Genomic DNA, 57,069 nt, shown 5'->3' on the forward strand with positions numbered 1-57,069 from the left:
GGCGGCATATTGTGGCCGAGCAGGCGCAGCACGTCCGCCGCACACTCGACGACATTCGATCCCGGGCCATAAATGCCCTGCACCCCAGCATCGCGCAGATACTCGTAATCCTGCGGCGGAATCACCCCGCCCGCGATCACCTTGATGTCGTTGCGCCCGGCTTCCTTGAGGCCGCGAATGAGTTCGGGGATCAGCGTCTTGTGTCCGGCGGCAAGCGAGGATGCACCGACGACATCGACGCCGGTCTCGAGCGCCAGCACCACCGTTTCTTCCGGCGTCTGGAACAGCGGACCCGACACGACATCAAAGCCCATATCGCCAAAAGCCGAGGCGATCACGTTCGCGCCGCGATCATGCCCATCCTGGCCCATCTTGGCGACGAGCATCTTCGGCTTGCGCCCCAGGCGGCGCTCGACCGCCTTGACGCCATCGACCACCTGCGCCCAACGGCTGTCGTCCTCGTATGGCGCGGCGTACACGCCCTTGACCGGGGTCGGGCGCGTTGCATAGCGGCCGAACACGTCCTCCATCGCCGCGCTGATCTCGCCCAGCGTCGCGCGGGCGCGTGCGGCCTCGACCGCGAGTTCGAGCAGATTGCCCTTGGCTCTGGCACCTTTGCGCAGGGCATCGAGCGCGGCCTGACATGCAGCCTCGTCGCGCGCCGCCTTGACCGCGTTGATCCGCGCGATCTGGCCTTCGCGCACCTTCGCGTTATCGACCTCGAGCGTCTCGAGCAGGTCTTCGTTCGCGAGCCGGTATTTGTTCACCCCGACGATCACGTCATCGCCGCGATCGACCCGCGCCTGGCGACCGGCAGCGGCTTCCTCGATCATCGCCTTGGGCCAGCCCGCCGCGACCGCCTTGGCCATGCCGCCTTCGCTCTCGACGCGCTCGATAATCTCCCACGCCTTGTCGACCAGTTCCTGCGTCAGGCTCTCGATATAATAGCTGCCACCCAGCGGATCGACGACCTTGGTCATCCCGGTTTCTTCCTGGATGACGATCTGCGTGTTGCGGGCGATGCGCGCGGAAAAATCGGTCGGTAGCGCAATCGCCTCGTCGAGCGCATTGGTGTGCAGCGATTGCGTGCCGCCCAGCATCGCGGCCATCGCCTCGATCGTGGTGCGGATAACGTTGTTATACGGGTCCTGCTCAGTTAGCGACACGCCGCTGGTCTGGCAGTGCGTGCGCAGCATCTTCGAGCGCTCGTCCTTCGCGCCCAGCTTGGTCATCACCCGATGCCACAGCACACGCGCGGCACGCAGCTTGGCGATTTCCATGAAGAAGTTCATGCCGATGGCGAAGAAGAACGAGAGGCGCCCGGCGAACTTGTCGATGTCGAGGCCCGAGGCGACGCCGTATTTCACATATTCCATGCCGTCGGCGATGGTGAAGGCGAGCTCCTGCACCTGCGTCGCGCCGGCCTCCTGCATGTGGTAGCCGGAGATTGAGATGCTGTTGAACTTGGGCATCTCGCGCGAGGTGTAGCCGAAAATATCCGAGATGATCCGCATCGAGGGCTCGGGCGGGTAGATGTACGTGTTGCGGACCATGAACTCCTTGAGGATGTCGTTCTGGATGGTCCCGTCGAGCAGCTTGCGCTCGACCCCCTGCTCCTCGCCCGCGACGATGAAGAAGGCGAGGATCGGGATCACCGCGCCGTTCATCGTCATGCTGACCGACATCTGATCGAGCGGAATCCCGTCGAACAGGATCTTCATGTCCTCGACGGTATCGATCGCCACGCCCGCCTTGCCGACATCGCCGGTGACCCGCGGATGATCGCTGTCATAGCCGCGATGCGTGGCGAGGTCGAAGGCGACCGAAAGCCCCTTCTGACCGGCAGCGAGGTTGCGGCGATAGAAGGCGTTCGATTCCTCGGCGGTGGAGAAGCCGGCATATTGCCGGATCGTCCAGGGGCGGCCCGCATACATGCTGGCGCGCACCCCGCGGGTGAACGGCGCAAAGCCGGGAAGGCCAGGATCGACCGATACGTCATCCGCCGTGTAGAGCGGCTTGACCGCGATCCCCTCCGGCGTCTGCCAGGCAAGATCGCGCCCCTTGACCTCCTTGTCGGCCAGAGCCTGCCAGTCGGTGATATTGGGTGTATCGGTCATTCTATCGGTCCCGTGTGGTTTGGATCAGCTGCCGGTGAAGTTCGGCTTGCGCTTCTGCAGGAAGGCGATGGCGCCTTCGCGCGCATCGTTGGTGTCGCCTGCAATCCGCTGGCCCTCGGCCTCGCGCGCCAGCGCGGTGTGGAAATCGCATTCGAGCGCCTCGACCAGGTTCTTGCGCATGATGCCGAGGGCCACGGTGGGCATCGCCGCGAGCCGCTTCGCCAGCGCCATCGCCTCGTCCATCAGGCTGTCATGCTCGACCACCTTGTAGACCATGCCCCAGTCATGCGCCTTGGCGGCGGGGATCTTCTCGCCCAGCATCATCATCTCGGTCGCGCGCGCCTTGCCGATCAGCCGGGTCAGCATCCAGCTCGCGCCGCCATCGGGCACCAGGCCGATATTGACGAACGCCTGCAGGAAATAGGCCTTGTCGCTCGCCACGACGAAATCGGGTGCGAGACCGATCGAGCAGCCGACGCCCGCAGCAGGTCCGTTGACCGCGCTGATCGTCGGGATGTGCAGCCGGTGCAACTTGAGCAGCATCGGATTGTAATGCTGGGTCAGCGCCTTGTAGCTGCCCTGCCCGCCCGAGATCGAGCTGTCGCGGCCGCCGGTGAGATCCGCGCCCGAACAGAAACCCTTGCCCGCGCCGGTGATGACCAGCGCGCGCGCATCGCCGAGCCGGTCGAGCGCATCGTTGATCTCACCCGCCATGGGGAGCGAACAGGCATTGAGCCGCTCGGGCACGTTGAGCGTGATCGTGGCAATCTGGTCGGCAATATCGAGCTTTATGGTTTCGTAGGTCATGGTCGCAACTCTCTCCTGTTATCCCCCTCCCCCTTGCCGGGAGAGACATCCCCACCCCTCTCCCTCGATGGGAGAGGGCTGCGAAGACTTGGTGCTCAAAGCACCTAGTCGAAGCTGGGTGAGGGTGAAAATGCGCCAATATCCGCGCCCATCACCCTCATCCAACTGCGCCTAGCCGGCTTCGCCGACAAGGCTCCGTATCCTTCTCCCTTCAAGGGAGAAGGTTTGATGCTCAATGCCCCTCGCCCTTGGGCGTCTCCATGATCTCGGTCAGCACCCCGCCCATGTCCTTCGGGTGCACGAAGAAGATCAGCGTCCCATGCGCGCCGATGCGCGGCTCGCCCAGCACGCGCTTGCCTAAGCCCTCGAACTCCGCCTTGGCCGCGTGAATATCGGGCACCTCATAGCAGACATGATGCTGCCCACCGCTCGGGTTCTTCTCAAGGAACGACGCAATCGAGGCATTGCCCGGCAGCGGCTCGATCAGCTCGATCTGCGTGCCATTCAGCGCGCCATCCGCTCCCGGCGTATCGACAAAGCAAACCTTCACCCCCTGTTCGGGCAGGTCGAAAGGTTCATGAATCTTGGTCGCGCCCATGACATCGCGGTAGAACACGATCGAGTCCGCTATGGAGGGCGTAGCAACCCCGATGTGGTTCAGTCTTCCCAGCTTCACTGGCGTATTCCTCTCTCAAATCCCGTCAAGCTGAACTTGTTTCAGCATCCAATCGGCTCCCCGTAACGTCGGCGCGTGGGGCGAGCTGGACCCTGAAACAAATTCAACCCGAAGCCTTGGGGCGCGGGTCATACACCGCATCGAAAAATTCGATCATGAATACCTGATGACCATGTAGACGATAGCGCCCACGGTGACCCCAAGGGCTAAAATTGCGACCTGAGTCGCATCTTTGCGTGAGGAGTTGTTGTTCACGCGCTGCTCCTAAAGCGGAATATTGTCATGCTTCTTCCACGGGTTCTCGAGGCTCTTGTTCCGCAGCTTCCTCAGCCCCAACGCGATCCTCCGCCGGGTCGAATGCGGCATGATCACCTCGTCGATAAAGCCCTTGCTCGCCGCCACGAACGGATTGGCGAAGCGCGCTTCATATTCCTTGGTGCGCTCGGCAATCTCGTCCGCGGTCTTGCCCCGGAAGATGATCTCGACCGCGCCCTTTGCGCCCATCACCGCGATTTCGGCGGTGGGCCAGGCGTAGTTGAGGTCGCCGCGCAGGTGCTTTGAGGCCATCACGTCATAGGCGCCGCCATAGGCCTTGCGGGTGATGACGGTGATCTTCGGCACGGTCGCCTCGGCATAGGCGAAGAGGAGCTTCGCGCCATGCTTGATGATGCCCGAATGCTCCTGCGCCACACCGGGCAGGAAGCCGGGCACGTCGACAAAGGTGATGATCGGGATGTCGAAGCAATCGCAAAACCGAACAAAACGCGCGGCCTTTTTGGACGAGTTGATGTCGAGACAGCCCGCCAGCACCATCGGCTGGTTGGCGACCACGCCTACGGTGCGGCCCTCGATGCGCCCGAAGCCGGTGATGATATTGCCCGCATGCGTGGGCTGAAGCTCGAAGAATTCGCCCTCGTCGAGCGTCTTTTTGATCAGCTCGTGCATGTCATAGGGCATGTTGGGATTGGCCGGGATCAGCGTGTCGAGGCTGTTCTCGATCCGGTCCCAGGGGTCGGCGGTCGGGCGCTCGGGCAGCGCCTCGCGGTTTGACAGCGGCAGATAGTCGATCAGGTCGCGCGCGGCGAGCAGCGCCTCGATGTCATTATCGAACGCGACATCGGCGACGCCCGACTTGGCCGTATGCGTCACCGCCCCGCCCAGTTCCTCCTGCGTCACCACCTCGTTGGTCACCGTCTTCACCACATCGGGGCCGGTGACGAACATGTAACTCGAATCCTTCACCATGAAGATGAAGTCGGTCATGGCAGGACTGTAGACCGCACCGCCCGCGCACGGCCCCATGATCACCGAAAGCTGCGGCACCACGCCCGATGCCAGCACATTGCGCTGGAACACCTCGGCATAGCCGCCCAAGGACGCCACGCCTTCCTGGATGCGCGCACCGCCGGAATCGTTGAGGCCGATCACCGGCGCGCCGACCTTCATCGCCATGTCCATGATCTTGCAGATCTTCTGCGCGTGCCGTTCGGACAATGAGCCGCCAAACACGGTGAAATCCTGGCTGAACACGAAGACCAGGCGGCCATTGACCGTGCCCGATCCGGTGACCACGCCGTCGCCGGGGATGACCTGATCCTGCATGCCGAAATCGACGCAGTTATGCTCGACATACATGTCATATTCTTCGAAGCTGCCCGGATCGAGCAGCACGTCGATCCGCTCGCGGGCGGTGAGCTTGCCCTTGGCGTGCTGTGCCTCGATGCGCTTGGTGCCGCCACCCAGATGCGCCTTGTCGCGCCTCGCCGCCAGTTCTTCCAATATGGCCTGCATCGCATCCTCTTCAGCTGAAATCGGGACCCTTCCTTTCCAGCCTTTGACCCGACACGCAAATGTTAAATAGCGAACTTGCAAACCGCCAGTTTGCAAACTAGTCGATCGGCACGATGTCTCGCCGCAAACGCCTTTATGCCGGAGCCCGCGTCCGCGCCGTCCGCCGCCATTCCGGCCTCAACCAGGCCGCGATGGCCGAGGCGCTGGGCATATCGACCAGTTACCTCAGCCAGATCGAAAATGACGAGCGGCCGATCACGCCGCAGGTGCTCACCCAATTGTCGCGGCACTTCGCGTTCGAGCTGGAGGACGCGCCCGAGGGTGCGCCGTCGCTCAACTGGCAGAGCCTGCTCGACGATCCGGTGCTGGGCGGGCTGGAGATCGATCCGGTGCGCTTTGCGCGGCTGCGCGACAGCCATCCCGAGATCGCGCACCTCATCACCAACCTCTATCAGGGCTATCGCCAGGCGCAGGAGCGCTCGGCGATGCTCGATGACAGCCTGGCGGCGACCGGGCAGCACAATGCGCGCCTGCCTTGGGAAGAGGTGCGCGACTGGTTTCATGAATCGGGCAATTATATCGACCAGCTCGACCGCAATGCCGAGCAGATTGCCGAGGAACTGAGCGAGGACCTCACCCCCGATGGCCTGATCGCGCGGCTGCACCGCGACCATGGCATCACGGTGAAGCCATTGCGCTCCGCCGATCCCAATGCGCCGCTCAGCCAATATGATTCCGCCAGCCGCACGCTCTATCTGGCGGAAGGGATCGCGCCGGAATCGCGCTATTTCATGCTCGCGCACCGGCTTATGGCGCACGAGATGCGTTTTGCCATCGCGATCCTCGCCGCCAATGCCAAGCTCAAGAGCGAACAGGCGCAGAAGCTGGTCTCGGTGGGCCTCGCCAATTATGCCGCCGGAGCGCTCGTCATGCCCTATGCGCGCTTTCGCGAGGCGGCGATGGCGTGCCGCCATGATATCGATCAGCTGACGCACCGCTTCGGGGTCAGTTTCGAACAGGCCTGCCACCGTCTATCGACGCTGCAGCGCCCCGGCGCGCGCGGGCTTCCGGTCTTCTTCTGCCGGGTGGACATGGCGGGCAACATTACCAAGCGGCACAGTGCCACCCGGCTGCAGTTCGCCCGCTTCGGTGGCGCGTGTCCGCTCTGGGTGGTGCACGAGGCCGCCGCCATCCCCGACCGTATCCTGGTGCAGATGGCCGAAACGCCTGACGGGCTGCGCTACGTGTCGATGGCCAAGGGGCTGGTCAAGCCGTCGGGCAGCTATGGCCGCAAGCCGCGCCGCTACGCGGTCGCGCTGGGCTGCGAGGTCGAGCATGCGCGGCATTTCATATATGCCGACGGACTCGATACCGCGGCCGCCGGAGCCGTGACCCCGATCGGCATCAGCTGCCGCACCTGCCCGCGCGACAATTGCGACCAGCGCGCCTTTCCGCCGACCGATCGCCCGCTGGTGATCGATCCCGACCGGCGCGGCATGGTGCCGTACCAGATCGGGTAATCGCTTATTTCATCAGCACCAGCTCTTCGGCCATGCTGGGGTGCAGCGCGACGGTATCATCGAACGCCTGCTTGGTCAGCCCCGCCTTGACCGCAATCGCGGCGGCCTGTAGGATTTCCGGCGAATCCGGGCCGATCATGTGCAGCCCCAGGATCTTGCCCGAAGGTTCCTCGGTGATCATCTTGTAGAGGCCACGTTCGGCGCGGTGCGCGAACACGTTGCGCATCGGACGGAAATCGGCGGAGTACACCCGGATATTGCCATAGCGGTTGCGCGCCTCGCCTTCGGTCAGCCCGACCGAGGCGATCGGGGGCTGCGAGAACACGGCGGTCGGGATGCAATTGTAATCCACGGTCTTCGGCTTTCCGCCGAACACGGTGTCGGCGAACGCCTGGCCCTCGCGGATCGCCACCGGGGTCAGCTGCACCCGGTTGGTGACATCACCCACCGCATAGATGCTGTCGCACGCGGTCTTGCTGTATTCGTCGACCGGGATCGCGCCCTGATCGTCGGTCTCGATGCCGACATGCTCGAGCCCCAGCCCCTCGACCTTGGGCACGCGGCCCGTGGCGACCATCACGATATCGGTGTTGATCGGGTCATGCCCCTTCAGGAACACGTCCAGCGTGCCGTCCTCGCGCTTCTCGATCTTCTCGAACGGGGCCTTGAACTTGAACTCGATACCCTTGGTCATCGAAATCTGCAGCAGGCGATCGCGCAGGGACTCGTCATAGCCGCGCAGGATCGTGTCGCCGCGATTGACCACGGTGACGCGGGTGCCGAGCCCGTTGAGGATGCCGGCAAACTCGTTGGCGATATAGCCACCGCCCGCGATCACCGCACGGCGCGGCAGTTCCTCGAGATGGAACATCTCGTTCGAGGTGAGACAATGTTCGGAGCCCGGGAATTCGGGCACATAGGGCCGCGCACCGACCGCGATCAGGATATATTTCGCGCTGATCTCCTGCCCGCTCGCCAGCTTCACGACATGCGGCGCGATGATTTCCGCGCGCTCCTCGATGATCGTGACATTGTGGTTGGTCAGTGTCGACTTGTACGCTCCATTGAGCCGGTCGACATCGGCCAGCACGCGGTCGCGCAGCACCTGCCAGCTGAACTTGGTGCCCTCAATCTCCCAGCCGTAATTCTGCGCATCTTCAAGGTCCTCGGCGAAGTGCGATCCATAGACCAGCAGCTTCTTGGGCACGCAACCGCGGATGACGCAGGTGCCGCCGACGCGATATTCCTCGGCGACCGCGACCTTCGCGCCATAGGACGAGGCGATACGCGATGCGCGCACCCCGCCCGATCCTGCTCCGATGACGAACAGGTCGTAATCATAATCACTCATCGAAAAACTCCTGGGAACTCGGTCAGTCGCCCCCTCAGAGACCCGCCGCCTCGATCAGCGCAGCGGTGGAGGGGTCGAAATCGCCGGACTGGCGGTTGCCCATGGATTTGGCGATTTCCTTGCCCAGTTCAACACCGAACTGGTCAAAAGGATTGATCCCCAGCAGCATGGCATTGGCGAAGGTGCGGTGTTCGTAGAACGCGATCAGCGCACCCAGGCTTTGCGGATCGACATTGTCGAGCAGGATCGTCATCGAAGGCCGGTCGCCGGGATAGCTGCGCTGCGGATCGTCGCTGGCCTTGCCCTGCATCAGCGCCGCGCCCTGCGCGAAGCAGTTGGTCAGCAGCGCGCGGTGGTGCGCCTCGTCGAATTCGTGCGCGCTGAGGCGCGAGGCGATGAACTCGACCGGCACCAGATGCGTGCCCTGATGCAGCAGCTGGAACACCGCATGCTGCGCATCGGTGCCGACGCCACCCCAGGTGATCGGCGCGCTGGCGCGGCCGAGCGGCGATCCGTCGCGGCGCACGCCCTTGCCGTTGCTCTCCATTTCCAGCTGCTGGAGATAATCGGGGAGCAACCGCAGCCGCTCGTCATAGGCGAAGACCGCACGCGTCTGGCAATGACGGACCTGCGCATAATACAGGTCCGCAAAGGCGGCGAGCACGGGCATGTTGGCGGCGAGCGGCGCAGTCGCGAAATGCCGGTCCATCGCCAGCGCCCCGGCGCGGAACTCGGCAAAGCCGTTATTTCCCAGCGCCATCGCAACGGGAAAGCCGATGCTCGACCAGACCGAATAACGCCCGCCCACGGTCTCGGAAAACGGCAGGATGCGCGTCTCGTCGATGCCGAATTCCATCGCCTTTTCGGGCGCGGCGGTCAGTGCGACGAGCTGGCCATAGGGATCTTCCACCCCGCCGCCGCGCAGCCAGTCGATCGCACTTTCCGCATTCATCAGCGTCTCGGTGGTGGTGAAGGTCTTGGACGCGATCGCGACCAGCGTCTTTGCGGGATCGAACCTGTCCACCGCCTCGGACAGCGCCTCGCCATCGACATTGGCAACGACCGCCACATCATAGCGGTCGCTGTCGCGGCACAGGGCATCGATGATCAGCTTGGGCCCAAGCGCCGAACCGCCGATGCCGATGTGCAGCACATGCTTGATCTCGCCGAACACGCCCTGGTCGATCGCTTCGACCAGCGCCGCCATGCGCTGGTGCAGCCGCTGCGCGTTCTTGACCGAATCCTCGGCGCCCATGCCACGCTCGGCCGGGTGCTCGGCGGCGCGATCCTCGCTGGTGTTGATCTTGGCGCCCGCGAGCAGCTGATCGCGCATGCCCGCCAGATGCATCGCTGCGGACAGTTCCTCGAACTTCTTGATCAGCGCGGCATCGAGATGCGTCTTGGAAAAATCGAACAGGATGTCGGTGCCCGCGAGCGGGATGCGGTGCGACAGGTTCGATACTCGCGCCGTATCATCGGCAAACAGCGTGGCGAGGGTCGGGCGCGGGATTTCTGCAATCGATTGCCAAATGGCATCGGCTTGGACGGACATCGTGTACCTTTCAGGCTGGGGGCGCTGGGGCGGGGTTTAGCGGGCCGATCCCGGCTTGGCGAGAGGCTTTGCCCGCTCGCGATGGGACTTGACGCCGGATTGCCGGGTCATCAAAGGGGAAAAATGACCGAAACCGCCGCCACATCGCCCAAGCCCAAGTCGGAAACGGCGGACTTTCTGCAATTTCTGGTCAAGCTTGCGATCTTCTTCTTCATTCTGCGCAGCTTCATCGTCTCGCCGTTCAATATCCCTTCGGAATCGATGCAGCCCCGGCTGGTGGTCGGCGACTATCTGCTCGTGTCGAAATGGTCCTATGGCTATTCGCGCTACAGCCTGCCGTTCAACCTGCCGCTGATCCCCGGACGCATCTTTGCCAGCCAGCCCGAGCGCGGCGACGTGGTGGTGTTCAAGGCGCCGCCGGGTGCCAGCGCGGACTATATCAAGCGCGTCATCGGGTTGCCTGGCGATACCATCCAGATGCGCGATGGCGTCGTGTGGCTCAACGGCAAACCGATTGCGAAGAAGCGTATTTCCGATTTCGTCATCCCCGTCTCGCCCAATACGCGCTGCTATGACCGCAGCTTCGAGCTTCCGCGGCCCGATGGCAGCGCCGTGTGCAGCTATCCGCGCTTTCAGGAAACGCTTCCCAACGGCAAGACCTACAATGTGCTCGACCTGATCGACGCGCCGCGCGACACGACCGAAGCGATCATCGTTCCGCAAGGTCACATGTTCCTGATGGGCGACAATCGCGACAACAGCCTCGACAGCCGTTTTCCCGCCGTCGAAGGCCAGGGCATCGGCATCGTACCGCAGAAATATCTGGTCGGCCGCGCGCTGGTCACGGTGTTCTCGACCGATGGCTCGGCGAGCTGGTTCCTGCCCTGGACCTGGTTCTCCGCCGCGCGCTGGGACCGCATCGGGGAAGGCTTTTGAGCGCTGAGCCAGACCTTGCGGCGCTGCTGCCCATCCTCGATTACAAGCCGCGCCAACCTGCCCTGTTCGTCCAGGCGCTGACCCATGGCAGTACGGGGGTGACTCCCGATTATCAGCGGCTCGAGTTTCTGGGCGATCGCGTCCTGGGCATGGTGATCGCGGAACTGCTCTACACGCGCTTTCCCAAGGCGGCCGAGGGGCAGATGTCGGCCTTTCTCAACCGGCTGGTGTCGCGCGAGAGCTGCGCCGAGATCGCGCGTGCGTGCAAGCTCGGCCCGCTGATCCGGCTGGGCAAGCAGGCGCGCGACGATGGCGGCGCGGGCAGCACGAACATCCTGGGCGATGTGGTCGAGGCGCTGATCGGCGCGCTCTATATCGATGGGGGTCTTTCGGTCGCGCGCGCGTTTGTCGAGCGGCACTGGGCCGACCGGATCGGCGCGATCAGCGAAGCGCCGCGCCATCCCAAGTCCGAGCTGCAGGAATGGGCCGCCGCGCGCAATCGCAAGACCCCGGTCTATACGCTGTTGCGCAAGTCGGGGCCTGACCATGATTTGCGCTTTACCGTGCAGGTCGAGATCAAGGGGCTGGGCATCGCCGAGGCGACCGGCACCAGCAAGCAGGAGGCCGAAACGCTGGCCGCAAAACAGTTTCTCGCGGAGCATGGACGATGAGCGAAGATACCAATCCCACCCGCTGCGGCCTTGTCGCGGTGCTCGGTGCACCCAATGCGGGCAAATCGACCCTGGTGAATCAGCTGGTCGGGCAGAAGGTCGCGATCACCAGCCCCAAGGCGCAGACCACGCGCACCCGGCTGCTGGGCATCGCGCTGGCAGGCCCGGCGCAGATCATGCTGGTCGATACGCCCGGAATTTTCGATCCCGATCGCCGCTTCGATCGCGCGATGGTCAATGCCGCCTGGGAAGGATCGGACGGCGCAGACGTGATCGCACTGGTCGTCGATGCCAAGGCCAAGCGCTCCGACCGGCTCGAGCGACTGGTCGAGCAGGTCGCGATGCGGCCCGAGCGCAAGATCCTGGTGCTCAACAAGGTCGATATCGCCGCCAAGGACAAGCTGCTGGTCCAGGCGCAGCATCTGCACGCGGCGGGCGGGTTTGATGAAGTGTTCTTCATCAGCGCGCTGACCGGCGATGGGGTCGAGGAACTCAAGGCCTGGCTTGCCGCTGCGATGCCCGAAGGCCAGTGGCATTTCCCGGAAGACCAGGTTTCCGACGCCAGCGAGCGCCTGCTCGCCACCGAGATCACACGCGAGCAGCTGTTCAACCAGCTCCACGCCGAACTGCCTTATGCCAGCGCGGTGGTCCCCGAAAAGTATATCACCCGCAAGGACGGCTCGATCGAGATCCACCAGCAGATCCTCGTCGCGCGGGACACCCAGCGCGCGATCGTGCTGGGCAAGGGCGGTGCGCGGATCAAGGAAATCGGCGAACGCGCGCGCGCAGAGCTGTCAAAGGTGCTCGGCGTTCCCGTCCATCTGTTCCTGCACGTCAAGGTACAGGAAGGCTGGGACGAGGACCGCGAGATCTACGAGACGATCGGCCTGGGCTGGGTGAAGTAACCAAAGCTATGCGTTAGCCGCCCGAATCCCTATCTGGGATGGCATGATGACTCGCGTCCGCGTTCTCCTGTTCAACTCGGCGGTCGGCCCGTTCGATTACAGCGTGCCTGCGGGCATGGACCTCCCCGTCGGCAGCGTGGTGCAGGTGCCGCTGGGGCCGCGCCGGATCGATGGTATCGTCTGGGATGCTGGCGCTTTCGGCGCCGAGGAGATCGAGGCGAGCCGCTTGCGCCCGGTGCTCGCGCGCTATGACATGCCGCCATTGTCGCATGCCCTGCGCCGCCTGATCGAATGGACCGCAGATTATTATCTTGCCAGCCCTGCCGCGGTCGCGCGAATGGCGCTGCCTAGCGGATCGCTGCTCGGGCCCGGCCGGTCGATCACCGAATATCGGCTGACCGGCGAGCCCCCTGCCCGCATGACGCCGCAGCGTCAGCAGGTCTATGACAGGCTGGCCGGAGAGCAGGCGACGGTACGCGAGCTGGCCGCGCTGGCGGAGGTGTCCGAAGGGGTGATCCGCTCGCTGGTGACCTCGGGCGCGTTCGAGGCGGTGGAGGTACCGAACGACCGCCCCTGGCCGCGCCCGGATCCTGACCATATCGTGCCTGCCCTCAACGATGAACAGCAGGCAGCTGCCGACCGGCTGGCCGAGGCAGTCCGCAACGCCGAACCGATGCCCTTCCTGCTCGACGGCGTTACCGGATCAGGCAAGACCGAGGTCTATTTCGAAGCTGTCGCCGAAGCGCTTCGACAGAACAAGCAGACACTGTTGCTGCTCCCCGAAATTGCGCTGACTCAGCCTTTCCTCACCCGCATCGAGGCGCGCTTCGGGGCCGCGCCGGTGCCATGGCATTCGGGGCTCAAGCAGACTGAGCGGCGGCGCGCTTGGAATGCGATCATCTCGGGCGAGGCGAAGATCGTCGTCGGCGCACGTTCCGCGCTGTTCCTGCCTTATGCGAATCTCGGCGTCATCATCGTCGACGAGGCGCACGAGACCAGCTTCAAGCAGGAAGACGGGGTGCGCTACAATGCGCGCGATGTCGCGGTGATGCGTGGACGGTTCGAGGGCTGCCCCGTCGTGCTTTCGAGCGCGACGCCAGCGCTCGAAAGCAGGGTGATGGCCGAGGCGGGACGCTATGAGCCGCTTACCCTTACCCACCGCTATGGCGGCGCGCAGCTGCCGCGCATCGGCTTGATCGACCTGACGCAGAACCCGCCGCCCCGCAACCAGTGGATCGCCCCGCCGCTGCTCGAGGCGATGCAGGAACGGTTGGCGCGGGGCGAACAGTCGCTGCTGTTCCTTAACCGGCGCGGCTATGCCCCGCTGACGTTGTGCCGCCATTGCGGCCACCGCTTCAAATGCCCCAATTGCAGCGCCTGGATGGTCGATCACCGGCTGTCCGGGCGGCTCGCCTGCCATCATTGCGGCCATGCCGAGCCTTCGCCCAGCGCGTGCCCCGAATGCGGCGAGACCGATTGCCTGGTAGCCTGCGGCCCTGGCGTCGAGCGGATCGCCGACGAGGTCGCCGCCCTGATGCCCGAGGCACGCCGGGCGATCGTGACATCGGATACCATCTGGTCGCCCGAAAAGGCCGCCGAGTTCGTCGCACAGGTCGAGGCAAGAGCGATCGACGTCATCATCGGCACCCAGCTGGTCACCAAGGGCTATCACTTTCCCGACCTGACACTGGTCGGGGTGATCGATGCGGACATCGGCCTGGAAGGCGGCGATCTGCGCGCGGGCGAGCGCACCTTCCAGCAGATCGCGCAGGTGGCCGGCCGCGCGGGCCGCGCCGCAAAGCCTGGCGAGGTCTTCATCCAGACCCGCCATCCCGAGGCGCCGGTGATCGACGCGCTCGTCCAGGGCGACCGCGAGGCCTTCTATGCCGCCGAAACCCAGGCGCGGCGCGATGCGAACGTGCCGCCGTTCGGCAGGCTGGCGGCCATCATCATCTCGTCCGAAGACCATGCCGAAGCCCACAAGGCGGCGCGCCAGGCCGGGGCCGTCGCGCCCGAGCACGATGGCTTTGCCGTCTATGGCCCCGCCCCTGCCCCGCTCTCGCTGCTGCGCGGACGGCATCGATTCCGGCTGCTCGTCCATGCCAGGCGCAATGTCGAGATGCAGCGGATCATCCGCGAGTGGCTGCAGCCGATGCGCTGGGCTCCGGGCGTGCGCGTGGCGGTGGACGTCGATCCCTATAGCTTTGTCTGACAGCAGCGCTATGAGGTTCTCCTCATGAACCCGATGCGCTTTATCGTCCTGCTGATCGCCGCATGTGCGGCGCTCGTCGCCGTGCCGCTCGCCGCCGATCCCGCCGATATCCAGGCCGCCAGCCGCTCTGTCGTGCGCGTCGTGCTGGTCGCGGAGGAAGATGGCGAGACCTTCTATGTCGGCCATGGCAGCGGCTTTGCCGTCGCGCCGGACAAGATCATCACCAATGCCCATCTGGTCGCCCCGCTGCGCGAGGATGCCAGCATCCGCATCGGCATCATCCCGTCCGAAGGCACCACCACCTATGGCGGACGGCTGATCGCGCTGTCGCCGCGCAACGACCTCGCGCTGATCCAGCTGGAACGCGGCCGCCTGCCGGCCCTCGCCTTGCTGCAGACGCCGCTCGACGATGGCGCTTCGGTCATGGCGATAGGCTATCCGGCAGCGGTGGACCGCGCGCAGGGGCTCGATGCGCGCGAGACGATCGCGCCCATGGCCCCGGTCAAGGCACCAGGCGTGGTTTCCGGCGGCAGGACCACTCGGGATTTCGACACGATCCTGCATACCGCTGCGCTGGCCAAGGGCAATAGCGGCGGCCCGCTGGTCGATATGTGCGGCCGCGCGGTCGGGGTGAACAGCTTCGGCTCGCTGTCCGACGGCAATGATGCCGAATATGGCTTCGCCGTTTCCAACCGCGAGGTGCTCGGCTTCCTGCGTTCGGCCAAGGTCGATTATCAGCTGGCCGATTCCCCCTGCCGTTCGGTCGCCGAGTTGTCTGCGGAAGAGCGCGAGCGGTCGGCCGAGGCTGCCGAAGCGGCGCGCGAAAAGGCACTGACCGAGAAGGCCGAGCGGCGCGATCTGGAAGAGCGCGCACTGCGCGATGCCGAACATGCGGTAATCAGCGCGCGCGAGAACCATATCGCCTTTGCCGCTTTGTTCCTGGTTCTGGCCGGGCTGGCAAGCGGCGCGACCTGGGTGTTGCACGATCGCGGCGAGATGGAGCGGCGCAAGATCGCCGCCGGGGCCACGGGCGCGCTCGCGCTGACGGCAGTCCTGATCTTTGTGCTGCGGCCCGGCTTCAACCAGGCCGAAGATATTGCCCTTGCAATGGTGAAGAAGGAACTGGGAGGCAAGGACGAGCTCGCGGCCAGTCGCGACGGCACCTATATGTGCCGGATCGTTCCCGAGCGCAGCAAGATCACCACGTCCAGCCCCGATCCGGTCGAAATCGCCTGGACCGCGAGCGGCTGCGTCAACAATCGCACGCAGTACGGGCAGGATGTCGACGGCTGGACGCGGGTGTTCGTGCGCAACGAGGACCAGCTGGTCGCGATCAACCAGTTCAGCCCCGACACGCGCGAATTCCGCACCGAGAATTTCCAGCTCGGACTCGACGCGATGAACAACGCCCGCAAGATCCGTGCGCGCTATGCGGACAAGAGCTGCACCGCCGAGCCCGATCGCATGGCCGAGCTGGAGGACATGCAGAAGGCGCTGCGCCAAGCGCTGCCGGCACAGCCCAACGAGGTGCTGACCTATAGCTGCACGCTCAAGCCTGGGGCCAAGCCCAAGGAATGAGCTTGCGGCGGGTCACTCGCCTTCGCGCTTGAGCAGTTCGGTCTTGATGCCCAGGCCATAGGCATAGCCCCCCAGCGTGCCATCGGTGCGCAGCGCGCGGTGGCAGGGAATCAGCACCGCGACCGGGTTCGCCCCGCAGGCCGATCCCACCGCGCGCACCGCTGCGGGCTTGCCGATGCTGGCCGCAATCTGCGCATAGCTGCGTGTCTCGCCCGGCGGAATGTCGGACAGCGCCTTCCACACCGCTTCCTGGAACGCGGTACCGCGTACATCGACCGGTATCTCGGCGCCGGTGCGCGGGCTTTCCACCTCGGCGACGATCGCGGAGACGAATTGCGCCGCTTCCTCGCCCGCCGCTTTCAGCTCGGCCGCAGGAAAGCGCCTGGCCAGCGCCTCGGCCTCTTCCTCGAACGACAGGCGGCACACCCCCTTGTCGGTCCAGGCGACCAGCATGCGGCCCAGCGAGGTAGCCGCCTGGGTCCAGTGGATCAGCACCCCCTGCCCGCCATTCTTCCAGACGCTTGGTTCCATCCCCATCCGTCCCTTCATCGAATCGTAAAAGCGCGACGGCGCACTGAACCCTGCTTCGTAGATCGCATCGACCACCCGCTCGCTGCCGCTCAGCGCGTCGCGGGCGCGCTCGGTGCGCAGTGCTCGGGCATAGGCGCTGGGCGACAGGCCGGTATGCCGGGTAAACACGCGCTGGAAATGCGCGGGCGAATAACCGCATTCGGCCGCCAGCGACGCCAAGGCCAGTGGCTCCTCGCTCGCGCGGATCGCGCGGATCGCGGTGAGCACCGCCGTCTCATCGCGCGCGACATCATCGGGCAGGCAGCGCTTGCACGCGCGCAAGCCAGCGGCTCTGGCGGCAGCGCCATCGGCGAAGAAACGGACATTGGCGCGCGCAGGATGCCGCGCAGCGCATGATGGGCGGCAATAGATGCCGGTGCTGAGCACGCCGGTGACGAAGCGCCCGTCATGGCTGCGGTCGCGGCGCAGAACGGCAGCCCAGGCCGCATCCTCGTCCAGATCGATCAGCCCGCTCATGCCCGGTCCACCCTCGCCACAAAGCAGCCATGTGCCGCGTTGTGGGCGTGGATATAGGCGATCTCCGGATCGCCGAACAGATCGCGGATGCCCGCATCGGCCTCACCGGGGGGCGCGAGCCTGGCATCGCGCAGCATTCCCGCTGCATCGAACCCGCGCAGTCCCAAAGACCGCCCCTGCATCACCGGCGGAAGAACCTCCCGACAATCTGCCGCAATGTCGGCCTGACTGACATAGATCGCAAAGGCGCTGCGATAGGGCGTCGCGACATCATGGCTGACATGGTGGAGCAGGATCAGTTCCTCGCCCACCGGCGCATCGCGGAGCGTTACACGGCAGGGATAGCCGGGATGCTGGCTCGCAGTGACGCGCACGGCGCGGTGCGGAGCAAGCTCGGCATCGGATAGCGCGAACAGCGGCAGGAAGTCGGCTGGCGGCAGGCCAGCTATGCGGTAGGTCATCGAACATCTCCGTGTGAATGGGATGTCTGCAGTCCTATCGAGAGCGGATTTTCGGCGCGTCCCGCTTCATGCGGTCAAAGCGGCGATCACGCCGCTCGCACTGCCTGAGCCAATTGCCGCATCTGTTCGCGCAACTCCTGCGATTGGCGCGCGACCGCTTCGGCTGTCTGGCTCAGCGCCTCGGCCGAGAGATTGGCATAAGCCGACTTGTCCGTCAGCTCGGCGATCTGATCCATCACCTCGTCCCCATTGGTCATCAGCGAGCGGAGCGCATCAAGGATATCCCGGCTGGCGTCATGCTGCTCGCTCACGGCCTCGTCGATCCGATCCGCATTGTGTCGGATCATGTCGACATGCCCGTCCACCGAATTGACCGCATGCGACACTTGCTGGGTCATCGCCGAAACGCTGCCGAGGCGTTGTTCGACCAGCGCCGCTGCTGCCTGAGTCTGGCTGGCAAGATTCTTCACCTCCTGCGCCACGACGGCAAAACCCCGACCGGCCTCGCCCGCACGCGCGGCCTCGATCGTCGCGTTCAGCGCCAGCAGGTTGGTCTGCTTGGCGATATGCGTGATCATCGCGAGAATACCAGAAATTTCGCCAGCGACCTCGTGAAGCTGGTCTGCCGTCTCGCGGCTCAGGCGGCTGGCATGATGCGCGTCATAGATGTTGCGCGAACTGTCGGCGACGAGTTCACGCACGCCCCCACCCGTCTGCTGCAGCCGGCGTCCATGGCGGTCTATGACCTTCATCGATTCGGCTGCGCGGGTTGCCCGGTCGGCGAAATTCTGGCTGAAGGTCTGATGCTGCGCAGCGTTGCGCTGCATGTCCTGCGCACCTTCGCGCATGCCGCTCGCCGCCTTGGCGAGCTGCTCGGACAATTCGGAGAGCTTGGCCTCGTAGCTCGCGAACAGCGCATCGATCGTCACCGCGCGGCGATGGCGTTCCTCCTGCCACTGAAGCTGCTCGCGCTGGAGCTTGAGTTCGGCCAGCCGTCGTTCCTGCTCGGCCTTGAGCGCCCGCTCGGCCTTGCCGTGCGAACGGTGAATGGCGCGGGCAATGGCGCCGATCTCATCGCGCCGGCGCAGCCCGAGATCATGGGCTTTCACGCTGTTGCGCCTTTCCGGCAGCGCATATTGCGCCAGCGCCACCAACGGCACCAGAAAATCGCGCGTGGCATATCCGATGCACCAGCGCACGAACAGCCCGGCACCCAGCATCAGCAGCGAACAGAAGATCAGCGCTGCGATCTGGATGACGTTCAGCCACACCAGGGTGGTCCGCGCAAGGCCGCGCATTTCGGTAACGGCGGCCTGGCTTTGGGCCAGCAGAGGATCGATCTGTCGATGCAGCGCTACCGGCGGATCGACACGCCTGCCGTGACGGTTAAAAGCCACGATCTGCCTGCGCAACTCGTCGATAGCGCCGTCAGCCGGCACCCTTGCGCGGCGCAGCTGGACAATCCTCTTCGGGAATTCATGGCCGAACGCACCGTCTTCTATCCGCTTCCAGTCGCCGGTAATCCGGCGCTTGCGCGCATCCAGCTCGATCAATGCCTCCTTGCCGCTTATTAGGCCCCAGCGCACCTTGGTCGCAAGGCGCATTGTCTCGCGATAGCCATCACCCAGGGACTGCATCTGCATCGTCGGCTGGATGCGAGCCGTTACCAGATGGCGCGTCGTATACTGGGTGACGCCAACCACACCGATCGCCACAAAGGCCAGCAGCGCGAGCATGGCAAGCATGGCCGTCAGGCTGAAGCGAACCTTGGCTTCCACGCCCATGCTCGCAAAGCCCTTGGACAGATCAGAGCGCAAATCTTGAATTTTCCGCATCGGCAAGGCGATTCCATGGTTGGCCTAAGACAAAATGCCATGCTGGCCTCATGCCCGCCCGATGCGAAAATTTGGTAAACGCCGCCTTCACGTTGAAGCAAAAAATCCCCATTTTTTGCGGGGGAAGACCGGCTGGACCCGATGTTTGCCGGGCGTCTTGCAATGCAGCAATATGAGTGCTAACCGCCGCGCCGACAGGTGAGGGAGGCTGGCGTCTCCCGCCCAGCGCCTGACGCAATATCATAACGGCAAGGGAAAGCATTCGCGTGGACATTTCCGGCGGGATACAGGCCAGTCTGGCAGGGCGTTACGCCTCGGCGCTCTTTTCGCTCGCGCGCGACGAAAAGCAGCTTGCCGAAGTCGAAACCAGCGTCGCAACGCTCCGCGCCGCGCTGAACGAGTCGGAAGATTTCGCTGCGCTGACCAAGAGCCAGACGATCAGCCGCGCCGCGGCCGAGAAGATCGTCGCCTCGCTCGCCGAAACGCTCAAGCTCGACAAGATGACCGGCAACCTGCTCGGTGTGCTGGCGACCAACCGTCGCCTGGGCCAGCTTTCGTCGATCCTCGCCGCCTTCGACCAGCTCGTTGCCGCCCATCGCGGAGAAGTTACCGCCGAAGTCACATCGGCCTTCCCGCTTTCGGAAGCGCAGCTCGACGAAATCCGCAAGCAGCTCAAGGACCGCGCCGGTCGCAGCATCAAGATCACCGCGAAAGTCGATCCGTCCATCTTGGGCGGCCTGATTGTCCGCATGGGCAGCCAGATGATCGATTCCAGCATCAAGACCCGTCTCAACACGCTCAGCCAAGCGATGAAAGGCTAACATTCTCATGGACATTCGTGCCGCAGAAATCTCCAAGGTTATCAAGGATCAGATCGCCAATTTTGGCACGGATGCGCAAGTGTCCGAAGTGGGCAGCGTGCTGAGCGTCGGCGACGGCATCGCGCGCATCCACGGCCTCGACAACGTTCAGGCCGGTGAAATGGTCGAGTTCTCGAACGGCGTGCAGGGCATGGCGCTCAACCTCGAAGCCGACAATGTCGGCGTCGTGATCTTCGGCTCGGACGCCGAGATCAAGGAAGGCGATGTCGTCAAGCGCACCGGCACCATCGTGGACGTGCCCGTCGGCAAGGGCCTGCTGGGCCGCGTGGTCGATGGTCTCGGCAACCCGATCGACGGCAAGGGCCCGATCGTCGCCGAAAAGCGCATGCGCGTCGAAACCAAGGCACCGGGTATCATCCCGCGCACCTCGGTGCACGAACCCGTGCAGACCGGCCTCAAGGCGATCGACGCGCTCGTTCCCGTCGGCCGCGGCCAGCGCGAGCTGATCATCGGTGACCGTCAGACCGGCAAGACCGCCGTCGCGATCGACACCTTTATCAACCAGAAGGGCGCCAATGCCGGCGACGATGAAGGCAAGAAGCTGTACTGCATCTATGTCGCCATCGGCCAGAAGCGTTCGACCGTGGCGCAGATCGTGCGTCAGCTCGAGGAATCGGGCGCGATGGAATATACCATCGTCGTCGCCGCCACCGCTTCGGAGCCGGCTCCGCTTCAGTTCCTGGCACCGTATACCGGCTGCACCATGGGCGAATATTTCCGCGACAACGGCATGCACGCGCTGATCGTCTATGACGATCTGTCGAAGCAGGCCGTCGCCTATCGCCAGATGTCGCTGCTGCTGCGTCGTCCTCCGGGCCGTGAAGCCTATCCCGGCGACGTGTTCTATCTCCACTCGCGCCTGCTCGAGCGTGCCGCGAAGATGAACTCGGCCAATGGTTCGGGTTCGCTGACCGCGCTGCCGATCATCGAAACCCAGGCGGGCGACGTGTCGGCCTATATTCCGACCAACGTGATCTCAATCACCGACGGCCAGATCTTCCTTGAAACCAACCTGTTCTACCAGGGCATCCGTCCGGCCATCAACGTCGGCCTGTCGGTGTCGCGCGTGGGATCGGCGGCTCAGACCAAGGCGATGAAGAAGGTGTCGGGCTCGATCAAGCTCGAGCTCGCGCAGTATCGCGAAATGGCCGCGTTCGCCCAGTTCGGTTCGGACCTCGACGCTTCGACCCAGAAGCTGCTCAACCGCGGCCAGCGCCTGACCGAGCTGCTCAAGCAGCCGCAGTTCAGCCCGCTGCCGTTCGAAGAGCAGACTGCCTCGATCTTCGCCGGCACCAACGGCTATCTCGATGCGCTGCCGGTCAACCGGGTGAACGAATATGAAGCCGCGATGCTGAGCTTCCTGCGCACCGACCATGCCGACTTGCTCGCCACGATCCGCGAAACCAAGGATCTGGGCGACGATGCCAAGGCTGGCCTCAAGGCTGCGCTGGACGCGTTCGCGAAGACGTTTGCTTGATATCACATAGCCCTCTCTCCTTGAGGGGAGAGGGTTGGGAGAGGGGCTGCCGCGCCAGCGGTGCATGGTCCCCCCTCCCCGACCCTCCCCCCTGAAGGGGAGAGGGAGTGGAAGGACAAGAATGGCCAGTCTGAAAGAACTCAAGGGCCGGATCGCCTCGGTCAAGTCGACCCAGAAGATCACCAAGGCCAAGCAGATGGTGGCATCCGCCAAGCTGCGCAAGGCGCAGGCCGCGGCCGAAGCTGCGCGCCCGTATTCCGAGCGGCTTGAGCGCGTGATGGCCTCGCTGGCATCGAAGATCTCGATCAGCGATTCGAGCCCGAAGCTGCTGGCCGGCACCGGCAAGGATCAGGTGCATCTGCTGATCGTGACCTCGTCGGATCGCGGTCTGTGCGGTGCGTTCAACTCTAATATTGTCAAGGCCGCCAAGCTGAAGGCGCGCGAGCTGGAAGCAGCGGGCAAGACCGTGCTGTTCTATCTCGTCGGTCGCAAGGGCCGCGGGATGATCATCCGCGACTATCCCAAGCAGATCGTCCGCTATTTCGACACCACCAACCTGAAGAACCAAGGCTTTGCCGAAGCGCAGGCGATTTCGGCCGAACTGATCGCAATGTATGAAAAGGGCGAGTTCGACGTCGCCCATCTGTTCTACAGCAAGTTCCGTTCGGCGCTGCTGCAGGAGCCTGTCGGCCGTCAGATCATCCCCGTCGCCATTCCGGCGGGTGATGCTGTCGCCAGCGAAGCGGCTGTGGAATACGAGCCGGATGAGGAGGAAATCCTCGCCGAGCTGCTGCCGCGCAACGTCACGACGCAGATCTTCGGCGCGCTGCTCGAGAATGCCGCGTCGGAACAGGGTGCCTCGATGACCGCGATGGATAACGCGACGCGCAACGCGGGCGACCTCATCAACCGGCTCACCATCGAATATAACCGCAGCCGCCAGGCCGCGATCACCACCGAACTCGTTGAAATCATCTCGGGCGCCGAAGCCCTCTAACCGTCCGAAAGCAGGAAACAGCTCATGGCAACCACCAACAATATCGGCAAGATCAGCCAGGTTATCGGCGCGGTCGTCGACGTGACCTTTGACGGCGAAATCCCCGCCATTCTGAACGCGCTGGAAACCGAGAACAACGGCCAGCGTCTGGTGCTCGAAGTCGCCCAGCACCTGGGTGAAAACACCGTGCGCTGCATCGCCATGGACGGCACCGACGGCCTGGTTCGCGGCCAGAACGTCACCGATACCGGCGCGCAGATCCGCATGCCCGTGGGTCCCGAAACGCTCGGCCGCATCATGAACGTGGTCGGCGAGCCGATCGACGAGCGCGGTCCGATCAACGCGAAGGCCTCGGCCCCCATCCACGCCAAGGCTCCCGAATTCGTCGACCAGTCGACCGAATCGGAAATTCTGGTCACCGGCATCAAGGTCATCGACCTGCTCGCCCCCTATGCCAAGGGCGGCAAGATCGGCCTGTTCGGCGGTGCCGGCGTGGGCAAGACCGTGCTCATCCAGGAACTGATCAACAACATCGCCAAGGGCCATGGTGGTACCTCGGTGTTCGCCGGCGTGGGTGAGCGTACCCGCGAGGGCAACGACCTCTATCACGAATTCCTCGACGCCGGCGTTATCGCCAAGGACGCCGATGGCAACGCGATCAGCGAAGGTTCGAAGGTGGCGCTGGTCTATGGCCAGATGAACGAGCCCCCGGGTGCCCGCGCCCGCGTCGCGCTGTCGGGTCTGACCATCGCGGAATATTTCCGCGACCAGGAAGGCCAGGACGTGCTGTTCTTCGTCGACAACATCTTCCGCTTCACCCAGGCGGGTTCGGAAGTGTCGGCGCTGCTCGGCCGTATTCCTTCGGCCGTGGGCTATCAGCCGACCCTGTCGACCGACATGGGCGCGCTGCAGGAGCGCATCACTTCGACCAACAAGGGTTCGATCACCTCGGTGCAGGCGATCTACGTGCCCGCGGACGACTTGACCGACCCGGCGCCCGCCACCTCGTTCGCGCACCTTGACGCGACGACCGTGCTCAACCGCGCGATCTCGGAACTCGGCATCTATCCGGCGGTGGACCCGCTCGATTCGACCAGCCGCGTTCTCGAGCCCCGCGTCGTCGGCGTCGAGCATTACGAAACCGCCCGTGCGGTCCAGTCGACGCTGCAGAAGTACAAGTCGCTGCAGGACATCATCGCCATTCTGGGGATGGACGAGCTTTCGGAAGAGGACAAGCTCACCGTCGCCCGCGCGCGCAAGATCCAGAAGTTCCTGTCGCAGCCCTTCCACGTAGCCGAAGTGTTCACCGGCATCCCCGGCAAGTTCGTCTCGCTGGAAGACACCGTGAAGAGCTTCAAGGCCGTGGTCGATGGCGAATATGACCATCTGCCCGAAGCAGCCTTCTACATGGTCGGCGGCATCGACGAGGCCATCGAAAAGGCCAAGACGCTGGCAGAAGCGGCTTAATCTGCAAATGCTCTCTCCCCTTCAGGGGAGAGATACGGAGGCTTGCGAGCTTGCTCGCTAGCCGAAGTTGAGAGGGGCGGCACCCTTGCGCACCTCCCCTTTCCCAACCCTCTCCCCTCAAGGGGAGAGGGCTTAAAGGAAGTTGAAATGGCACTGCATTTTGAACTCGTCACCCCCGAAAAGCTGGTCCGCTCCGAAGCGGTCCACATGGTCGTCGTGCCCGGCGCTGAGGGCGAGTTCGGCGTGCTCGAAGGCCATGCGCCGCTGATGTCGACGGTCCGCGACGGCCTGGTCTCGATCTACAAGAGCGATGGCGCGCAGCCCGAGACGATCGCGATCGAGGGCGGCTTTGCCGAGGTCAACGAGAAGGGTCTGACGATCCTGGCCGAGCGCGTCTCGGGCTGATTTTAGACGTTCAAACACAAAGCTTTACCGTCACCCCCGCGAAGGCGGGGGGTCCCGCTTCTGACGCGACGTTGAAGAAAGAGCGGGATTCCCGCTGGCGCGGGAATGACGAAGTCCGTGCCCGTCGCTACTTGATCCGCTTGTACCGCCAAGCCTGCGGTTTGCTGCCATCGCGCATGCTTGCCTCGGCCATCAGCATGTCGCCTTGCATCCAGTAGCGGATGCGTTGCGGATATTCGTGGTTGGCGTTGACGAACACGATCTCCGCCGGGCCACCCTTGACCGCGCGAAACGCTGCTGCCGGGTTGCCGAACGGCGCGCCGTAGAACATCAGGTCGCCATTCTCGTTGCGCGCGATGCGCATGAATTCATAGGTGATGACCTCGCCGCCACGTCCGCCGCGACCGGTACCGAGCATCGTCTCGGCGCGACAGCCGGTCCAGTTCTCCTCGGTCCAGCGTCCGTCCGCCTCTTCTGACACCCAGCGGCCCTCGATCCAGCAGGGCAGCGGCGGCGGAGCAGGCAGGCTTGCCATCTGCATCGCCAGCCCGATGATCCAACCCGTCAGCGCCATGATCGCCCTTCCCTATCTGCGTCCGTCGCGCAGCAGATAGATTCCGCTCGCGATGATCACCCCGGTACCGGCCAGTGCGACGAGATCGGGATAGTCGCGATAGAAGACCACGCCGATCGCGATGGCAACGATGATCTGGACATAGACCATCGGCGCCACGGTCGCCGCCGAGCTGCGCGCGGTGGCAAGATACACGAACATGTGGCTGAAGCTGGCCGATACGGCCACGGTGGCACAGACGATCACGACATACCAGCTCGGCCAGCCGATCTGCAGCGAGGGCACGCCCGACAGATGCCCCAGCACGGCGTAGAGGATAAGCAGCGGCGCGGCGACGGCGGCGACCAGAAATTGCATCAGCAGCACACTGCCCGATCCGGCAGCGCGCGCATTGCTCATCATCAGCCCGCTCATCCCGAACGCGGCGGCAAGCGGCAGCAGCGCCGCAGGGCCCAGATCGGCAAAGCTGGGCCTGAGCACGATCATCACGCCGACAAAGGCGATCAGCGTCGCCACCCACCTCCCCGGGCTCAAGCGTTCCTTGTAGAGGATCGAGGAGATCACCGCTGTGAGCAGCGGCGCCATGAACTGGATCGAGGTCGCAGTGGCGAGCGGCATCAGGAAGATGCTGGAGAAAAAGGTGACCGTCGCCCCGGCAAGAAAGAAGCCCCGCGCCAGCTGCACCTTGGGTCGCGGAAAACGGAAACCTTGCGGCCCCTCCCGGATCAGCAGCACCAGTCCCAGCCCGATCGCACCCAGCGTGAAGCGCAGTGCCGCCACCGCCATGCCCGGCCATTGGCCTGCGGTCGACTTGATCAGCCCATCGCCGCAGGAAAGCAGTGCAAAGCCGAGCAGCGCAAACAGCATTCCCGCGCCGCGATGGCGGCTTGCAGCATCGCTCTTCTCGGCGTTCGTCGTATTTTCGGCCAAGTCGTCGCGCCTACTGGTGGGTTGTTAACTTTTGCCCGGCTTAATGCCCAATATTGGCACGGATGCAAGCACCAACGGGGCAGTCGCCCCAAGGCAAGGGTCCGACAGCGTCGCCTGTTAGGACATTGTCAAAGTTTCCGGGCTATTCACCATGAGATATCAGGCGGCTTCCGGCTGCCACCGACACAATCCGGGAAAATCGGTCACCATGAGCGCTTTTGGCAGAAAGAATGGGATTGGACAGATGGGGCCCGGCGCACGGCCGAGCTTTGGCGTCGCCCGCCCGATGAAGGGGGGTGCCCCCACCCCGCCGCCCGAAGCGCGGCTGGGCCTGTCGCTCGACATGGGTGGCGATCAGTTCCCCGACCTCGATAGCGTCGATCTGCCCGGTCTCGACATGATCGACATGACGCCGGAGAGCGCCGCACTGAACGACGCGATGACGCGCCTTTCGGATCGCGCCAACTCGGTCGCGGACACCGGCCCCAAGGTCGAAGGGTTCGAAGCGTCGGTCCACAAGATCAAGGAACAGGTGCTGCCGCGCCTGCTCGAACGCGTCGACCCGGAAGCTGCTGCCACGCTGACCAAGGACGAGCTGGCCGAGGAATTCCGCCCGATCATCCTCGAGGTGCTCGCCGAGCTCAAGCTCACCCTCAACCGGCGTGAGCAGTTCGCGCTGGAAAAGGTGCTGATCGACGAGTTGCTCGGCTTCGGGCCGCTCGAGGAACTGCTCAACGATCCCGAGATCACCGACATCATGGTGAACGGCCCCGAGCAGACCTATATCGAAAAGAAGGGCAAGCTGCAGATCGCGCCGATCCAGTTCCGCGACGAGGAACATCTGCTGCAGATCGCGCAGCGGATCGTCAACCAGGTCGGTCGCCGCATCGACCAGACGACGCCGCTCGCTGACGCCCGCCTCAAGGACGGCAGCCGCGTCAACGTCATCATCCCGCCCTTGTCGCTCCGCGGCACCGCGATCTCCATTCGTAAGTTCTCCGAAAAGCCGATCACGCTCGACAATCTGAAGGATTGGGGCGCGATGTCGGAAAAGATGGCGACCGCGCTCAAGATTGCGGGTGCCTGCCGTTTCAACATCGTCATCTCAGGCGGTACCGGTTCGGGTAAAACCACCATGCTCAACGCGCTGTCGAAGATGATCGATCCGGGCGAGCGCGTGCTGACCATCGAGGACGCGGCCGAACTGCGCTTGCAGCAGCCGCATTGGCTGCCGCTGGAAACGCGCCCGCCGAACCTCGAGGGCAAGGGCGCGATCAGCATCGGCGATCTCGTCAAGAACGCGCTGCGTATGCGCCCCGACCGGATAATCCTGGGCGAAATTCGTGGCGCGGAGTGCTTCGACCTGCTCGCCGCGATGAACACCGGTCACGACGGATCGATGTGTACGCTCCACGCCAACAGCCCGCGCGAGGCGCTCGGCCGTATGGAGAACATGATCCTGATGGGCGACATCAAGATTCCCAAGGAAGCCATCAGCCGCCAGATCGCCGAGTCGGTCGACATCATCGTCCAGGTCAAGCGTCTGCGCGACGGTTCCCGCCGCGTGACCAACGTTACCGAGGTGATCGGCATGGAGGGCGAGGTCATCGTCACCCAGGAACTGTTCAAGTTCGAATATCTGGACGAAGGCAGCGACGGCAAGATCATCGGCGAATATCGCTCGACGGGTCTGCGCCCCTATACGCTGGAAAAGGCGCGCCAGTTTGGCTTCGAACAGGCGTTTCTCGAGGCCTGTCTCTAATCAGAGACCCTTCAGCGCAAGGGCGGCCGAAATGATTGCGCCGGTGATCGCCAGCATCGAGATGCTGGTCCACGGCATGAAGCCAACTTGGTCGAAATTAGTGCGCCGCATGCGCCGCGCGTCTGCAAGTGCGGCGGTGCCGGCGAGTGCCGACATGGCAAGGGCCAGCTGAGCCCAGAGACTGTGAAACATGCGCGCTCCCTTTTGGTGCGCGTCATTTGGGGTGCGCCGCACCAATGTCCAGCCCGATTTGCCCAATCTGCCATTAATCTTGACGCTACGCGGCGTTGGGATCACCCTCACCTTCCGTAGCGTCTGCAGGGGGAGGCACGGCATATGCGCGGAACGGGTTTTGTCTGGGGACTGCTGGCCAAGGCCGCGCCCGATACCATCCATAAATCCGGGCCGGGGCTGGACCGACGGCAGGTGCTCGCCGGTATTGCCGCAATGGGCCTGGCCCCTTCCCTGGTCGAACCTGCAGAAGCCAGGATCAGCAAGCGCAGCCGCATCGCGATCATCGGAGCGGGGCTCGCCGGATTGGTCGCGCTCGATCGGCTGGTCGCCGCCGGTTTCGATGCGACCATCTACGAGGCGCGCGGGCGTGTCGGCGGACGCGTCCTGACCTCAAGCGGACTGCCCGAACCGGGACTCTATGTCGAGGACGGCGCGCATCTGGTGAACACCAACCATGCCGATATCCTGGCGCTGGCCAAGCGCTTCGACATCGGTCTGATCGATCGCGGCGCGATGGTGACGCACGAGGTGTTCGTGGTCGATGGCAAGGCGGTGACCGAGGCCGATCTAATCGCCGAATTCCGCCCGCTGGCCACGCGCATCGCTGCAGACGCCGCGCTGGTGGACGAGGATTTCGACACCCATGGCGCGCGGTTCGACACGATGTCGGTGCGGCAGTATCTCGATGCCGCCGGGGCCGCGGCAAGCCCCCGCGCACGGGCGCTGATCGAGGCGACGATCCGCACCGAATTCGGATCGGAGCCGGACGAGGTCTCGGCGCTCGAGCTGTTCTTCAACCTTCCCGCGATCGATACCGACCGTGTAGCCCTCATTTCGGGCAGCGACGAGCGCTACAGCCTCGCGGGCGGCTCCTCGACCATCCCGCGCGCGCTGGCTGCGCCGCTGATGGAACGGATAAGGACCGGCCATGCCCTGCTCAGCGTTCGGCGCGAGGGCACGGCGGTGGAGCTGCGCTTTGCCAATGGCGCGGTGATCATCGCAGACCGCGTCATCGTCACCGTGCCCGCGCAGGTGCTGCGCAGCATCGATTTCGGCGACACGCTCCCCGCCCCCTGGCTGGCGCTGACGCGCGAGCTGAGCTGCGGGCGCAACGAGAAGATCAACGCCGGCTATGCCACGCGCCCATGGGAGCCGGTCACCGGGGCGGGCGGTGCAGCCTGGGCCGCACGTACCGGCGGCGATCCGGGGCTGTTCAGCGAATTCTGGGGCGCGAGCGCGGGGCAGGATGAAGTCCCGGCGGGCGTACTCACCTGGTTCTTCGGCGGCAACCAGACCTCAGGCCTGGCCGACCTCTCGCCGGAAGCCATGGTCCGCGTTTGCGAACGCGAGATCGCGCCCGCCGTGCCCGGCCTATCCGCGCGAAGCGTCCGCCGCACCGCGTGGGCGATGGACCCGTTCGCGCAAGGTGCCTATTCGCGCTTCCTGCCGGGCCAACTCACCCGTTTTGCCCGGCATTTCTGGGTGGAGGAAGAAGACGGCACGGTCACCCCGCCCCTGCCCTCCGGCCCGATCCTGTTTGCAGGCGAGCATCTTTCCGATGCGCACACTGGCTATATGAACGGCGCGGCGCAGACCGGGCGGCTGGCGGCGGAACAGCTGATCGGAGTGAGGCGCTAAGCTCAGTCCGCCTTGACTGACCCGAACAGCAGCCCGCGCCAGCCCGAGCGGTCGAAAGGCTGCCAGGCGTCCTCGGCCTGCGCCAGACGGTCGGCGATCGCGTACATCACCATCGGATTGACGCCGAGGCCGCAATGGCTGGCGAGCACCTTGATATTGTCGGTCTGCGGGCCGGGCTTCTGCACCGATCCGCGCCAGGCGACGATGCCGTCGGTCTTGCTGAGGATCGAGGTGGTCGGCACCGGCGGCGCTTCGTCGAGATTGCGGAAGCGACCGGCCTGCAGAGGCTCGGGCTCGGGACCATTCAGCCGCTCGAACAGGCGGCGCGCGTTGGTATGGCCGCGATCGTTCGAGATCGGACTGCCGAGCGAGATCACCTGTCGCACCTTGTCCGGCGCGTTCTTGGCGATCTCGCGCGCGAACACGCCGCCCAGGCTCCAGCCGATGATGGAGACCTTGCGGCCCGAGCTCGCATGGATGCGATCGAGCAGATCGTTCATCTGCGCCTCGCGCGCATTGTCGATCCGGATATTGCGGCCCATGTCCCAGCCATGCGCGTCATAGCCAAGGCTCTTCAGCAGATCGCGCATCGGCTTGGTCGACCGGTCGCTCGCGAGAAAGCCCGGAAGCACCAGCACGCTGTGCCCATCACCCCGCGGCAGCATCGCAAGCGGGCCGCGCAAGGCATAGAATGCGCCGAGTTCGACCAGGGCACGCCCCTCGCTGAGGGTCCAGAAAAGGTGCGGCGGCCTCGCGGCACTCGGATTGGCAGAAGCAGCGGTAGCGGTCATGAAGTCTCCGATCTGTCACACAATATGGAGCTGCGCTCCGCAAATGCCAGCGCAATCACGCTGACGCGGCTGCCTTGCTCTTCCCCTTGCGCTTCGCCGCAGGCTTCTCGGCCGCTTCGGACCCACCCGATGCCAAAGCCGCCATGAGCTCTTCGAACGAGGCCTGCAGGCATTGGGAGTAGAATTCGGGATCGGGCATCGCCTTGCGGCACGCGGTGAAGCCGATCGTCGCCTGGTCGACATAGCTCTGAACGACATGGCCGAGTGCGAGGCCATCAGTCAGACACAAGAGCCCGTGCATGCTGATCATCTTTGCGCCGGTTGAATAGATCGGCACCGGCGGGCCGGGCACGTTGGTGACGACCGTGCTGAACGGCGGCTTGACGTAATTGGCGAGGCCCAGCCGGGTGTAGAGCTGCGCCCCCAGTGCCATGAACAGCGCCGGCGAGACTTTGCTCATCTCGGTCATCTGCCGCGCGCCAAGCGCATCGGTCATCGCCTTGGACTGGATCGTCTGCTCATGCACATAGGCAAGCCGAGCGACCGGATCGGCGATATGGCTGCCCAGCGGCACGACCATCGCCGACACCTGGTTGCCCATGGTGTTCTTTTCCTTCTCCGCGCGCACGGAGATTGGCGCCATGGCGGTCAGGCTCGCCTCGGGCAGTTCGTCATGCGCCTTGAGATAGCGCTGCAGGCCGCCGCCGATGATCGCGAGGAACACGTCATTGATCTTGCAGCCGGGCGACAGCGCTCGCAGCGCCTTGACGTCAGCCAGCGTGAACGTGCGTCCCTCGACCACGCGATTGGACGAGACGGGGACGTTGAAGCGCGTGCGCGGTGCGGAGATCGCCGGATTGAGGCTGAACTCGCTGGTCACCAGCCCCTTGGCGGCGCGGTACAGCCCCGGCGCCGCCTTGGCGATCACCCCGGTCTGCCGCCAGGGGTTGAGCCAGGCCCGCGCATAACCCTTGAGGAACAGCCCCAGCGGATCGGGCACGCGATCGGGTCGCCATGCCCTGGAGGCCGGCGGCGGCGGATCGCCGGGGCGCAGCGTGTGCAGCGCATCCATCAGATCGATCCCCGACATGCCGTCGATCGCGGCATGGTGCACTTTGGTGATCATCGCGAAGCTGCCCTTGGGCACGCCCTCGATATTGTCGAGCCCCTCGACCACGCAGAACTCCCAGGGCGGGCGCGTGAGATCGAGCGGGCGCGAGAAGATGCGCGCCGCCTGGATGCACAGCTGCCGCCAGTCGCCCGGCTTGGGCAGCGCGACATGGCGCACATGATATTCGAGATCGAAATCCGGGTCCTCGATCCAATAGGGATAATCGAGATTGAGCGGGACCTTGACCAGCCGTTGCCGCATCGTCTGCGACAGGTGCATGCGCGATTCAAAAAAGGCCAGGATATCCTTGAACCGGACGAACCCGCCGGGTGCTGTCGACGGATCGTAGATCAGGATCGATCCGATATGCATCGGCGCGTTGCGCTGCTCCAGCGCGACGAACGATGCGTCCATGCCCTGCAATTGCCGCATGACGTCCCCTCCCAAGGATGGCACGCCGGCTGTACCGGTCGCGCGATTGGGTAGAGGCTAACAGATTGCGGAGGGAGGACAAGCACCCCGAGGCCCGGCCTGCACCGGCGAGATAGGCGGGTGGCGCATCGGAGGCTAAGCTGCGACCTCGGCGGACCGATGCACCACCCTATCCGCAGCTTTGGGGTGTCCGTTCAAGCTGCGGCATCTTTCAAGCAGTTGGGTTGGAGCGGTTCGGGGAGGGGTTTGCTCCGCTGCTTGTTGTGCATGGTATATGGCACAACGTATCATTGTTTCCATTTGAAAGGACGACGATGATTCGATAGACATTCTCTATCGAACAGGGGGTCGCACATGCCTAGTCTTCGCCAATTGCAATATCTGGTCGCGCTGGACGACCACCGCCATTTCGGACGGGCGGCCTTTGCGGTCCATGTTTCGCAGCCGACGCTCAGCCAGCAGCTGCGCACGCTGGAGGCGCGGCTGGGTGCATCGCTGATCGACCGCAGCGGCCAGGACGTCCAGCTTACCCCATTGGGGCGCGACATAGCGGCACGCGCGCGCGGCATCCTTGTCCAGGTACGCGACCTTTCCGACCTCGCGCGGCGCGCAGGCAAGGGCATCGGCGGCACCTTGCGCTTCGGCGTGACCCCGACGCTTGGCCCCTATCTGATGCCCGCAATCGTGGCCGGGCTGCACCGCGAACAGCCCGACCTGCGCCTGCACATCCGCGAAGGCATTCCCGACGATCAGGTCCGGCAGGTGATGCGCGGCGAGCTCGACATGATGCTGTGTCCGATGCCGGTCGATGCGACGGGAATCGTGGTCGAGCCGCTGTTCAGCGAACGGATGTTCGTCATCGCGCCGCCCGATCACCGGTTGGCCGGGCAGAAGAATATCCCGGCGGAGGCACTCAAAGGCGAAGGCTTTCTGACGCTTGACCGGCGTCACCATTTCCACCGGCAGACGCGCAACATCTGCGAGCAGGTCGGCGCACACATCCTCCACGACTACGAAGGCACCAGCCTCGACAGCATCCGCCAGATGGTGGGCTCGGGCATCGGCCTGGCACTGCTGCCGGAACGCTATATGGCCGCCGAAACTCAGGCGGCGGAAGTCGTGGCAACGCTCGACATTGCCGGATGGAATGCACGCCGCTCGATCGCAGCCCTGTGGCGCACCGGCGCGGCATTCAGCGACGGTTTCCATGCCATCGCCGAATTCATCCGCAGCTATGTCAATGAGACCGGCTGACCAGGCACCTCACGCGTCCGCAGCGACCATCCTGCCCATCTGCCACATCAGGTTGTAGATGAGGTTGCGTGCATCCTCGCCGAGCATCTCGCGCGTCTGCCGGTCGAAGGCAGCGCGATTGCCGCGCGCGGCGCTGCGCACCATCGCGACAAACATTGTCTCATCGGGCGAGAGCCGTGCGCAGCACGGGCGAGAAACGCAGAACGGTTCTGGCCAGGCCTGGCCCATCGCCTCGACAACCAGCGACAGCTGGTTGGACAGCGCGGTACTGCCCAGCCTTGCCGCGACGTGCGACGCGGGGTCGGTGCCGGACTTGTGCGCGAACACCGCAATTCTGAGCGCCACGACCAGCCTTGCCTCGACCAGCGTTGCAGATCCCAGTTCGGCTGGTCGATCCAGCATGTCTTGCCACCAAAAGCCCATGACCACTCCTTCGCTTTGCCGTCGCCGCGCTTCATCGCAGCGACTGGCTCAGGTTATTGCGACTCGCTCGCATTAGCAAGAATATTCGCATGGGCAGAAATTTTACCGTTCCAGCCATTGAAGTCGGCCAGCGATTGTCCTAGATTATGGGTGTCGGGATGCTTCCCCCCCTTTCGCATTCCGACAGGTGCACTAGTGCACCTCCTCCCTGAACCTTGGCCGCCTCGTGATCCGTCACGAGGCGGTTTTTTCATGAATTCAGCAGGTTATTCGGCGGCGATGGCGAGGTCGGGACCGCGATCGCTGCGCAGCAAATCCTGCGCCAGGGTGCCGACGAGATGCGCCAGCGCAGCGCTGACCCGGGCAAGACCCAGCCCTGGCTGCTTGAGATCCGCTGCAAGATAGAGGGTGCGGTCGATCTCGACCTGCAGCGCATGGATTCCCCTTGCAGGACGTCCGTGCCGATCGAGCACATAGCCGCCGGCATAGGGATGGTTGAGCGCGACCTCGAATCCCGACCGCGCCATGGTCCTCAGCGCCAGATCGCACAGAGCCCCGTCGGCCGATCGCCCGAACCGGTCACCAAGCACGATCTGCGGCGGTCTGGCCGGGCCTTCGGGCCGCAGCGGCGGCATGGAGTGAAGGTCGATCAGCAGCGCACAGCCGAATCGCGCCTTGAGGCTCGCCAGCGCCTGGCCGAGCGTGCGGTGATAGGGATCATGCAGCTGCGCGATCCGCCCGGCGATCGCCGATTGCGCAAAGGGCCGGCGCCAGAGTTCCCCATGGTCGGCCAGACGGCGCGGCACCAGCCCCAGGCCGCCGCGCACCTTGGCGCTAGGCTGGGCAAAGGCAGTACGTGGTGCGTCCGCGACCATCTGCGGATCGATTTCGCTCGGCGCGCGATTGAGGTCGATCCAGGCGCGCGCGGCATGCGCGACCAGGGTAGGACATCCCAGCTTCACAAGATCGGGCAGCAGCATGTCGGCATGCCGATCTTCGAGTCGCTCCAGGATCTCGGGTGCGACGCGCGAATTCTGCAGAATTTCGTCGGGATAGTCGCGCCCGGCATGCGGAACCGCGACCAGAACCGGCAGCCGCGCGCTTTCCACCCCTTCCAGGCTGAAATGGCGCGATGGCATCGCGGCTTGGCTGGGCGCGTCGTCCATGGCGCAAGGGCATGCGCCAAAGCGTCGGCCAAGTCAAAGGCGCAGGCCATGCAACGGCCGCTGCCAGCCTGCGTTTACTTCCGCTCCAGTCGCTGTCCTGCTTCGGGGCATCGTGCAAACAAGGTATCCGGTTGGCTGGAAAATCTTAACTGCCTGCGGCATACAAGGTCCGGACAGCTTCCATGGAGGACAGTGGCGATGTTGCGGATTTTGCTGGCGGAAGACGATGCAGCCATGCGGACCTATCTGCAGCGTGCACTGGAAAAGGCCGATTATGAGGTCGTCTCGGTAGATCGTGGCACGGCGGCACTGCCGCTGCTGCAGGACGAGCATTTCGATCTGCTGCTGACCGATATCGTGATGCCCGAAATGGATGGGATCGAACTGGCCCAGCATTGCGGACGCATTTCACCCAACACCAAGGTCATGTTCATCACCGGATTCGCGGCGGTCACGCTCAAGGCCGAGCAGGCCGCGCCGAGCGCGCGGGTGCTCTCCAAGCCCTTCCACCTCAAGGATCTCGTGCTCGAGGTCGACCGCGTCTTCTCGCGCGGTACCTTCGCGCAGAGTCTGTGAGGCAATAATCGGCGAGCGGCATCATTTACCGCTTGCACGAGTGCCAAGCTCTTTGTAATGGACCGCCCTTGCCGCGGCGCACAGCACCGGCAGCAAGGCTAAAGCGTGGGCGTATAGCTCAGTGGTAGAGCACTGTGTTGACATCGCAGGGGTCGGAAGTTCAATCCTTCCTACGCCCACCAGCCTTCCCCTCCCCTGATATCCAGCGATCCGTAACGGCAGCCGCAACGCGGCAAATTTCCGGTGGATTCGGGCGGAATTCTCTGGTCTTAATCGCGCGATGAATCTCGCTCAGACCCTCGCTTCGTTTGTCCGCGCCGACAATGGCTGGACCGTTTCCGTCGCTCCGTGCTGGATGCAGGGCCGCACCTGCTATGGTGGCCTGTCCTCCGCGCTGGCGCATCATGCCGCGCGGCTGACCGTGCCCGATGCACCGCCGCTGCGCTCTGCCCAGGTTGCGTTCGTCGGCCCGCTGGCGGGCGAACTGACGATCTCGACCGACCTCTTGCGCCGCGGGCGCAACACCGCCTTTGTCGAAGTGAAGATCCGCAGTGCCGAGGGCCTCGGCTTTATCGGCACCTTCATCTTCATGAGCAAGCGCGAGAGCAAGATCGAGTTCGAAGGCGTCCACCGTCCGGACGTCGCGCTGCCGCCAGCAGAAGGCACGACGCGAAGCGGCCCGCCCGAATTCTTCACGTCGCAGATGGAATATCCCGAAAAGCGGCTCGAGCTCGGCATGAACACGCCGCGCCTCGCCAACTGGCACCGTTTTGCCGAGCGCGACGGGCTCGATCCGATGACCGAGTTGCTCGCCATCGGGGATGGACTGCCGCCCTCGGCCATGGGGCTGATGGATGTTGCGGGGCCGGTGAGCAGCATGAACTGGCAGGTCAACCTGCTCACCGACGCGCCCGAGACCGAGAATGGCTGGTGGCTGCTCGAATCGGTCACACACCACGCGCACCATGGCGCGGCAAGCCAGTACATGACGGTATGGAACAGCAGGCTCGAACCGGTGATGACCGCGATGCAATCGGTCGCCCTGTTCGTCTGATCTGCCCCGAATCACAAAGATAAAGGAGAGAGCCTCATGAAGACCCGCATCACCGAGCTGTTCGGTATCGAGCATCCGATCATCCAGGGCGGCATGCACTATGTCGGCTTTGCCGAACTGGCCGCAGCGGTGTCGAACGCGGGCGGGCTCGGCATCATCACCGGGCTTACGCAGAAGACTCCGCAAGATCTCGATGCCGAGATCAAGAAGTGCAAGGCGATGACCGACAAGCCGTTCGGCGTGAACCTGACCTTCCTGCCCGTGCTCACCGCGCCCGATTATCCCGGTTATGTGCGCGTCATCATCGAGAACGGCGTCAAGGCGGTGGAGACCGCGGGCAACAATCCGCAATCGGTGCTGCCGTATCTCAAGGATGCGGGCGTCAAGGTGATCCACAAATGCACCAGCGTGCGCCATGCGCTCAAGGCCCAGGCGATCGGCTGCGATGCGGTCTCGGTCGACGGGTTCGAATGCGGCGGGCATGCGGGTGAGGACGATGTTCCCAACATGATCCTGCTGCCCCGCGCCGCCGACGAGCTCGACATTCCGTTCGTCGCCTCGGGCGGCCAGGCCGATGCACGTTCGCTGGTCGCATCGCTCGCCATGGGCGCCGATGGCATCAACATGGGCACGCGCTTCATCGCCACCAAGGAAGCGCCGGTGCACGAGAATGTGAAGCAGGCGATCGTGGCCGCATCCGAGCTCGACACCCGGCTGGTGATGCGCCCGCTGCGCAATACCGAGCGCGTACTGACCAACGAGGCGGTGGAACAGCTGCTGGTGATCGAGCGCGAAAAGGGCAAGGACCTGCAGTTCACCGACATCATCGAGCAGGTCGCGGGCGTCTACCCCCGGATCATGATGGAAGGCGATATGGATGCAGGCGCATGGAGCTGCGGCATGGTCGCCGGGCTTATCCACGACATTCCGACCTGCAAGGAGCTGATCGACCGGATTATGGCCGAGGCGGAGCAGATCATTCGCGGGCGGCTCGAAGGCTTTCTCGCCGCCTGAACTTCATCGCCCTCCGCGCCGCAAAGCCGGGGGGCGATTGCCGCCTCGCATCACTTGCAGGGAAATTTCTTCTTCATCAGGTCATACACTGCGACCCGAAACGGCTTTTTCTGCGCCGACGGCGGAAGGCTGCTGAGATAGACGCGCAGTTCCTCGCCGGTCATCTTGGGGCGATCATTGGCCGGTGGGCAGCTGTGCATCTTGCCGCCTGCCTTTTTCTGCCGGGTAATGTCGGCCACATACAGCTCGCGTACCCGGTCCGACTCTGCCCGCAAAGCGCGCACGTCGCTTGAGAGCAGGGCAGCCGGGCCCATGCTTTCGGCCTTTTTCATTCCCGCCAGAAACTCGCCCACGGTCATTTCCGATGCCGCTCCGGTCGACAGCATTACCACCGCTGCAAGAATGCCCGCCTGAACGCCCCGCTTCATGCCCATGCTCCCTCCATGATCTCGCAGCCTGTCTATCATTGCCTGATGAATGGCCAATGACCTCATTTCTGCGCCGCAGCGCAAGGATAACGCAAGGTCATGACCAGCGCAAAGGCGGTGGTGACGGGCATGTCGCGATTGGCGTCCGGGAAAGCCTGAAAATCACCGATCAGATCGGGAATGGTCAGCTGTGCCTGGCCAGGCGGTGGAGGGCAACTGGGCGCCGCTTCCCCCCGGCTGGCGCTTTCGGCCAGCGCGGCGCGATAGGCCTTGGCGGCGTCGTGCACGGCCTGCCGTACCTCGTCCGCTTCGGGAGTCGCTACCCCGTCTGCTCCTTTCGCCATCAGGGCCTCTGCCGCAACAAGGAACTCACGCACGGTCTCGATCGACGGAGTGGCCGGATGCAATGACGGCGCTGGTGCCTGAAGCGCCAGCGCCGTCATCAGAGTTGTAGCAATACCCACGCTGTCGGCCTTGCCCGACCCGCTCGGGGTCGATCAGGCGCCCTGCGGCTTGGGATCGTGGAACGGCCCCTTGCGCTTGCCGGCGCGCGGGATCACCGCGCCAATGCCGGGAGCAACATCGGGCTTGACCTTGCTGCCATCGGGCCGGTCGAGCTTGCCGCTGTCGAGCAGTTCCTTGATCTCGTCACCGCTCAGCGTCTCGTATTCGAGCAGCGCCTGCGCCAGCGTATGGAGCTGGTCGACATGGTCGCTCAGCACCTGCTTGGCGCGGTCATAGCCCTGATCGACGACCTTGCGGATTTCCGCATCGATCTTGCGCGCGGTCTCGTCCGACATCATCAGCCGCTGGCTCTGGCCATAGCCGAGATAGCCTTCCGACTGTTCTTCGTACTGCAGCGGGCCAAGCTCGTCCGACATGCCCCATTTGGTGACCATGTCGCGCGCCAGCTTGGTCGCGTACTGGATGTCGCCGCTCGCGCCCGAGGACACCTTGTCATAGCCGAAGATCACTTCCTCGGCGACGCGGCCACCCATGGAGACGGCGAGGTTGGCGTACATCTTGTCGCGGTGATAGCTGTACACGTCGCGCTCGGGCAGACGCATCACCATACCCAGCGCGCGGCCGCGCGGAATGATCGTCGCCTTGTGGATCGGGTCCGATGCAGGCTCGTGCACTGCCACGATGGCGTGGCCGGCCTCGTGATAGGCGGTCATGCGCTTCTCATCCTCGGTCATCACCATGGACTTGCGCTCGGCGCCCATCATGACCTTGTCCTTGGCGGCCTCGAACTCGCTCATCGCGACGAGACGCTTGCCCCGGCGCGCGGCGAGCAGAGCGGCCTCGTTAACCAGGTTGGCAAGGTCCGCGCCCGAGAAACCGGGGGTGCCGCGGGCGATGACGCGCGCGTTGACATCGGGCGCCAGCGGCACCTTCTTCATGTGCACCTGCAGGATCTTCTCGCGGCCCTCGATATCGGGCACCGGCACCACGACCTGGCGGTCGAAACGGCCCGGGCGCAGCAATGCGGGGTCGAGCACATCGGGGCGGTTGGTCGCCGCGATGATGATGATGCCCTCATTGGCCTCGAAACCGTCCATCTCGACCAGCAATTGGTTGAGCGTCTGCTCGCGCTCGTCATTCGAATTGCCGAGGCCCGAACCGCGATGACGGCCGACGGCGTCGATCTCGTCGATGAACACGATACACGGCGCGTTCTTCTTGGCCTGTTCGAACATGTCACGCACGCGGCTCGCGCCGACGCCGACGAACATTTCGACAAAGTCCGAGCCCGAGATGGTGAAGAAAGGAACGCCTGCCTCACCCGCGATCGCGCGTGCGAGCAGCGTCTTGCCGGTACCGGGCGAGCCGACCAGCAGCGCACCCTTGGGAATCTGTCCGCCGAGCCGCGCGAACTTGCTGGGATCGCGCAGGAACTCGACGATTTCCTGCAACTCCTCGCGCGCTTCGTCGATACCGGCGACATCGGCAAAGGTCACCTTGCCGGCCTTTTCGGTCAGCAGCTTGGCCTTGGACTTGCCAAAGCCCATCGCACCGCTCGCCCCGCCGCCCTTCTGCACCTGGCGCAGGACGAAAAACGCTATGGCGATGATCAGGATGAAGGGAAGCGACTGGAACAGGATCGCGACCAGCAGGCTGGGCTGTTCGATCGCCTTGCCGCTATAGTCGACGCCCTTTTCCTCGAGCAGCGGGATCAGCGTCGGGTCGTTCTCGACGCGAACTGCAGAGAAAGCCTCGTCATTGACATAGGTGCCGGTCACCCGATCGGACGAGATCACGACATTCTTGACCTGGCCATCCGCCACGCGGTCGCGGAAGGTCGAATAGCTGATCGAACTGCCGCGATCGGCCGACCCGCGCGTATCGATGAGCGACACGACCACGAGCAGGCCGATGATGACCCCTGCCCAGATGAGCATGTTCTTCATCCAGCCGTTCTGGTTCGAACCGGGATCCTGATCGTCGTTCATCTCAAAGCCTTTGCAGCCATAAACCATGATCAAGATAGGCTGCTAATCCTGAATGACAATATAATCCGCCCGCGCTTTGGCCTGCGATCGACATTATTCTGGCGCAGAACCCCCGGTCGATGCGCTGCGTGGCGGAGCGGGGCGCAAATGCCAGCCCCGGCCATCCGCCGCGGGCCCGCACAGGACATCGCCGATCATCCCCTGCCCTCCGCCTGCCAGCGTATCGAGAAGCCGATCCAGCGCAGGTCCGCGCACGGCAATTCCCGGTTGCACGCGGTCCAGCGCGATCAGCACCAGGCGGCGCAGCAGCGCAGGCGGGAAAGCGGTCTGCACCAGCCGGATTCCGTTGAAATCGCCGACAATTGCGGTCTCGGCCTCGCGCGACGCAATCCAATCGAGCGCCTCGCCTGCTTCGGCCAGCGCGCCCGCCGACCGCACCGCCATCAGCGGATCTATGACGTCAAGACCCTGCAGCGCGCGCCGCATCCTCACCCGGTCGAAATCGGCATTCGCGTTGCTGGGATCTTCGACAAAGCCAATGGCGTTGCGCTCGCAATGCGCGACCAGCTCTGCCTTGCGGAAGCCGAGCAGCGGACGCACGATCCGGCCGTTGCGCGCGCGCACCCCGGCCAGGCCATCCACCCCGCTGCCGCGGGCAAGCCGCATCAGCATGGTTTCGAGCTGGTCATCGGCATGGTGCGCAGTGATGATAAAGGCCGCGCCGATCGCATCGGCATGCGCAGCGAGCAATGCATAGCGCGCAGCGCGCGCCACCGATTGCAGGCTTCCCGTTATCGGCTGGTCGGGGCGGAGTACCGCGTGCCTCATACCGGTCGAGGCGCAAAACCGCGCCACCATCTCCGCCTCGTCGGCGCTTTCGGGGCGCAGACCATGATCCACGGTCGCCGCACTGACCGGTCCGAGCCAGCCGCGCCGGACCAGATCGGTCAGCGCCATGCTGTCGGGCCCGCCAGAGACGGCGAGCAGCAGATGCGCCTTGCTGTCGCCCGTCAGCGCGGTGAGTGCCGCGCTGACGCGATTGAGGTCCGCGTCACTTGCATCCGGCATTGCGGCGCCCGGCCGCGAGCCGGTCCGACAGACGCCCTGCCGCCACTTCGGGATAGACTTCGGCCAGCTCGGTAAAGGCGACACAGGCCTTGGGCTTCTCGTTGAGCTTGATCAGCGATTCGCCGAGGAAATACAGGCTTTCCGGGGCGCGATCGCCCTTGGGTTCCTTTTCGTAATTCTCGGCGAACATCTTGGCGGCAGCGCTCGGCTTGCCGTCGTCGAGATAGGCTCGCCCGAGCAGGTTGCGGGTGTAGCTCGACCGCTTGTGCTTGGGATGCTTTTCCAGCGCGAAACGCAGCTGCGCCTGCGCCTCGGGGAAGAACTTTGCCTCCCACAGGCGATAGCCGTAGAGATAGGCGTCCTCACCCGCATCGGCGCTTTGCGGCTTCTCGATCTTGGCGACGGCGGCGACGCGTTCGGCGCTCGGGGCGGCAGCGGCAGCGCTCGCCGCCGCGGGCGTGGCCGGACGCGGTGTTGCTGCGCCTACTCCCGGAGCGCCGGGAGCAGCCGTCGGTGCGGTTGCTGCGGAGGCGGCAGCAGCGGCGGCCTTGGCCTGCTCCTCAAGCTGCAGGAGCCGCTTTTCGAGCTGGCCGATCTTGAAGCCATTTTCCTCGGTCTGGGCGGTCAGCCGGGTGATCTGGGTTTCCAGCGTGTCCACGCGCTGCAGCAAGTCGGTCAGCGGCGCGCTCGCCGAAACACCGCCGGGGGTCGGCGTGGCGGTCGGCGCTGCGATTTCGGGCTCGAAGAACCGGTCCGAGGCTCCCGGGAAGACCTTGCGCTGAACGGCGCGCATTTCCGATTCCAGCTTCTTGACGCGCGGTTCCAGCGGAGCGGCCTGCGCCGCAGCGGGACTGGCGGTGGCGACCAGCGCTGCCATCACCGTGCCAGCGAGCATCCGGGCAGATAGGCCGATCCGGCGCGGAATTACGGGTGATAGGCGGGCGGTCGTCATGTCAGGCTCCAGATCGAACGGATGTCAGGCACAAAAGGTCTATAGGGCGATCGCCGCTTTCGTCAAAGCCGCGCGAGCACGAATTTGGATGGCATGACGTCACTGAACGCCAGTTGACCAGAGCGCTGATGCTGCTCAGCCCTCTGTACTGGCGCTGCGGCTTTCCTGGCTGGCTGTCGCTGCCGGAACAGCCGGGCGTGCCATCAGCGCGGCAGCCGTCACGGGCACGTCCTTGACCGCAACTTCGGAGGTACCGAGCGGTGCCACCGTGCGCCCGCCCACGGTGATCTCGAATGCATCGGGGCGACCGGTCCAGACCTGAGGATTCACTGCGTCGGTCGGCACCGTATATTGCTCGCCAAGCGCCATCTGCTTCTGCATCAGCTGCTTGCCCTCGCCATCATAAAATTTGATCCAGATATTGTCCTCGGTGGCGGTGAACACGACCTCTGCCTTGGGATCGACCGCAGGCGCGGACGGCGCCGTGCCTCCAGCCTTGCGCCTGGCAGGGGCGGCATCGCTCGCCGAGGCCGCATCGGCGGCCTGGGCAAGTTCCTCGACATTCGCCGCAGGGAACAGATAGCTGCGCCAGATCCCGAACCCGGCCAGCAGGATGACCGCGCCGGTCACCGCCGCAAGCAGCGCCAGCTTTGCCGACGGGACCTTGCTCGGCTCGTCGAGATCGAACTGGGTGACCTCGCGGGTCGGCACGTGCGATGCGCCACCCAGCGCTTCGCGAATCTGCTGGGCAATCTCTTCTTCGGGAAGTTCGACCGCGCGCGCATAGGCCTTGCCGAAGCCGATCGCATAGGTCCGTCCTGGCAGCGTTTCGAACTTTCCCGCCTCCATCGCTTCGAGATGGCGCATGGGAATGCGGGTGCGCGAGGCGATGTCGTTGAGTGTCAGGCTGCGCGCCACACGGGCAGAGGCCAGCCGCTCGCCGACATGCGCGGGTGGAAACAGATCCCCGGTGGTCGCGCCATCCTCGGATGACGCACCACCTGCGTTATAGGGCGTGTCAGACACGTTTGCGCTCCCGATCCGGGTCGTCCCGGTTATCCTGTTGGCTCCATATCGGGAGAACCATGAACCAACCCCGAAGTCAACGAAATTGGCGGAATCTTAACCCATTCGGGCTTGAAAACAGTTGTAACGATCGTGTCGCAAATGGCTGACCAAAAAGGGTTGCGTCAGCCGAGCTCCACACCCTGCGCCATTGCCCAATCCTGCAGCACCTCCCGCATGTTGGTAGGCGGATAAGCCAGCATTTCTTCCATCTTGGCCGTGGCGGTCTGCAGGTCGAGCGAGCGCACCATGGCCTTGATCGGGCCGACAGCAGCCGGGGTGATCGACAGCCGGCGAATGCCGACCGCGAGAAGTGCAAGCGCTTCAAGCTGCCGCCCGCCCATCTCGCCGCAGACGGTCAGGTCGATATTATAGGGCTCGACCGCTTTGACGACCCTGCGGATGAAGCGCAGGATGGCCGGCGAAATCCAGTCATAGCGCTGCGCCAGCTTGGGATGCGCACGGTCCGCCGCGAGCAGGAACTGCGTGAGATCGTTGGTGCCGATCGAGAGGAAATCGATCTTTGGCCCCAATATGTCGAGCGTTTCGGCCAGCGCAGGCACCTCGAGCATCGCCCCGAAGCGGATGCGATCAGGCAGCAGCTTCTTGCGCCCCTTGAGAAAGGCGAGCTGATCGTCGAACACCTGGCGCGCCGCGTCGAACTCCCAGGGTTCGGCGATCATGGGGAACATGACATTGAGCGTCTTGCCGGCCGCCGCCTCGATCAGAGCGCGCGCCTGGACCTTGAGCAATCCGTCGCGCTCCAGCGCCACGCGCACCGCGCGCCAGCCCATGGCAGGATTTTCCTCGCCCGGCCCGTCCTCGCGCAGATAGGGCAGCGACTTGTCACCTCCGATATCAACCGTGCGGAACACGACCGGCTTTTCGCCCGCGGCATCGAGCACGTCACGGTACAACCGCAATTGCCGCTCGCGCTGCGGCAGGGTTGCGGACACAAGGAACTGGAATTCGGTGCGGAACAGCCCCACCCCGTCCGCACCCGTCACCGCGAGATGGGCGATATCGTCACGCAGACCCGCATTGATCAGCACGTCGACCCGCGTCCCGTCCTTGGTACGTGGCTCGACATCGCGCAGCGCGGCATAGGCGGCCTGCTTCTCGCGACTGCGCAGGAACTTGGCCTCGAACGCCTCGATCACCTGAGGCGCGGGCCGGATCAGCACCGAATTCTCGTTAGTGTCGATCAGCAGATGGTCGTCTTGCCGCACCTGGTGGAGGATGTTCCGCATCCGGCCCATCACCGGGATGCCCATCGCGCGTGCGACGATGGTGACATGCGCGGTCAGCGACCCCTCTTCCAGGATCACGCCCTTCAGCCGCCGACGGTCATATTCGAGCAATTCGGCCGGGCCCAGATTGCGCGCGATCAGGATGGTGTCCTGGCGCAACCCCATCTGCGCCGCCGTGCCGATCTGGCCCGAGACGATGCGCAGCAGCCGGTTGGAGAGGTCCTCCAGATCGTGCATCCGGTCGGCGAGCAGCGGGTCGTCGATCTGCCGCATCCGCATCCGGGTACGCTGCTGAACGCGCTCGATCGCGGCCTCGGCGGTCAGGCCGCTGTCGATCGCCTCGTTGATCCGCCGCGACCACCCTTCGTCATAGGCGAACATCTTGTAGGTCTCGAGCACCTCGTCATGCTCGCCGCCTTTGCCGAACTCGGCCTGGCTCGCCATCTTGTCGATCTGCTCGCGCATCTTGATAAAGGCGGAATAGACGCGCTGGCGCTCGGCCTCGACATCCTCGGCGACGACATGTTCGATAGTGATGCGTGGCTGGTGGAAGACCGCCTTGCCGCTGGCGAGCCCCGCGACGAGCGGGAAGCCCATTTCACGCTGCGAATGGGTGAGCTCGGCGCCCCCATCGAGCGCTGCCTGCGCATCGACCAGCCCGGCATTGGCGATCAGTTCGGACAGCACCATCGCCACGGTCTGCATCGCCTCGATCTCGACCTCGAGATAGCGGCGCGGCTCGACATGCTGGATGCACAGCACGCCCACGGCCCGCTCCATCCGCACGATCGGCACACCCGCGAAACTGTGGAACTTTTCCTCGCCGGTTTCGGGGCGATACTGGAAGTCCGGATGGGCGGTCGCCTCGGCAAGGTTCAGCGTCTCGACATTCTTGGCGATCGTGCCCGTCAGCCCCTGGCCGAGCGCCAGCTTGGTGACGTGCACCGCTTCCTGGTTCAGACCGCGTGTCGCGAACAGCTCGAGCACGCCTTCGCGCAACAGATAGATCGAGCACACCTCGCTGTTGAGCGAATCCCCGATGATGTCGACCACTTGATTGAGCTTGGCCTGCGCGTTGGTGCGCGCGGCCATGACATCGTGAAGCCGGGTGAGAATGTTGCGGGCGGCGAGCGTGGCGTTGATCTGGGCTTCGGACATGCAAGGGGGTCTAGCACGCAGCGCGACGGCGCGCCATCCGGGCTTCCATCCGATTTGGGGGATGATTTGACGATGGACAGCCCTGTTGATGCAGTGTAGCAATACAGCAATACACAATAATTCCCGGGGGTCATCTTGCCTTTGTCTTCGCCATTCGTTGCGGGCCTGACACGCGCCATTCCCATCGTCGCCGCGCTGGGCCTGGCCGCAGCGCCGCTTGCCGCGCAGGAATATCGCCCGAGCTTCGGTCCCCAGGATCTGAAAGGGCCGCCGCAGGGCGCACCCAACGAGGTTCTCGTGCTCGGCACGCCGCATCTTTCCGGGTTGCCCGAGCAATACACGGCTGCTGCGCTCAACGCATTGCTCGCTCCCGTGCTTGATCGCCTCGCAGCATGGAAACCCATGGCGATCGCGACCGAAAACCTGTCAGGCCTGCAATGCGACAGCCTGCGCCGCTACCCGCAGCGCTATGCCGAGACGGTGAAGACCTATTGCTTCGACCCGGCTGCAGCGGCCGCAGCGACCGGGCTGGATGTGCCAGCCGCCAATGCCGAGGCTGAGCGGCTGCTGGCGGACTGGCCGGCCGCGCCAACGCCGGGCCAGCGGCGCCATCTTGCGGCGGTCTTTCTCGCGGCGGGAGAGCCGGGTTCGGCGGTCGTCCAGTGGCTGCACCTGCCTCCCGAAGAACGCAAGGCGGGCGACGGGCTGACCGAGCCGCTGGCGCAATGGATCGAAAACCGGCTCACGCGAAAGGACGAGACCTGCCAGATCGCTGCTGCGCTGGCGGCAAGGCTTGGGCTGGAGCGGCTATGGAGCGTGGATGACCATTCGGCCGATACCCCGGGCCCCAACGACCCGGCGGAAAACAAGGCCTTCGAACAGGCGATTACCACAGCCTGGGACAATCCGGCCTCCAAGACTCGTCAGGACATGAGCGCCGCACTCGAAGCCAGGCTGGACCAGCCCGACGGGCTGCTGAATCTCTACCGCGCCTATAACGCTCCCGACGGCCCGATGCTGGTCTATCGTTCGGATTTCGGGGCCGCGCTGGCCGATCCCTCGCCGCAGGGCTTCGGCCGTCAGTATCTGGGCTATTGGGAAACGCGCAACCTGCGCATGGTCGCGAACATGCGCGATGTGCTGGGCCGCTATCCGGGCACGCGGATGCTCACCGTGGTGGGTTTGTCCCACAAGGGCTATTACGAAGCCTATCTCGACCAGATGCACGATGTCCGACTGGTCGATCCGCTGAGCGTCCTGCGCTAGCGCGGATGGCGGTAGCCACCGTCGCCCGACGCGCGCTCTGCCCCCGGTCCATCAGGACCTTGCAGGCGCGCCGGGCGGTCTTGCGGACGTCAGGCCCCCCGGCCGACATCCGCGGTGATCAGATCAGCCTGATCAATGCAGGCTGATTTCCTCCTTGATACGCAGTTTCTGCTTCTTGAGTTTGGCGATCAGCGCAGTGTCGGGTGCCGGCCTGCGCTCCTCGTCGTGGATCATCCGTTCGATACCAGCATGCTTGGCCTTGAGGGCTTCGGTATGGCTGTCGTTCAGCATGTATGTCTCCTTCGACTCGTTGCCTTCTCATCGTGGGGGGACAATCTAAACATAAAATTTCCGACCTGTCTTTGCGGTTATGCACAGGCGCGCTTGCATTGCGGCGAAACATTCCATAACCGCGATAACCGGCAGGCCTCGCGCCTGCGCTATGGCGATTCCGCCCCGTTTTCGGCGGCGGGCTGTGGTGGGGAAAGGGCGCGCGCGTGACAGAGGAAGAAGTCCGGCAGAAGCTGGCCTCATTGCGCATCGAACATCGCGATCTCGATCATGCCATCCTTGCGCTGAGCAACGGCGGCACTCCCGACATGCTGCAGCTTGCCCGGCTGAAGAAGCGCAAGCTGATGCTGCGCGACCAGATCGCCATCCTCGAAGACTATCTCATCCCCGACATCATTGCCTGAACCGGTTCACGCGCGACAAGGCGATTGTTCCGAGTTGACACACGGAGGTGTAACCGTGCGTTAACCAAGTCTTTGATCTGTGCATGTCCTTGCAGATTTGGCAGACAAGCCAAATGGAAAGCGTTCAATCCCCCTTCACGGCCAAGCTGGTCGAGTCGCTCTATGTCGAAGCGATGGTGCTCGCCGACGAGGCCCGCTCCTATTTCGAGCTCACCGTCGAACAGCAGGGCGTCGCCGATCAGGACGAAATCCGCATCGACATGTCGTGCGAGTCGCTGCGCGTGACCACGCGGCTGATGCATTCGATCGCGTGGCTGCTCAACCAGAAGGCGTTTTTCGCGGGCGAGCTTTCCGAGCACCAACTGCGCAGCCGCAGCCGCTCGCTGGGCAAATGCAGCAGCAGCGACCCGTTTGTCGTTGCCCGGCTCCCCGCCGAAGCGCAGCGGCTGGTCTATGAGACCCAGCACCTTCTCGATCGCCTGGTGCGACTGGAACGATCGCTCGAAGCCGATCGGCTCGGGTTTGCAGAGATCCAGGCAATGCACCCGATGGTGCACCAGATGCAGGCCCGGCTGGCGAGCGAACTCGCCTGACACCCCCCTGCACGCTCCCCCGTATTTGACGGATTGCAATTCGCCCTCGCTTGTTTAATCGTACGATTAAACAGACGCCGGACGCGATCCGGTGGAAAGGAGAGCGATGCCGGGATTTCCCACGCGAGCGGAAGAAATCAGCCGCGAGTGGCTGCAGGCCACGCTCGATGCCAGCGATGCGCTGCACGGCGCGCAAATCACCTCGATCGATATCGCGCCGATCGGCACCGGTCAGGTCGGCGATACCGTGCGGATCACTTTGGGCTATGATCGCCCTGCCCCGCACGCGCCGACATCCATTGCCGCGAAACTGCCGTCGCGCGACGCAACCAGCCGTGCAACGGCAGCGTATTTCCGGCTCTATCTGCGCGAGGTCAATTTCTACGCGCGCGTCGCCCCGCACATTCCGATGCGGGTGCCAAGGGTCTATGCCGCGCTGATCGACGAGGCGGGATGCGATTTCATCCTGCTGTTCGAGGATCTCGGCCCCGCCCGGGTGGGCAACCAGCTCCATTCGTGCACGCTGGCGGAGGCCGAGGCAGCGGTGCGCGAGGCGGCCTTGCTCCACGCGTCCACCGATGGCCTGCCGCTGCTCGACGAGGACTGGCTGTTGCCTGACCTTGCGGCGCGCGACTGGATCATCTCCGCCTATCCCGGGGCCCAGGCCATTTTTCGCGAGCGCTATGCCGGACAGATCGAGCCCGAATATCTCGATATCTGCGAACAGCTGGCCACGCATTGCGCCGCGTGGTTCCATTTCACGCCATCGACGCGCTGCATCACCCATGGCGACTATCGGCTCGACAACATGCTGTTCGACATCCGCGGGGGTGCCGAGCCGCTGGCGGTGGTCGACTGGCAGACCTGCGTCACCGGCGGCGGGACCAGCGATCTCGGCTACTTTCTCGGAACCGGCATCGGCAGCGAGTTGCGACATGCGCATGAGACGCAGTTGATCGACCTGTATTGCGCCGAGATGACCCGGCTGGGCGTGCCGCGCCACCGCGCCCAGATCTGGGACGAATATCGCATCGGCGCGCTGTCGGGCCTTTCTACTGCGGTATTCAGTGCCGCCTTTGTCGAACGCACAGAGCGCGGCGACGCCAATTTCCTTTCCATGGCGCGCGGCGCGTGCAGCCTCGCGCTCGATCATGACAGCATCGGCGCCTTGCTGCGTTGGGCAGAAAACCATTCGGAGGCAAGCACATGCTGACCAAAGGTGATGATTTTCCTCTGCACCAGACGGCCGAGCCGATTGCCTATTCGGGAACCGACCGCAATTTCTACGACCGCTATTTCTTCAACGGCTATAACCCCGATGGCAGCGGATTTTTCGCGCTAGCGTTCGGCGTCTACCCGCATCTTGACATAGCAGACGCCAGTTTTTCCTGTATTCGCAATGGTGTGCAACACAATCTTCATGCGTCGCGCGAACTTGGCATGGAGCGGATGGACCTGGAGGTCGGCCCGATCCGGATCGAGGTGATCGAACCGCTCCGTGTGCTGCGCGTGCATGTTGATGGCGAAGGCATCAAGGCGGAACTGACCTTTACCGGTCGCGCCTTCCCGATCGAGGAGCCGCGCTTCACCTTTCGCAACGGCCCGCGCACCTTCATGGATTATACCCGGATGACGCAGAACGGCCATTATACTGGCTGGATCGAGGTCGATGGCGCGCGGATCGAACTCGCACCGGGGTGCAGCGGCACCCGCGATCGCAGTTGGGGGGTGCGGCCAGTGGGCGCCGCCGACATGCAACCGCATTCGGCCAGCCGCCAACCGTGCTTCTTCTGGCAATGGACCCCGGTCAATCTGGAGCGACGCAGCCTGTTCTTCCATGTGAACGCGCATCGCAGCGGCACGCCGTGGAACACCCGTGCGGCGATCGCACCCGATGGCGCGGCGCATGACGGCTTTGTCGAGACCCCCGCTGCGCGCATGACGACCCGTCATCATCCCGGCACCCGATGGCCGGCGGGCGGCGAGCTCAGCATCGATACCGATAGTGGGCCGCTCATGGTGACGTTCGAGCCGGTGCAGCGCTTCCAGATGCGCGGCCTTGGCTATACCTGCCCGCGCTGGGGCCATGGCCTCCATCATGGCGCGCTCGCGGTGGAGCGCGAGGATTTCGACCTCGCCGCGCTCGATCCGCTTGCCCCCGACATGGGCAATCTGCACGTGCAAATCCTCTGCCGCGTCACCACCAGCGACGGCGAGCGCGGCATGGGAACGTTCGAGCAGCTGGTGCTCGGCCCCTATGATCCCTGGGGACTGACCGGCTATGTCGACACGCCGGTCAGCAGCTGAGCCTCACTTGCGATAGACGCGCACGTTCTTGCTGCGGTGATGTACCACCGGAGCAGGGTGCGCGGGCGCCTCTTCGGTCACGACCACGGTCTCGTTGCAGTTGCAGCTGCCCGGGGTGATCGTGACCGTGGTGACGATCGGCGGCGGGTAATAGTAATAATAGCCCGGAGGCGGCGGCGGATAGCCACCCGGCTGGCCCGGTGCGACCGGCTGCTGCGCCAGCAGGCGCTTGCAGCGTTCGCGGTCCTCGGCCTTGTCGATCAGCATACCGGCGAGCGCGCCGACACCTGCGCCGATCAGGGTGCCTCCGGTACGATTGCCGCGCCCGGCTATGCGGTTACCCGCCAGACCGCCAAGCCCCGCGCCGATCGCAGCGCCGCCTACACCGTTGTCGCGCCGACAGATTTCCAGGAATGTCCTGTCATCGAGCTGCGCATAGCCGGTAGCGGCAGGCGGCGCATAAGCAGGGAGGCCCGGAGGTGGCGGCGGTGGCGCGTAGCGCACGGAATTGCCCCCGGCAGCTTCGGCCGCGAGCAGCCGCTTGCAGCGCTCGCGATCTTCGGCCTTGTCGATCACCATCCCTGCGATCGCACCGACGCCCGCGCCGATCAATGTGCCGCCCGTGCGATCACCGCGCCCGGCGATGCGATTGCCTGCCAGGCCGCCCACGGCAGCCCCGGCTGCTGCACCGCCCAGGCCATTGTCGCGGCGGCATGCCTCCAGAAACGCAGGCTCGTCCACCGGCGCATAGGCAGGTGGCGGTGGCGGCGGCTGGTCGGGATCGAAGTCGACACCGGCCGGTTCTTCCGAACTGCGCACCCAGTGCGTACCCTGAACGACGTCATCATTGCCCAGCAACAGGCTCTGATCGTAATTATAAGGGTCGTAATCGGGCGAATAGACCTGGCTTGTCACGGTCGTGGCTGCGGCACCCGGTGCCTGCTGCCAGTTGACGCCCTGCACGCTGTCATAAACCCGGCCGTTGCGATCGGTCAGCACCGCATCGTCATAATAGCGCGACCAACCGAAACCCTGGGCTGGGCGCGGCAGCCGGTAGCCCTGCCAGTTGGCGATATAATAGGTCGGCGCGATCCAGACTCGCGGCAGGATGAAGCCGCGGAACGGACGGACATAGGCCGGAGCGCCGACTGGAAACCGCGTGCCAAAGCCGGGGCGAACCACGGTCGCGCCATTGAGCGCGCTGGCCAGCCCCAGATCGACGTGGCCGGCGGCCGGTTTTTTCAGCGGCGATTCGGCGGCGTGGGCGCTGCTCGCCATGGCGTTCGCAGCCATCAGGCTGGCGGCAAGGACGGCATGACGCATCGAAGCAAAGGCGCGGCTCTTCATGGTTAACTCCCCTTGGGCAAACACCAGGCGATCCAGCTCGGCAATGCGCAATATGGCGCGTTCCGGCAAAGAATTGTTAAGCCTTTGTTAGCATTTGCTTGCCGAGCGCACCATCGCGCGAATGTAAAACCGGCGCGCCGCCCTGTCCCTGTTTCAATATGGGGCAGACCGGGATGTCGGGGTTAAGCGCGGATCAGATGCGCCCTGCCAGGCTACGGGCCAGCCGCTCGATCCCGGCCTGATCGTCGGCGTCAAACCGCCCAATCCGGGGGCTGTCGAGATCAATGACATGCGTGACCTTGCCCTCATGGAACACGGGCACGACCAGCTCCGATTGGCTCGCGGCATCGCAGGCGATATGGCCGGGAAAGGCGTGGACATCCTTGACCAGCTGCGTTTCTCCACTGGCCGCGGCGGTGCCGCACACCCCGCTGGCCAGCGCGATGCGGATGCACGCAGGCTTGCCTACGAACGGGCCCAGCACCAGCTCGCCTTCGACCATGCGATAGAAGCCCGCCCAGTTGAGATCAGGCAGGAACTGCCAGATCAGCGCCGCGACATTGGCCATGTTCGCCACCCCGTCGGGCTCGCCATCGACCAGTGCCATGGCGGCAGAATGCAGGTCGTCATAAAGCTGCGCCTTGGGAGCGTTGGGATCAATATCGAATGCGTACATGTTGTTAGGTCCAGTTTGTGAGATTCAATCGAAGGAGACCCTACCCCGGTTCTTCTTGATGGTGGAGCGGTTCTTCTTTCCTGCAAGCCGCTCGGTCTTGCCGACCCGGTTGAGGCGTGACTTGGCACGGACGGCGGGGAGGTCATGCGCTTCGGCGAGCAAGGCGGCAAGCCGTTCGCGCGCCTCGCGGCGGTTCGCCTCCTGCGTCCTGTGACTGCGCGCCTGGATGACGAGTTCGCCATCCTGGTTGATCCGGCTGCCAGCCAGCGCACGCAACCGGCTGTACACCAGCGGCGGCAGGCCAAGCGCGAAGATGTTGACGTGCAACTGCACCGCCGTCGCCACCTTGTTGACATTCTGTCCGCCAGGTCCGGAAGCGGTGATAAATCGCTCCGAAACAATGGCATGATCCGGAATATTGATATCAGCCATCAGCATTCGCCGGTTCGGCAAAACCCAGTTTGCGAAAACGGTCCGGCATGGGAGCGCGCGCGACAATCGGCGGTTTGCCATCGCGCGGAACCGTCAGATGGGCCGCGTGGAGCATCAAGCCGGCGGGATCGGCGCGACCATAGACCGGATCTCCAACGAGCGCATGACCCAGCCCATGGAGTGCATGCACGCGGATCTGATGGGTGCGGCCTGTCTCGGGGCGGAATTCGACCAGGGTCTTGCCACCAACCACCGCTACTTGCCGCCAGTGCGTCACGGCGCGCTTGCCTTGGGGAGACGGAACAATCCGCCATCCGTCTGCTGCGCTGCTTGTCTTGGTCAGCGCAAGCTCGATGGTTCCTTGCCCCTGCGCCAATACCCCTTCGATCAGCCCCCAATAGAGTTTGCTCACCTGCCCGCTCTCGAACGCGGCACCAAAGCGCTTGAGCGCCTTGGCATGCCGCGCCAGTAACAGGCAGCCGGATGTGTCCTGGTCCAGCCGGTGCACAGGTTGCGGTTCGCGCTGGAACCCGAAGCGCAGCTGGGGAAGGAAATCCTCGAGGCTGCGTCCGCCCTTTCTCGGGCGGCTGACGGGCAGGCCGGCGGGCTTGTCGATGACCAGCGCCTCGCCATCGCTGAACGGCAACGCACTTTCGGCACAGAAATCGGGAAAGACTGGCGGCATGGGTTCAGGCCGCCTCGGCCAGCGCCATGCTCTGCGCGAACAGTTCGATCGCGCGCAGCCGGTCGTGCTGGTGGTAGGCATTGCACGAGATCATGACTTCGTCCGCGCCAAAGGCCTCGGCCAGCGCCAGCACCTTGCTCCGCACCGCATCGGGCGTACCGAAGGCCGCGATCCGCGCCTGTGCGCCGATGATCATCGCCTCGCGCTCGGTAAAGCCCATGTCGAGGCTCTCTTCGGGCGAGACCGCCGGCTGCGTCCCGCCGCCGAGAAGGCGCGCGATATTGAGGAAATAGTTCTTGCGCAGCAGCTCGGCGCGCTCGGCATCGTCGCAGGCAAAGGCGGTGGTCGCGAGCATCACATAGGGCTCTGCCAACTGCGCGCTGGGCCGGAAATTGCGTCGATACAGATCGGTAAGCTCAGGACTGGCCTGCGGGTTGATGAACAGCGCGAGAGCATAAGGCAGGCCAAGGGAACCGGCCAGCATCGCGCTGTCCGGGCTGGTACCGAGAATCCAGACCGGGACATCGCCCGCCGGTTCGGGGCTCAACCTTGGTTCGGTCAGGCTCCCGTTCATATAGCCAACCAGATCAGCGACTTGGCTCGGAAACTCGCGAAACGATGGAGGGTGAGGCGCGGACAGCGCCGCAGCGACCCGCATCTCGCCACCCGGTGCCCGACCGACGCCCAGATCGATCCGGCCCGGATAGAGATTGCTCAGCACCGCAAATTGCTCGGCCACTTTGTAGGCACTGTAATGCGGCAGCATGACGCCGCCCGATCCCAAGCGGATGCGCCGAGTATGCGCACCCATCGCCGCGATCAGGATCTCGGGCGCGCTGCCGCACAGAAAGCGGCTGGCATGATGTTCGGACACCCATAGGCGGTGATAGCCCAGCCGGTCGGCCAGCCGCGCCGCCTCGAGCGTCGCCTCCAGGGCATCGCTGGCAGAGACGTCGGCAAAGCGCACCGACTGATCGAGAAGCGAGAAAAGCGTCATGCCCTCAAGAATAGGGCTTTCGGGGCGGGTCACAAGCCCGGCTGTCACCCGCCCATGCGAAAACGGTCAATCCTCGCGAACGTCCTGGGGTCGAACCCCGCCGCTATCGGACACTCCGCCGGGGCCCCGCGGGCGAGAGCGTTCGATGATCTGGGGCGGGCGTTCCTGACGCTGCGGCCGCTCTGCCCGCGGCGGACGTTCGGCGCGCGGTGGCGGAGTGAAGCCCGGCTGAGCGCCTGGTTGCGGCTGGCGCATCTCCGGCCGCGCGCGACCTTCCCCCCTGCCCTGCCAATCGCCCCTGCCCTGGCGGTCACCACGGCCCTGCCAGTTGCGCCCGCCCTGGCCGTCCGGGAGCATCTGGCCGTCGCCACGGCGGGGACGGTCGCCTCGACCCTGCCAGTCACGCCCCGGCGTCTGAGGTTGCCCTATCTGATCCTGCTGGCGCTGCTGCCAGCGCTCCAGGCGCCGCTGGCGGTCTTCCGGGGTCAGCCCGCCCATCCGTTCGCGCTCGCCGCGCCGCGTACGTGGGAATTCGGGATTGTCGGCCTGCTGTTCGCGCCGCCAGTCGCGGCGGTCGTCAAGCGTCTCGCGGCGGTCGCGCCGCCAATCGCGCCGATCATCCCTCCGGTCACCGCGGCGATCATCGCGAAATTCGCGCCGATCGGCTCGGCGCTGCTGGTAATATTGCCAGCGCTGTTGCCCCCAGTAGCGGCGATGCCTGTCCTGCATCGCGAAGCGGCGGCCGCCGGGGCGATCGTAGATCCAGGTGCCATAGCCGGGATAATAGAAATTGTCCCAATATCCGCCGCCAAAGCCGATCTGACCGAAGCCATAGCCATAGTCGCAGCCATACCAGCTGTCCCAGGCGGAGAAGCCATCGCAATAGGGATTGAAGCCGCCGGCATAGCCGCTGCCGACCCCCACCGAGACGCCGCCATAGCCATCATAGCCGTCCAGCCCATAGACACAGCCCGAAAGCGAGACCGCTCCAAGCGCCAGCGCAATCATCCGCGCCGCGCGGGCACGGGTTTTCTGCAAGAAGGAAACAGGGTTCAACGCATCATCCCCTAAGCCGCAAGCCAGGCGCGGCGGGCCGCCGGAGCGGGGCTCCGATTTTCCGTTCATACAAACTGCCAGTTGAATTAACGATGAATGGCATTTCGAAAGCGACGGATCGCTTGCTAACATAGGTGTCAGTTGGTATTTAATGGATCGATTAAACCAGAGCAGAGGATTCCCCCATGGCCACCGTGATTGCTCCGCCGCGCGAGATGTTTCCCGACCACACCATCCAGCGTGACAGCGGCAATCCGCACTGGACGCGGATGCCCGGTCCCGGATCGCTCGATCATATTCCGGGCGAGGATGGCCTGCCGATCGTCGGTGTCACCTTCAAGATGCTCGCCGATCCCGAGAAGTTCGGCAACGAGATGCGCGAGAAATATGGTCCGGTCTATCGCACCAATGCCTTTGGCCGCCGTCAGGTCGCGCTGTTCGGTGCCGATGCCAACGAGTTGGTGCTGTTCGACCGCGACAAGCTGTTCTCTTCCGAGCAGGGCTGGGGCCCGGTGCTCAACCTGCTGTTCCCGCGCGGACTGATGCTGATGGATTTCGACCATCACCGTGCCGATCGCCGCGCATTGTCGATCGCGTTCAAGCCCGGCCCGATGCGGCACTATTCGGAAAAGTTGAACGAGGGCATTGCCGCGCGCGTTGCCGAATGGTCGAACCGTGACATTCTGTTCTACAGTGAAATCAAGAAGTTGACGCTCGATCTTGCGGCAACCTCTTTCCTCGGCATTCCCTGGGGGCCTGAGGCGGACCGGATCAACAAGGCCTTTGTCGATATGGTCCAGGCGTCGATCGGCGTGGTGCGCCGCCCCCTCCCCTTTACCAAGATGGGGCGCGGCGTGGCCGGCCGGAAATTCCTGGTCGATTATTTCACCCCCGAGGTGCAGAAACGCCGCGAGCAGCAGGGACCGGACATGTTCAGCCAGTTCTGCCGCGCCACACGCGACGATGGCAGCCTGCTCACCACCGACGAGGTGGTCG

The 57,069-nt window shown here is 64.4% G+C and carries 53 protein-coding genes and 1 tRNA gene (2 of these 54 only partly in view); 24 read left to right on the forward strand and 30 right to left on the reverse strand.

Annotation, left to right across the window (positions count from 1 at the left end; all coding sequences use genetic code 11):
- The 4 genes from scpA to OPU69_RS13590 all read right to left on the reverse strand — a co-directional run.
- Positions 1-2,117: the 5' portion of a methylmalonyl-CoA mutase gene (scpA, locus tag OPU69_RS13575; protein WP_498511753.1), read on the reverse strand. Its footprint begins 22 nt before the window's first position; 2,117 of the gene's 2,139 nt are visible here — the first part of the coding sequence; its start codon is at positions 2,115-2,117; its stop codon lies off the left edge, out of view.
- A 24-nt stretch (positions 2,118-2,141) separates the two neighbouring features.
- Complete coding sequence (locus tag OPU69_RS13580; RefSeq protein ID WP_498511755.1) at positions 2,142-2,924, reverse strand: enoyl-CoA hydratase-related protein; 783 nt, start codon at positions 2,922-2,924, stop codon at positions 2,142-2,144.
- Positions 2,925-3,156: 232 nt separating this feature from the next.
- Positions 3,157-3,600, reverse strand: coding sequence for a methylmalonyl-CoA epimerase (mce, locus tag OPU69_RS13585; protein WP_060978111.1), 444 nt, complete (start codon positions 3,598-3,600; stop codon positions 3,157-3,159).
- A 264-nt stretch (positions 3,601-3,864) separates the two neighbouring features.
- Positions 3,865-5,391, reverse strand: a complete 1,527-nt coding sequence (locus tag OPU69_RS13590; RefSeq protein WP_498511757.1) for an acyl-CoA carboxylase subunit beta — start codon at positions 5,389-5,391, stop codon at positions 3,865-3,867.
- Between the two features lie 113 nt (positions 5,392-5,504).
- On the opposite strand from OPU69_RS13590, the gene OPU69_RS13595 reads away from it, so the two are divergent.
- Positions 5,505-6,911: a helix-turn-helix domain-containing protein gene (locus OPU69_RS13595; RefSeq protein WP_498511759.1), complete on the forward strand. Its 1,407-nt coding sequence runs from the start codon at positions 5,505-5,507 to the stop codon at positions 6,909-6,911.
- Positions 6,912-6,915: 4 nt separating this feature from the next.
- Here OPU69_RS13595 and gor read toward each other — a convergent pair whose 3' ends face one another.
- Together gor and pgi are read right to left on the reverse strand one after the other, a co-directional pair.
- Entirely contained in the window at positions 6,916-8,262 is a 1,347-nt protein-coding gene (gor, locus tag OPU69_RS13600) for a glutathione-disulfide reductase (RefSeq protein WP_498511761.1), read from the reverse strand.
- 34 nt (positions 8,263-8,296) lie between these two features.
- Positions 8,297-9,814 carry a glucose-6-phosphate isomerase gene (pgi, locus tag OPU69_RS13605; protein ID WP_498511763.1) on the reverse strand — a complete coding sequence of 506 codons (1,518 nt, stop codon included), beginning with the start codon at positions 9,812-9,814 and terminating at the stop codon, positions 8,297-8,299.
- A 123-nt stretch (positions 9,815-9,937) separates the two neighbouring features.
- Between pgi and lepB the strand changes: the two genes are divergently transcribed.
- The 5 genes from lepB to OPU69_RS13630 are packed head-to-tail and all read left to right on the forward strand — an operon-like array spanning position 9,938 to position 16,116.
- Positions 9,938-10,750 carry a signal peptidase I gene (lepB, locus tag OPU69_RS13610; protein WP_060978106.1) on the forward strand — a complete coding sequence of 271 codons (813 nt, stop codon included), beginning with the start codon at positions 9,938-9,940 and terminating at the stop codon, positions 10,748-10,750.
- A complete protein-coding gene (gene rnc / locus OPU69_RS13615) occupies positions 10,747-11,421 on the forward strand; it encodes a ribonuclease III (protein ID WP_498511765.1) in 675 nt (224 codons plus the stop codon). Before lepB ends, rnc begins: the two co-directional genes overlap by 4 nt.
- Entirely contained in the window at positions 11,418-12,326 is a 909-nt protein-coding gene (era, locus tag OPU69_RS13620) for a GTPase Era (protein WP_060978105.1), read from the forward strand. Before rnc ends, era begins: the two co-directional genes overlap by 4 nt.
- A gap of 46 nt (positions 12,327-12,372) precedes the next feature.
- Positions 12,373-14,538 (forward strand): primosomal protein N', encoded by a 2,166-nt coding sequence (locus OPU69_RS13625; protein ID WP_498511918.1) that lies wholly within the window; start codon positions 12,373-12,375, stop codon positions 14,536-14,538.
- A 33-nt stretch (positions 14,539-14,571) separates the two neighbouring features.
- Complete coding sequence (locus OPU69_RS13630; RefSeq protein ID WP_498511768.1) at positions 14,572-16,116, forward strand: S1C family serine protease; 1,545 nt, start codon at positions 14,572-14,574, stop codon at positions 16,114-16,116.
- A 12-nt stretch (positions 16,117-16,128) separates the two neighbouring features.
- On the opposite strand, the gene ada is transcribed toward OPU69_RS13630, so the two are convergent.
- From ada to OPU69_RS13645, 3 genes are all read right to left on the reverse strand, one after another.
- The gene (gene ada, locus OPU69_RS13635) at positions 16,129-17,163 is read right to left on the reverse strand and encodes a bifunctional DNA-binding transcriptional regulator/O6-methylguanine-DNA methyltransferase Ada (protein ID WP_060978102.1); all 1,035 of its coding nucleotides are present in this window, start codon (positions 17,161-17,163) and stop codon (positions 16,129-16,131) included.
- Positions 17,160-17,624: a DUF1203 domain-containing protein gene (locus tag OPU69_RS13640; RefSeq protein WP_498511770.1), complete on the reverse strand. Its 465-nt coding sequence runs from the start codon at positions 17,622-17,624 to the stop codon at positions 17,160-17,162. The genes ada and OPU69_RS13640 overlap by 4 nt, the downstream gene beginning before the upstream one ends.
- A gap of 86 nt (positions 17,625-17,710) precedes the next feature.
- Positions 17,711-19,459 (reverse strand): methyl-accepting chemotaxis protein, encoded by a 1,749-nt coding sequence (locus tag OPU69_RS13645; RefSeq protein ID WP_498511772.1) that lies wholly within the window; start codon positions 19,457-19,459, stop codon positions 17,711-17,713.
- 266 nt (positions 19,460-19,725) lie between these two features.
- On the opposite strand from OPU69_RS13645, the gene OPU69_RS13650 reads away from it, so the two are divergent.
- The 5 genes from OPU69_RS13650 (at position 19,726) to OPU69_RS13670 (ending at position 24,686) form a co-directional block, all read left to right on the forward strand.
- Positions 19,726-20,280, forward strand: a complete 555-nt coding sequence (locus OPU69_RS13650; protein ID WP_066282753.1) for a F0F1 ATP synthase subunit delta — start codon at positions 19,726-19,728, stop codon at positions 20,278-20,280.
- A 7-nt stretch (positions 20,281-20,287) separates the two neighbouring features.
- On the forward strand, positions 20,288-21,817 hold the full coding sequence (atpA, locus tag OPU69_RS13655; RefSeq protein WP_060978098.1) for a F0F1 ATP synthase subunit alpha: 1,530 nt from the start codon (positions 20,288-20,290) through the stop codon (positions 21,815-21,817).
- Positions 21,818-21,938: 121 nt separating this feature from the next.
- A complete protein-coding gene (locus OPU69_RS13660; protein WP_498511775.1) occupies positions 21,939-22,814 on the forward strand; it encodes a F0F1 ATP synthase subunit gamma in 876 nt (291 codons plus the stop codon).
- Between the two features lie 24 nt (positions 22,815-22,838).
- Positions 22,839-24,281 (forward strand): F0F1 ATP synthase subunit beta, encoded by a 1,443-nt coding sequence (gene atpD, locus OPU69_RS13665; protein WP_060978878.1) that lies wholly within the window; start codon positions 22,839-22,841, stop codon positions 24,279-24,281.
- 147 nt (positions 24,282-24,428) lie between these two features.
- Positions 24,429-24,686 (forward strand): ATP synthase F1 subunit epsilon, encoded by a 258-nt coding sequence (locus OPU69_RS13670; RefSeq protein ID WP_498511777.1) that lies wholly within the window; start codon positions 24,429-24,431, stop codon positions 24,684-24,686.
- A 127-nt stretch (positions 24,687-24,813) separates the two neighbouring features.
- On the opposite strand, the gene OPU69_RS13675 is transcribed toward OPU69_RS13670, so the two are convergent.
- Positions 24,814-25,260, reverse strand: a complete 447-nt coding sequence (locus OPU69_RS13675) for a DUF6265 family protein (RefSeq protein ID WP_498511779.1) — start codon at positions 25,258-25,260, stop codon at positions 24,814-24,816.
- Positions 25,261-25,272: 12 nt separating this feature from the next.
- The gene (locus tag OPU69_RS13680) at positions 25,273-26,190 is read right to left on the reverse strand and encodes a DMT family transporter (protein WP_498511781.1); all 918 of its coding nucleotides are present in this window, start codon (positions 26,188-26,190) and stop codon (positions 25,273-25,275) included.
- Between the two features lie 208 nt (positions 26,191-26,398).
- Between OPU69_RS13680 and OPU69_RS13685 the strand changes: the two genes are divergently transcribed.
- Entirely contained in the window at positions 26,399-27,952 is a 1,554-nt protein-coding gene (locus OPU69_RS13685) for a TadA family conjugal transfer-associated ATPase (RefSeq protein ID WP_060978876.1), read from the forward strand.
- On the opposite strand, the gene OPU69_RS13690 is transcribed toward OPU69_RS13685, so the two are convergent.
- Positions 27,953-28,144 (reverse strand): hypothetical protein, encoded by a 192-nt coding sequence (locus tag OPU69_RS13690; protein WP_155645976.1) that lies wholly within the window; start codon positions 28,142-28,144, stop codon positions 27,953-27,955.
- 144 nt (positions 28,145-28,288) lie between these two features.
- On the opposite strand from OPU69_RS13690, the gene OPU69_RS13695 reads away from it, so the two are divergent.
- Positions 28,289-29,824 carry a flavin monoamine oxidase family protein gene (locus tag OPU69_RS13695; RefSeq protein WP_498511784.1) on the forward strand — a complete coding sequence of 512 codons (1,536 nt, stop codon included), beginning with the start codon at positions 28,289-28,291 and terminating at the stop codon, positions 29,822-29,824.
- A 2-nt stretch (positions 29,825-29,826) separates the two neighbouring features.
- On the opposite strand, the gene OPU69_RS13700 is transcribed toward OPU69_RS13695, so the two are convergent.
- Complete coding sequence (locus OPU69_RS13700) at positions 29,827-30,615, reverse strand: lipase family alpha/beta hydrolase (protein WP_060978874.1); 789 nt, start codon at positions 30,613-30,615, stop codon at positions 29,827-29,829.
- Positions 30,616-30,670: 55 nt separating this feature from the next.
- A complete protein-coding gene (locus OPU69_RS13705; protein WP_498511786.1) occupies positions 30,671-32,158 on the reverse strand; it encodes a WS/DGAT/MGAT family O-acyltransferase in 1,488 nt (495 codons plus the stop codon).
- 354 nt (positions 32,159-32,512) lie between these two features.
- On the opposite strand from OPU69_RS13705, the gene OPU69_RS13710 reads away from it, so the two are divergent.
- Positions 32,513-33,412: a hydrogen peroxide-inducible genes activator gene (locus OPU69_RS13710; protein WP_498511788.1), complete on the forward strand. Its 900-nt coding sequence runs from the start codon at positions 32,513-32,515 to the stop codon at positions 33,410-33,412.
- 9 nt (positions 33,413-33,421) lie between these two features.
- On the opposite strand, the gene OPU69_RS13715 is transcribed toward OPU69_RS13710, so the two are convergent.
- Positions 33,422-33,814: an addiction module antidote protein gene (locus tag OPU69_RS13715; RefSeq protein WP_498511790.1), complete on the reverse strand. Its 393-nt coding sequence runs from the start codon at positions 33,812-33,814 to the stop codon at positions 33,422-33,424.
- Between the two features lie 287 nt (positions 33,815-34,101).
- The gene (locus OPU69_RS13720) at positions 34,102-35,001 is read right to left on the reverse strand and encodes an N-formylglutamate amidohydrolase (RefSeq protein ID WP_081096848.1); all 900 of its coding nucleotides are present in this window, start codon (positions 34,999-35,001) and stop codon (positions 34,102-34,104) included.
- Between the two features lie 198 nt (positions 35,002-35,199).
- Between OPU69_RS13720 and cpdR the strand changes: the two genes are divergently transcribed.
- The 4 genes from cpdR to OPU69_RS13740 all read left to right on the forward strand — a co-directional run bounded on the left by cpdR (position 35,200) and on the right by OPU69_RS13740 (position 37,645).
- A complete protein-coding gene (gene cpdR / locus OPU69_RS13725) occupies positions 35,200-35,577 on the forward strand; it encodes a cell cycle two-component system response regulator CpdR (RefSeq protein WP_060978870.1) in 378 nt (125 codons plus the stop codon).
- A 107-nt stretch (positions 35,578-35,684) separates the two neighbouring features.
- A tRNA-Val gene (locus OPU69_RS13730) sits at positions 35,685-35,759 on the forward strand.
- A 98-nt stretch (positions 35,760-35,857) separates the two neighbouring features.
- Positions 35,858-36,631: a thioesterase family protein gene (locus tag OPU69_RS13735; protein WP_498511793.1), complete on the forward strand. Its 774-nt coding sequence runs from the start codon at positions 35,858-35,860 to the stop codon at positions 36,629-36,631.
- 36 nt (positions 36,632-36,667) lie between these two features.
- The gene (locus OPU69_RS13740) at positions 36,668-37,645 is read left to right on the forward strand and encodes an NAD(P)H-dependent flavin oxidoreductase (protein ID WP_498511795.1); all 978 of its coding nucleotides are present in this window, start codon (positions 36,668-36,670) and stop codon (positions 37,643-37,645) included.
- 50 nt (positions 37,646-37,695) lie between these two features.
- Here the strand turns inward: OPU69_RS13740 and OPU69_RS13745 are convergent, their stop codons facing one another.
- The 7 genes from OPU69_RS13745 to ptsP form a co-directional block, all read right to left on the reverse strand.
- Complete coding sequence (locus OPU69_RS13745) at positions 37,696-38,073, reverse strand: hypothetical protein (RefSeq protein WP_498511797.1); 378 nt, start codon at positions 38,071-38,073, stop codon at positions 37,696-37,698.
- A gap of 62 nt (positions 38,074-38,135) precedes the next feature.
- The gene (locus OPU69_RS13750; RefSeq protein ID WP_498511799.1) at positions 38,136-38,516 is read right to left on the reverse strand and encodes a hypothetical protein; all 381 of its coding nucleotides are present in this window, start codon (positions 38,514-38,516) and stop codon (positions 38,136-38,138) included.
- A 54-nt stretch (positions 38,517-38,570) separates the two neighbouring features.
- Positions 38,571-40,526: an ATP-dependent zinc metalloprotease FtsH gene (ftsH, locus tag OPU69_RS13755; protein WP_066284436.1), complete on the reverse strand. Its 1,956-nt coding sequence runs from the start codon at positions 40,524-40,526 to the stop codon at positions 38,571-38,573.
- A gap of 93 nt (positions 40,527-40,619) precedes the next feature.
- Entirely contained in the window at positions 40,620-41,594 is a 975-nt protein-coding gene (gene tilS / locus OPU69_RS13760) for a tRNA lysidine(34) synthetase TilS (RefSeq protein ID WP_498511801.1), read from the reverse strand.
- Positions 41,578-42,546, reverse strand: coding sequence for a tetratricopeptide repeat protein (locus OPU69_RS13765; protein WP_498511803.1), 969 nt, complete (start codon positions 42,544-42,546; stop codon positions 41,578-41,580). The genes tilS and OPU69_RS13765 overlap by 17 nt, the downstream gene beginning before the upstream one ends.
- Positions 42,547-42,681: 135 nt before the next feature.
- Complete coding sequence (locus OPU69_RS13770; RefSeq protein WP_060978863.1) at positions 42,682-43,572, reverse strand: helix-turn-helix domain-containing protein; 891 nt, start codon at positions 43,570-43,572, stop codon at positions 42,682-42,684.
- A 164-nt stretch (positions 43,573-43,736) separates the two neighbouring features.
- A complete protein-coding gene (gene ptsP, locus OPU69_RS13775; protein ID WP_066115025.1) occupies positions 43,737-46,019 on the reverse strand; it encodes a phosphoenolpyruvate--protein phosphotransferase in 2,283 nt (760 codons plus the stop codon).
- Between the two features lie 141 nt (positions 46,020-46,160).
- Here ptsP and OPU69_RS13780 point away from each other — a divergent pair, with 141 nt between their 5' ends.
- On the forward strand, positions 46,161-47,285 hold the full coding sequence (locus tag OPU69_RS13780; RefSeq protein ID WP_498511806.1) for a DUF5694 domain-containing protein: 1,125 nt from the start codon (positions 46,161-46,163) through the stop codon (positions 47,283-47,285).
- A gap of 132 nt (positions 47,286-47,417) precedes the next feature.
- Here OPU69_RS13780 and OPU69_RS13785 read toward each other — a convergent pair whose 3' ends face one another.
- Positions 47,418-47,576 (reverse strand): YdcH family protein, encoded by a 159-nt coding sequence (locus OPU69_RS13785; RefSeq protein ID WP_023838338.1) that lies wholly within the window; start codon positions 47,574-47,576, stop codon positions 47,418-47,420.
- A 206-nt stretch (positions 47,577-47,782) separates the two neighbouring features.
- Here OPU69_RS13785 and OPU69_RS13790 point away from each other — a divergent pair, with 206 nt between their 5' ends.
- From OPU69_RS13790 to OPU69_RS13805, 4 genes are all read left to right on the forward strand, one after another.
- Positions 47,783-47,980, forward strand: a complete 198-nt coding sequence (locus OPU69_RS13790; protein ID WP_498511808.1) for a YdcH family protein — start codon at positions 47,783-47,785, stop codon at positions 47,978-47,980.
- Positions 47,981-48,093: 113 nt separating this feature from the next.
- Positions 48,094-48,573 (forward strand): DUF1465 family protein, encoded by a 480-nt coding sequence (locus OPU69_RS13795; RefSeq protein WP_060978860.1) that lies wholly within the window; start codon positions 48,094-48,096, stop codon positions 48,571-48,573.
- 106 nt (positions 48,574-48,679) lie between these two features.
- Positions 48,680-49,786, forward strand: a complete 1,107-nt coding sequence (locus OPU69_RS13800; protein ID WP_498511810.1) for a phosphotransferase family protein — start codon at positions 48,680-48,682, stop codon at positions 49,784-49,786.
- Positions 49,780-50,880, forward strand: coding sequence for an Rv3169 family protein (locus OPU69_RS13805; RefSeq protein WP_498511812.1), 1,101 nt, complete (start codon positions 49,780-49,782; stop codon positions 50,878-50,880). The genes OPU69_RS13800 and OPU69_RS13805 overlap by 7 nt, the downstream gene beginning before the upstream one ends.
- A 3-nt stretch (positions 50,881-50,883) precedes the next feature.
- Here OPU69_RS13805 and OPU69_RS13810 read toward each other — a convergent pair whose 3' ends face one another.
- The 6 genes from OPU69_RS13810 to OPU69_RS13835 form a co-directional block, all read right to left on the reverse strand.
- Positions 50,884-52,227 carry an RcnB family protein gene (locus OPU69_RS13810; RefSeq protein ID WP_498511814.1) on the reverse strand — a complete coding sequence of 448 codons (1,344 nt, stop codon included), beginning with the start codon at positions 52,225-52,227 and terminating at the stop codon, positions 50,884-50,886.
- Between the two features lie 193 nt (positions 52,228-52,420).
- Entirely contained in the window at positions 52,421-52,903 is a 483-nt protein-coding gene (locus OPU69_RS13815; RefSeq protein WP_060978856.1) for a free L-methionine (R)-S-oxide reductase MsrC, read from the reverse strand.
- Between the two features lie 24 nt (positions 52,904-52,927).
- On the reverse strand, positions 52,928-53,335 hold the full coding sequence (arfB, locus tag OPU69_RS13820; RefSeq protein WP_060978855.1) for an alternative ribosome rescue aminoacyl-tRNA hydrolase ArfB: 408 nt from the start codon (positions 53,333-53,335) through the stop codon (positions 52,928-52,930).
- Positions 53,328-54,020 (reverse strand): RluA family pseudouridine synthase, encoded by a 693-nt coding sequence (locus OPU69_RS13825; protein WP_498511817.1) that lies wholly within the window; start codon positions 54,018-54,020, stop codon positions 53,328-53,330. The genes arfB and OPU69_RS13825 overlap by 8 nt, the downstream gene beginning before the upstream one ends.
- Positions 54,021-54,024: 4 nt before the next feature.
- The gene (locus OPU69_RS13830) at positions 54,025-55,017 is read right to left on the reverse strand and encodes an LLM class flavin-dependent oxidoreductase (protein ID WP_498511819.1); all 993 of its coding nucleotides are present in this window, start codon (positions 55,015-55,017) and stop codon (positions 54,025-54,027) included.
- 66 nt (positions 55,018-55,083) lie between these two features.
- Positions 55,084-56,055 carry a hypothetical protein gene (locus OPU69_RS13835; RefSeq protein ID WP_498511821.1) on the reverse strand — a complete coding sequence of 324 codons (972 nt, stop codon included), beginning with the start codon at positions 56,053-56,055 and terminating at the stop codon, positions 55,084-55,086.
- 203 nt (positions 56,056-56,258) lie between these two features.
- Between OPU69_RS13835 and OPU69_RS13840 the strand changes: the two genes are divergently transcribed.
- A protein-coding gene (locus OPU69_RS13840; protein WP_060978851.1) for a cytochrome P450 crosses the window boundary here: on the forward strand, positions 56,259-57,069 show its 5' portion. It continues 596 nt past the right edge of the window; only the first 811 of its 1,407 coding nucleotides appear in the window; the start codon lies at positions 56,259-56,261; its stop codon lies beyond the right edge, outside the window.

Source organism: Blastomonas sp. 34TW, assembly GCF_059803595.1.

Bases quoted from the DNA above. Each gene is read 5' to 3' on its own strand.
- OPU69_RS13595 (WP_498511759.1), top strand. From the start codon at position 5,505: ATGTCTCGCCGCAAACGCCTTTATGCCGGAGCCCGCGTCCGCGCCGTC.
- OPU69_RS13685 (WP_060978876.1), top strand. From the start codon at position 26,399: ATGAGCGCTTTTGGCAGAAAGAATGGGATTGGACAGATGGGGCCCGGC.
- atpD (WP_060978878.1), top strand. From the start codon at position 22,839: ATGGCAACCACCAACAATATCGGCAAGATCAGCCAGGTTATCGGCGCG.
- OPU69_RS13830 (WP_498511819.1), bottom strand. From the start codon at position 55,017: ATGACGCTTTTCTCGCTTCTCGATCAGTCGGTGCGCTTTGCCGACGTC.
- OPU69_RS13675 (WP_498511779.1), bottom strand. From the start codon at position 25,260: ATGGCGCTGACGGGTTGGATCATCGGGCTGGCGATGCAGATGGCAAGC.
- ftsH (WP_066284436.1), bottom strand. From the start codon at position 40,526: ATGAACGACGATCAGGATCCCGGTTCGAACCAGAACGGCTGGATGAAG.
- lepB (WP_060978106.1), top strand. From the start codon at position 9,938: ATGACCGAAACCGCCGCCACATCGCCCAAGCCCAAGTCGGAAACGGCG.
- OPU69_RS13740 (WP_498511795.1), top strand. From the start codon at position 36,668: ATGAAGACCCGCATCACCGAGCTGTTCGGTATCGAGCATCCGATCATC.
- pgi (WP_498511763.1), bottom strand. From the start codon at position 9,814: ATGTCCGTCCAAGCCGATGCCATTTGGCAATCGATTGCAGAAATCCCG.
- OPU69_RS13825 (WP_498511817.1), bottom strand. From the start codon at position 54,020: ATGCCGCCAGTCTTTCCCGATTTCTGTGCCGAAAGTGCGTTGCCGTTC.
- OPU69_RS13745 (WP_498511797.1), bottom strand. From the start codon at position 38,073: ATGAAGCGGGGCGTTCAGGCGGGCATTCTTGCAGCGGTGGTAATGCTG.
- arfB (WP_060978855.1), bottom strand. From the start codon at position 53,335: ATGGCTGATATCAATATTCCGGATCATGCCATTGTTTCGGAGCGATTT.
- ptsP (WP_066115025.1), bottom strand. From the start codon at position 46,019: ATGTCCGAAGCCCAGATCAACGCCACGCTCGCCGCCCGCAACATTCTC.
- era (WP_060978105.1), top strand. From the start codon at position 11,418: ATGAGCGAAGATACCAATCCCACCCGCTGCGGCCTTGTCGCGGTGCTC.
- gor (WP_498511761.1), bottom strand. From the start codon at position 8,262: ATGAGTGATTATGATTACGACCTGTTCGTCATCGGAGCAGGATCGGGC.
- OPU69_RS13630 (WP_498511768.1), top strand. From the start codon at position 14,572: ATGCGCTTTATCGTCCTGCTGATCGCCGCATGTGCGGCGCTCGTCGCC.
- OPU69_RS13785 (WP_023838338.1), bottom strand. From the start codon at position 47,576: ATGCTGAACGACAGCCATACCGAAGCCCTCAAGGCCAAGCATGCTGGT.
- cpdR (WP_060978870.1), top strand. From the start codon at position 35,200: ATGTTGCGGATTTTGCTGGCGGAAGACGATGCAGCCATGCGGACCTAT.
- ada (WP_060978102.1), bottom strand. From the start codon at position 17,163: ATGAGCGGGCTGATCGATCTGGACGAGGATGCGGCCTGGGCTGCCGTT.
- OPU69_RS13750 (WP_498511799.1), bottom strand. From the start codon at position 38,516: ATGACGGCGCTGGCGCTTCAGGCACCAGCGCCGTCATTGCATCCGGCC.
- OPU69_RS13735 (WP_498511793.1), top strand. From the start codon at position 35,858: ATGAATCTCGCTCAGACCCTCGCTTCGTTTGTCCGCGCCGACAATGGC.
- OPU69_RS13715 (WP_498511790.1), bottom strand. From the start codon at position 33,814: ATGCTGGATCGACCAGCCGAACTGGGATCTGCAACGCTGGTCGAGGCA.
- OPU69_RS13660 (WP_498511775.1), top strand. From the start codon at position 21,939: ATGGCCAGTCTGAAAGAACTCAAGGGCCGGATCGCCTCGGTCAAGTCG.
- OPU69_RS13580 (WP_498511755.1), bottom strand. From the start codon at position 2,924: ATGACCTACGAAACCATAAAGCTCGATATTGCCGACCAGATTGCCACG.
- OPU69_RS13765 (WP_498511803.1), bottom strand. From the start codon at position 42,546: ATGACGACCGCCCGCCTATCACCCGTAATTCCGCGCCGGATCGGCCTA.
- OPU69_RS13805 (WP_498511812.1), top strand. From the start codon at position 49,780: ATGCTGACCAAAGGTGATGATTTTCCTCTGCACCAGACGGCCGAGCCG.
- OPU69_RS13690 (WP_155645976.1), bottom strand. From the start codon at position 28,144: ATGTTTCACAGTCTCTGGGCTCAGCTGGCCCTTGCCATGTCGGCACTC.
- OPU69_RS13800 (WP_498511810.1), top strand. From the start codon at position 48,680: ATGCCGGGATTTCCCACGCGAGCGGAAGAAATCAGCCGCGAGTGGCTG.
- OPU69_RS13695 (WP_498511784.1), top strand. From the start codon at position 28,289: ATGCGCGGAACGGGTTTTGTCTGGGGACTGCTGGCCAAGGCCGCGCCC.
- OPU69_RS13700 (WP_060978874.1), bottom strand. From the start codon at position 30,615: ATGACCGCTACCGCTGCTTCTGCCAATCCGAGTGCCGCGAGGCCGCCG.
- tilS (WP_498511801.1), bottom strand. From the start codon at position 41,594: ATGCCGGATGCAAGTGACGCGGACCTCAATCGCGTCAGCGCGGCACTC.
- atpA (WP_060978098.1), top strand. From the start codon at position 20,288: ATGGACATTCGTGCCGCAGAAATCTCCAAGGTTATCAAGGATCAGATC.
- OPU69_RS13810 (WP_498511814.1), bottom strand. From the start codon at position 52,227: ATGAAGAGCCGCGCCTTTGCTTCGATGCGTCATGCCGTCCTTGCCGCC.
- OPU69_RS13670 (WP_498511777.1), top strand. From the start codon at position 24,429: ATGGCACTGCATTTTGAACTCGTCACCCCCGAAAAGCTGGTCCGCTCC.
- OPU69_RS13590 (WP_498511757.1), bottom strand. From the start codon at position 5,391: ATGCAGGCCATATTGGAAGAACTGGCGGCGAGGCGCGACAAGGCGCAT.
- OPU69_RS13640 (WP_498511770.1), bottom strand. From the start codon at position 17,624: ATGACCTACCGCATAGCTGGCCTGCCGCCAGCCGACTTCCTGCCGCTG.
- OPU69_RS13720 (WP_081096848.1), bottom strand. From the start codon at position 35,001: ATGGACGACGCGCCCAGCCAAGCCGCGATGCCATCGCGCCATTTCAGC.
- OPU69_RS13625 (WP_498511918.1), top strand. From the start codon at position 12,373: ATGACTCGCGTCCGCGTTCTCCTGTTCAACTCGGCGGTCGGCCCGTTC.
- OPU69_RS13645 (WP_498511772.1), bottom strand. From the start codon at position 19,459: ATGCGGAAAATTCAAGATTTGCGCTCTGATCTGTCCAAGGGCTTTGCG.
- OPU69_RS13705 (WP_498511786.1), bottom strand. From the start codon at position 32,158: ATGCGGCAATTGCAGGGCATGGACGCATCGTTCGTCGCGCTGGAGCAG.
- OPU69_RS13795 (WP_060978860.1), top strand. From the start codon at position 48,094: ATGGAAAGCGTTCAATCCCCCTTCACGGCCAAGCTGGTCGAGTCGCTC.
- OPU69_RS13710 (WP_498511788.1), top strand. From the start codon at position 32,513: ATGCCTAGTCTTCGCCAATTGCAATATCTGGTCGCGCTGGACGACCAC.
- OPU69_RS13815 (WP_060978856.1), bottom strand. From the start codon at position 52,903: ATGTACGCATTCGATATTGATCCCAACGCTCCCAAGGCGCAGCTTTAT.